Here is a 55,855-nt window from a genome sequence, read left to right on the forward strand (position 1 = left end):
AGGAACCGCAGGCCAGCCGACGTACCTTGCTGTACGTGGAAGACAATCCCGCCAACCTGGCGCTGGTGGAGCAATTGATCGCCCGCCGCAGCGATTTGAAACTGCTCACGGCCATCGATGCGCACCTGGGCATCGACCTGGCGCGCACGTATCAGCCGGACGTGATCTTGATGGATATCAACCTGCCCGGCATCAGCGGCTTTGGCGCGCTGCACATCCTGCACGATGACCCGCTCACGAAACATATTCCCGTGATGGCCCTGTCGGCCAACGCCGTGCCGCGCGACATCGAGAAGGGCCTGGAAGCGGGCTTCTTCCGCTACCTGACCAAGCCGATCAAGGTCGTCGAATTCATGGATGCGCTCGACGTGGCCCTGCACCATGCGGCCGCGCACGGCCTGGCCGACGACATTCACGCAGTACGCTAATTCAGCACTTAATTTTAGGAATACCGCCATGCTTCAAGCCACCGAGATTCTGAACGCCAGCATCCTCATCGTCGATGACCAGGAGGCGAACGTCATGCTGCTGGAACAGGTGCTGCGCAATGCCGGCTATACGCGCATCACTTCCACCATGGACCCGCAAGCCGTGCGCGCGCTGCACCAGCAGCACCGCTACGACCTGATCCTGCTCGACTTGCAAATGCCGGAAATGGATGGTTTTGAAGTCATGGAAGGCTTGCGCGACATCGAGGCGGGCAGCTATCTGCCCGTGCTGGTGATCACGGCCCAGCCCGGCCACAAGCTGCGCGCGCTGCAAGCGGGCGCCAAGGATTTCGTCAGCAAACCGTTCGACCTGGTGGAAGTGAAAACGCGCATCCACAACATGCTGGAAGTGCGCCTGCTGTACCAGAAGCTGGCCGAATACAACAAGTCGCTCGAGCAGATGGTGGAAGAGCGCACGGCGGAACTGCGCGAAAGCGAAGCGCGCTTCCAGCGCTTCACGGAACTGTCGTCCGACTGGTACTGGGAACAGGATGCGCAGGGCAATCTGACGCGCTTTTCCGGCCCCGTGGCTGAAATGCTGGGCATCGGCAGCGAGGAAGAGCCGCAGCGCTGGAACGCCACCGAGCGCGCCTTGCTCGACGCAAAAATCGCCGCGCGCGAACCGTTCCTCGACTTCATCTACAGCCGCACGAATGCGGATGGCAGCATGCAGTATCTGCAGGTCAGCGGCGAACCGATGTTCGACAATGGCAGCCGCTTCATCGGCTACCGCGGCATTGGCCTCGACGTCACGGAACGCCATCGCATCGGCTGATTTATACTCGGTGCTATCGATACTGATCAGGAAAAATCATGACTGACAAATCAAGGCCACAATACTGGTTCCCCGCCAAGACCTATGGCTGGGGCTGGGGCTTGCCCATCACCTGGCAGGGCTGGCTGGTGTTCCTGGCGGCGCTGGCGCTGTTCGCGTGCGGCGCCTTCCTGTTCCCGCCGCAAACCATGCTGGTCGGCTACATCGTCTATGAAGTGGCCATCGTTGCCGTGCTCATTTTCATCTGCCAGCTGAAGGGCCAACCGACCAGCTGGCGCTGGGGCAAGAAGAAGTAGAGCGATGTACAAAGACGACACCTGCAAGAAATCATCTGGCCACGCGACGTGAACCGCGTATAATTGGCTCGCTGCCGCAAGGCGGCAAACGCTAGGGGTCCTGCCTTTTGCTGTGGAAACACGGTGCAAGCGCGGGTGAGAAATACCCTCCGAACCTGATCTGGATAATGCCAGCGAAGGGAAGCTTTAGGATGAACGCACCCCGCCTTTCCGCGTGCGCAATTCCGAACCTCCTTAGCTGGCTCCAGGCTTAAAAATAGTCTAGCCAAGGAGCCAAAATGAACGCCAACCCGAAATTCCTCTCCGCCACCGCCACGGTCGACGAAGCCGCCATCGCGCCGCTGCCCAATTCGCGCAAGATCTATGTTGAAGGCAGCCGCCCCGACATCCGCGTGCCCATGCGCGAGATCAGCCAGTCCGACACGGAAGCGTCGTTCGGCGGCGAAAAGAATCCGCCGATCTACGTCTATGACACGTCCGGCCCGTACACGGATCCGGACGTGCAGATCGATATCCGCTCGGGCCTCGATACGCCGCGCCTGCCGTGGATCGTGGAACGTGCGGACACGGAAGAATTGCCCGGCCCCACCTCCGACTATGGCATCGCCCGCCTGGCCGACCCGAAGCTGGCCGAGCTGCGTTTCAATTTGCACCGCAAGCCGCGCCGCGCCATCGCCGGCAAGAACGTGACGCAAATGCACTACGCGCGCCAGGGCATCATCACGCCGGAAATGGAATACGTGGCCATCCGCGAAAACATGCGCCGCGGAGAGTACTTGAAAGAGTTAAAAGCCTCCGGCCCCATGGGCGAGCGCCTGGCCGATCTGATGGGCCGCCAGCATCCTGGCCAGTCGTTCGGCGCCAGCATTCCTGCGGAAATCACGCCGGAATTCGTGCGCGAGGAAATCGCCCGCGGCCGCGCCATCATCCCCGCCAACATCAACCACCCGGAAGTGGAACCGATGATTATCGGCCGCAATTTCCTCGTGAAAATCAACGCGAATATCGGTAACTCCGCCGTCACCTCGTCGATCGGCGAGGAAGTGGAAAAGATGACCTGGGCCATCCGCTGGGGTGGCGACAACGTGATGGATCTGTCCACAGGTAAACATATCCACGAGACGCGTGAATGGATCGTGCGCAACAGCCCCGTGCCGATCGGCACCGTGCCCATTTACCAGGCGCTGGAAAAGGTTAACGGCAAGGCCGAAGATTTAACTTGGGAAATCTTCCGCGACACCCTGATTGAGCAGGCCGAGCAGGGCGTCGACTACTTCACCATCCACGCGGGCGTGTTGCTGCGTTATGTGCCGATGACAGCCAAGCGCTTGACGGGCATCGTGTCGCGCGGCGGCTCCATCATGGCGAAATGGTGTCTGGCGCATCACCAGGAATCGTTCCTGTACACGCATTTCGAAGAGATTTGCGAAATCATGAAGGCGTACGACGTGTCGTTCTCGCTGGGCGACGGCTTGCGCCCCGGTTCCATCTACGACGCCAACGACGAGGCGCAGCTGGGTGAACTGAAAACCCTGGGCGAACTGACGCAAGTCGCCTGGAAGCACGATGTGCAAGTGATGATCGAAGGTCCGGGCCACGTGCCGATGCAGCTGATCAAGGAAAACATGGACTTGCAGCTGGAGCAGTGCGGCGAAGCGCCGTTCTACACCTTGGGGCCGCTGACGACCGATATCGCACCCGGCTACGACCACATCACGTCCGGCATCGGCGCGGCCATGATCGGCTGGTACGGCACGGCCATGCTGTGCTACGTGACGCCGAAGGAACACCTGGGCCTGCCCAACAAGGCCGATGTGAAAGACGGCATCATCACCTACAAGATTGCGGCGCACGCGGCCGACCTGGCGAAGGGCCATCCGGGCGCGCAAATCCGCGACAACGCCCTGTCGAAAGCCCGCTTCGAATTCCGCTGGGACGACCAGTTCAATATCGGCCTGGATCCGGACAAGGCGCGCGAATTCCACGATGAAACCCTGCCCAAGGATTCGGCCAAGGTGGCGCATTTCTGCTCCATGTGCGGCCCCCATTTCTGCTCGATGAAGATCACGCAGGAAGTGCGCGAATACGCGGCCGGCATGGGCATCGCGGAAGACAAGGCGCTCAAGCAGGGCATGGAAATCAAGGCCATCGAATTCATCAAGAACGGTGCCGAGCTGTACCGCAAGGTCTGAAGGAGAGCGTGATGCCTGCGTTCATCAACATCACGCTCAACGGCGCACCGCACCAGGTGCCGCCGGGGCAAACCCTGGATCAATTGATCGCCGCCCTGTCGCTGGAAAACCAGGCGCTGGCGCTGGCCGTCAACCGCAATGTCGTGCCGCGCAAGGCGTGGCCGGGACAGGTCTTGCAAACCCAGGATCAAGTGGAAATAGTCCGCGCCATCGGCGGCGGCTGAAAACGTCCAAGCAAACCTACTGCGCGTCGCGCTTTGCGGCCTGCGATGCTCACCGGCTCGGCGCCCCCGTGCTCAAGCACGGGGGCGCGTCTCGGCCACAAAGCATCGCCGCTCGCTACGGTTTTCTTCGAACGTTTAAAAACTTAAGGAAAAGCACATGAATACCGCAACAAACGACGACCTGCTGACCATCGCAGGCAAACAGTATCAATCGCGCTTGCTGGTCGGCAGCGGCAAGTACAAGGATTTGCCGCAGACGCGTGTAGCGACGGATGCGGCCGAGGCGCAGATCATCACGGTGGCGATCCGCAGGGTAAATATCGGCCAGGATCTGAACGCGCCCAGCCTGCTCGACTTCGTGCCGCCCGACCAGTACACGATTTTGCCGAATACGGCCGGCTGCTACAACGCCAAGGACGCCGTCTATACCCTGCAACTGGCGCGCGAGCTGCTGGGCGGGCGCAATCTCGTGAAACTGGAAGTGCTCGGTGACGAAAAGACCTTGTTTCCGCACATGCCGGAAACGTTGATTGCGGCAGAAGCGCTGGTCAAGGATGGCTTTGATGTGATGGTGTACTGCAGCGACGACCCGATCCAGGCGAAGATTCTGGAAGACATCGGCTGCGTGGCCGTCATGCCGCTCGCGTCCCTGATCGGCTCGGGCATGGGCATCTTGAACCCGTGGAACTTGTCGCTGATCATCGACCAGGCGAAAGTGCCCGTGCTCGTCGATGCTGGCGTGGGCACGGCGTCGGATGCTGCCATTGCCATGGAGCTCGGTTGCGATGGCGTGCTGATGAATACGGCCATTGCAGGCGCGCGCGACCCCGTACGCATGGCGCATGCGATGAAGCTGGCCGTGCGGGCCGGACGCGAAGCGTTTCTGGCGGGACGCATGCCGCGCAAGTTTGCCGCATCGCCGTCGTCGCCGATGGCGGGCCGCCTGGCGTGAGGGCGCCGATGCGCCGCACTGTGCTCGTGTTTGCCGGCGCGGACCCATCGGGCGGCGCCGGTATCGCCGCCGATATCGTGGCGATTGCCGCGCAGGGCGGGCATGCCTTGCCCGTCATCACGGCGCTGACGGTGCAGGACAACGACCGCGTCTTTGGCGTCGAGCCGGTGGCGCCGGAATTGCTGCGCCGGCAGGCGCAGGCGTTGATCGACAAGGTTGTCATCGATGCCGTGAAGATCGGCATTCCCGGCAGCGCCGCGAATGCGGCCGTCATTGCGCAACTGGTCCGTCAATTGCGGCTGGCCCACCCAGGCTTGCCTGTGGTGCTCGATCCCGTGCTGGCCAGCGGCCATGGCGACGTGCTCAGCCGGGACGATGCCGTACTGGCGCTGGCGCCCTTGTTGCCGGTGACTACCGTGATCGTACCGAACGGGCCGGAAGCGCTGGCTCTCGGCGGCGTAGAAAACTTGCGCGCGCAAGGCTGTCGGAACGTGCTGGTGACGGGCGGCCACGGCGAAGGCGAGATGATCGTCAACCGCTGGTTTGACGCCGACGGCAGGGAGCAAGCGTGGCGCTGGCCGCGCTTGCCTGGCGCTTTCCACGGCAGCGGCTGCACTTTGGCGTCCGCTATCGCGGCTTACCTGGCACAAGGCGTGCCGATGCAAGAGGCGCTCGATGGCGCTCAAAGTTATTGTCATGCGGCCCTGTCCGACGCGTATGCGATAGCGCCAGGTCAGCTGATACCGCAACGATTCATTCAAATTCAATAAGGAAAACATCATGCGTGGACTGTATCTGGTCACCCCGAACTGGGACGACACCGACCGCCTGCTCGACGTGAGCGAGCAAGCCTTGCAGGAAGGCGTGGCCCTGCTGCAATACCGCCACAAGAGCGCCGACGCGGAGCAGCGGCGCGAACAGGCTGGCGCCTTGCTGGACCTGGCCCGCAAGTATGGCGTGCCTTTCATCATCAACGATTTTATCGAGCTGTGCGAAGAGCTCGATGCGGACGGCGTGCATGTGGGCGGCACGGATGCGTCCGTGGCGCAGGTGCGCGCGCGGCTGGGCAAGGACAAGATCGTCGGTGCCTCGTGCTATGGCGACATGGCATTGGCAAGGGCGGCTGAGGCGGGCGGCGCCAGCTATGTGGCCTTCGGCGGCTTTTATCCGTCGCTGGTGAAAAAGTACCCGGTCACGACGCCGCTGGACATCGTGCTGCAGGCGAAACGCGAGATTGCCTTGCCCTGCGTGGTGATCGGCGGCATGACGCCGGAGAACGCCGCGCCGCTGGCCGTGCGCGGGGCCGACATGGTGGCGGCCATCAGCAGCGTCTATCAGGCGGACGATGTGAATATTGCGGTGCAGCAATTCAATCACTTGTTTGCGGCGTGAGCATGGACGTGCAGGGCTGGTTTGGGGGAATAATCGGCATATAATAAGAACATCATTCATTACCGAGGTCCCCCACCCATGAGCCAGCCAGCCGCCGCGAAACGCCTTATCCTGATCGTTGACGATGACCAGCTCCTGTTGGAGTTCCTCGGCGAAGTCCTGCGCCATGCCGGCTACGAAACAGCCCTGGCCCATTCGGCCGAAGTGGCGCTGCAGCTGATCGCCCAGCGCGAGCCGGACCTGGCCTTGCTCGACATCCACATGCCGGGCATGTCCGGGCTGGAACTGGCCAAGCGCCTGCATGGCGAAACGGCCGTGCCGTTCATGTTCCTGTCCGGCAGCGGCGACAGCGAATCGGGCAAGCAGGCGGCCGCCTACGGCGCCGTCGGTTACGTGGTGAAACCCGTCGATGAAGGCCGCTTGATGCCCGCGTTCGAAGCGGGCCTGGCCCGTGCCGATGAAATCCGCCAGCTGCGCCGCACGGAACTGAACCTGAACGCGGCGCTGGCCGCCGGTCGCGAAACGAGCCTGGCAGTCGGTTTGCTGATGGGAAAATTCCAGACGGACCGCAACACGGCCTTCGAAGTGTTGCGCGACCATGCCCGTTCCAGCCGCCGCAAGATCAATGAAATCGCCAGCCAGTTGCTGCTGGCCGAGGAAACCCTGAACGGCTTGCACGGTGCGTTCTTGAACCGCGCGAAAACCAAGTAAGCGTTTTCCTGGCGCCTGCTTTGTTATGATGTGGCGATACGGCGCGCTGGCGCGCCCGGTTCAACCATACACAGCACAGGACACACATGAAAACCAAAGCAGCGATTGCATGGAAGGCCGGCGCGCCTTTGACCATCGAAGAAGTCGACCTGGCCGGCCCGCGCGAGGGTGAGGTACTGGTCGAGATCAAGGCCACGGGCATTTGCCACACGGATTATTACACCCTGTCGGGCGCCGATCCGGAAGGCATCTTCCCGTCCATCCTGGGCCATGAAGGCGCCGGCATCGTCGTCGACGTGGGTCCGGGCGTGAAAAGCCTGAAAAAGGATGACCACGTCATTCCCCTGTACACACCGGAATGCCGCCAGTGCAAATTCTGCCTGTCGCAAAAAACCAACTTGTGCCAGTCGATCCGCTCGACCCAGGGCCGCGGCCTGATGCCGGACGCCACCTCGCGCTTTTCCATCGACGGCAAGCCCATCTTCCATTACATGGGCACGTCCACCTTCTCCAACTACATCGTCGTGCCGGAAATCGCCCTGGCGAAGATCCGCGAAGATGCGCCATTCGACAAGGTTTGCTACATCGGCTGCGGCGTCACCACCGGCGTGGGCGCCGTGCTGTTTACGGCCAAGGTGGAAGCGGGCGCCAACGTGGTCGTGTTCGGCCTGGGCGGCATCGGCTTGAACGTGATCCAGGCGGCCAAGATGGTCGGCGCCGACAAGATCATCGGCGTCGACATCAATCCGGCCCGCCAGGAAATCGCGCGCAAGTTCGGCATGACGCATTTCGTCAACGCCAACGAGGTGGAAAACGTGGTCGACACCATCGTGCAGCTGACGGACGGCGGCGCCGACTATTCGTTCGAATGCATCGGCAACACCACCACCATGCGCCAGTCGCTCGAGTGCTGCCACAAGGGCTGGGGCCAGTCCATCATCATCGGCGTGGCGGCGGCTGGCCAGGAAATTTCCACCCGTCCATTCCAGCTGGTGACGGGGCGCGTGTGGAAAGGCTCCGCTTTCGGTGGCGCGCGCGGCCGCACGGACGTGCCGAAGATCGTCGACTGGTATATGGAAGGCAAGCTCAATATCGACGATTTGATCACGCACCGCTTGAAGCTCGACGACATCAATCAGGGCTTCGACCTGATGAAAAGCGGTGAATCGATCCGCTCCGTCGTGCTGTACTAATACATTACGCCGTACCACGGCGTTTTTGCGGAGGCTGCGGCCTCCGTTTTTTTTGCCCGGCGTTCCATCCATCGTCCGTGTCTGCCATCCAGGCCGGTCTTTTTGCAGCCTGTCGCATCGCGCTGGAGCCATGCTCCATGCGCCGTTAAAGTCAAGGCTCCACTACTTTTGCGACGAGGCAGCCATGTCCACTTCCCACCGTTTGATCCTCAGCCTGGCCGGTATTCTGATCGGCGGCAGCGCGCTGGCTGTGCAGCCGCCCGAGCCGCCCGCGCCACCGGCCCCGCCGGCCGCACCCAGCAAGCAGATCAATATTTCCATGGGCAGCGGCGACGGTTATGCGCTCGTCGACAGCCGCAAGGATAGCGTCACCATGGCCGGCACCGATGTCGATGGCCAGCAGATCAAGCAGTTGAAACAGTCCGTCAAGGGCCAGTTCCTGTGGTTCCGCGACCAGGGCAAGAGTTATGTGACGCAGGATGCCGCATTGCTGGCCCGGGTCAGCGAAGCCTGGAAACCATCGCAGCAGCTGGGTGAACAGATGGGCAACCTGGGCAAGCAGATGGGCGAGCATGGCAAGGCGATGGGCGAACTGGGCAGCAAGATGGGCGCCCATGGCGCGGCGCAGGCGAACGGCGGCACGCGCGATGCGGAGCAGTCGCAGGCGCTGGGCCGCCAGCAGCAGGAACTGGGCCGCAAGATGGGCGAGGCGGCGCGCCGCCAGGCGCAGGCGACTACGGAGACGGCGCGCCGCGCGGCCGGACGCGAGGTGGAACGCTTGCAGCAGCAGATGGAAGATGCGCAGGACGCCATGGAAGAGGCCAACGACCGCATCGCCGCCGCGCACGAGCGCGAAGCGAGCAAGGTGGACGCGCTGTCGCGCCAGATGGACCAGCGCGGCAAGCCGATGGAAACCTTGGGCAAGCAAATGGAAGCGCTGGGACGCCAGCAGGAAAAGGCATCGAAGGCAGCCGACAAGACCACGCGCCAGGTGATCGCCCAGGCGCTCAGCGAAGGCAAGGCAAAACTGGTGCGTTAAGCGCCGTGCTGAATCAGCGCGCCAGCGGCTTGCGCATCAGGCAGCGCAGCGCCGGATCGTGTCCGTCCTGTGCTTCGCGCGCCAGCTTGCGCGCGTGGCCCGGACCCAGCGTCGCGGCATCGATTTCGCTGAAACCGTGGCGCGCATAGTAGGGCCCGTTCCATGGCAGGTGGCGATACGTGCTCAGTGTCAGGCAGGCGCAGCCCAGCGCCCGGGCATGGTCCGCCGCCGCGTCGAGCAGGCGCGCGCCCAGTCCCTGCCGTTGCTGCGGCAGCGCGACCGATAATTCCACGATGAACAGCTGGCCATCGAGCGCTTCGGCCGCCAGAAAGCCGACGGGCGTATTGTGTCCATCGGCGGCCACCCACAGGCCGCCTTCGTGCCATAGCTCCTGTAATGTGCATAAGGGCAAGGTTTCCCCTTGCGCCAGCCACGCCAGTTGTTCTCCGGCCTGGGCAAACAGGGCCGCGGCGCTGCGTTCGACCCGGGCCAGCAAGGGCAGGTCGGCGCCGGTGGCCGCACGGATGGTGTAGCTCATGGCGTATTCCACACGGCGGCCACGGCGCGATATTGCGCTGGCAACTGCTGCATGGCTTCGTCCTCGCTGGCATACACGTCATCCTGCACGGTTTCCCACTGCGCGTCGCAGCTGAAACGGTACACGCGCGCTTCGTCTGCGTAGCGGCACAGGGCCAGGCCGTGGATGGCGACGGGGGCGGCGCCGCCTTCACTGGCGACGTGGCCGAAGGGCAGGTCGGACCAGGCCCAGGCCAGTACGCGGGCGCCGTCGAGATGGGTAGGTGGTGTCATGGGATGCAGGCCGCTGTGTCGGGATACCGATTGTAGCGCGCGTGGGTAAAATGCCGCGACCGCTGGACAAATGCACAGTATTTTTAGCCATGCCGGTATAATCACGGGATGCAAAATCTTCTTCACAACCTCAATCCCGAACAATTGGCTGCCGTCACCTTGCCGGCGCAACATGCGCTGATCCTGGCAGGCGCCGGTTCGGGCAAGACCCGCGTGCTGACCACCCGCATCGCGTGGCTGATCCAGACCCAGCAGGTATCGCCGCCCGGCATCCTGGCCGTGACGTTTACCAATAAAGCCGCCAAGGAAATGCTCACGCGCCTGTCGGCCATGCTGCCGATCAATACGCGCGGCATGTGGATCGGTACTTTCCACGGCCTGTGCAACCGCTTGCTGCGCACGCATTACCGCGACGCGGCCTTGCCGCAAACGTTCCAGATCCTCGACTCGCAGGATCAATTGTCGGTGATCAAGCGCTTGTTGAAGGCGAACAATATCGATGATGAAAAATTCCCGCCGAAGACGGTGATGTATTTCATCAACAACGCCAAGGATCAGGGCTTGCGCGCCACGGACGTGGAAGCGTACGACGCGCACGAGCGCAAGATGGTCGAGCTGTACCAGCTGTACGACGACCAGTGCCAGCGCGAAGGCGTCGTCGATTTTGCGGAATTGCTGTTGCGCACGTACGAATTGCTGAGCCGCAACCAGCCGCTGCGCGAACACTATCAGGCCCGTTTCCGCCACATTCTGGTGGACGAGTTCCAGGATACGAATAACCTGCAATACAACTGGTTGAAATTGCTGGCCGGCCATGGCAGCCGCGATGGCGGCGCCCTGTTTGCCGTCGGCGACGATGACCAGAGCATCTACGCGTTCCGCGGCGCCAACGTGGGCAATATGAGCGCCTTTGAGCATGAGTTCCAGGTGAAGAACTTGATCAAGCTGGAGCAGAACTACCGCTCGCACGGCCACATCCTCGACAGCGCCAACGTGCTGATCGCGAACAACAGCAAGCGCCTGGGCAAGAATCTGCGCACGGACGCGGGCCATGGCGAGCAGGTGCGCGTGTATGAAGCCAGTTCCGATCTGCAGGAAGCGCAGTGGATCATCGAAGAGGCGAAAAGCCTGATCGCCGACGGCGCCTCGCGCAGCGAAATCGCGATTTTGTACCGCTCGAATGCGCAGTCGCGCGTGATCGAACATGCGCTGTTTTCGGCCGCGATTCCGTATCACGTGTATGGCGGCCAGCGCTACTTCCAGCGCGCCGAGGTCAAGCATGCGATTGCCTATTTGCAATTAATGGACAATCCGCACAACGATTCGGCCTTCCTGCGCGTGGTGAACTTCCCCACGCGCGGCATCGGCATGCGCTCGATCGAGCAATTGCAGGCCGCATCGGAACAGTACGGCATTTCGCTGTACGCATCCGTGCCGTATGTGGCGGGCAAGGCCGGCAGCGTGCTGGCCGGCTTCGTCAAGCTGATCGAAGGCGTGCGTTTCGAAACGCAGCAATTGTCCCTGCCGGAAATGGTGCGCGTGGTACTGGAAGCGAGTACCTTGCTGCAGCATTACCAGAATGAAAAGGAAGGCGCCGACCGCATCGAAAATCTGGAGCAGATGGTCAGCGCGGCCAGCCAGTTCATTTCCGAAGAAGGTTTTGGCCAGGGCGCACCGGCCCACCTGGGGCCTGCCGCCCAGGCGCAGTCGGGCGCGCCTGTTGTCAACCAGGATGGCATCGAAATCCTGGACGCAGACGCGCCGCTGCCGGCCGTGATGTCGCCGCTCTCCGCCTTCCTGTCGCACGCGTCGCTGGAAGCGGGTGACAACCAGGCGCAGGCGGGCCAGGATGCGCTGCAGATGATGACGGTGCACTCGGCCAAGGGCCTGGAATTCGACAACGTGTTCATCACGGGCCTGGAAGAGGGTCTGTTCCCGCACGAAAGCAGCTCGAAGGAAGACAACGGCGTGGAAGAGGAACGCCGGCTGATGTACGTGGCGATCACGCGCGCGCGCAAGCGGCTGTACATGAGCTTTTCACAGACGCGCATGCTGCACGGCCAGACGCGCTACAACATGAAGTCGCGCTTCTTCGACGAATTGCCGGAAGAATCCTTGAAATGGCTGTCGCCGAAGGTGCAGGCGAACTGGTTCGGCAACCGCAAGTCGGCCTGGGACGAGGCGCCTAGAGTGGCCAGCCTGGGGTCGGACAATGCGATTGCGCAAAAAATTGCGCAGAAAGCCACGGGCGGCGGCTGGCGCATCGGCGAATCCGTGGCGCACGCCAAGTTCGGCGAAGGCGTGATCGTCAACATCGAAGGCGGCGGCGGCAATGCGCGCGCGCAAATCAATTTTGGCCAGCACGGCATGAAGGTGCTGGACCTGGGGATTGCGAAGCTGGAACGTCTGGGACGGTAATGTGGAACGCGGGATGGCTGACGATGGCGTCGGATTACGCCTTCGGCTAATCCGACCTACGCCTGGAACGGTGATCTGGTCTGGCGCGTAGGTCGGATTAGCGCAGCGTAATCCGACAACATTGTTGGCCTCGCAGCGTCGGATTACGCGGCGTACGTCTGGCCGGTGATCACTCTTCGGTCTTGTCCAGCGACACCGTCTTGCTCTCATCGAGGGGCAGGCCGAAGATCTGCCGATAGGCGGCGTAGAACGAGCAATGCATGATGATGGTGAGGATCATCGACAGCGGCATCATCAGCTGCATCATCAGCTGCGTGCGGCCAAAGATAACGGCCAGCAACTGGCTGGTGACGACGCTGATGGCGAACCACGTGCTGGCAAAGACGATGAAGGCTGACAGCGAGCGCCAGACGGCGAAAAAGCTGAAGAACAGCGCCTTGCCCAGGCTGATGCGTTGCCAGTAGATCAGCGGCGCCGCAAAGCAGAAGGCCATGGCGGCCGGCACGTACATCGCGATGGCCAGCAGGATGCCCAGGCCCAGGCGCGATTCGGGGATGGCGGCGCGCGCCGCTTCTTCCGTCAGTTGCCCGGTGACCAGTTGCCACAGCAAGCCGCCGTCCACCAGGGTCGAGGCGCCGATGGCGACGATGGCCATGAGGATGTACAGCACGCCCAGGCCCAGCAGGGATGGAAAGGCGGGCTTGCGAAAGCCCGAGATCAAGAGGCTGGGCAGGACGCGCTTGCCCTGGTCGATATTCAGGCAGCCTTGCACGAAGGCGACGGAAAACACGGGCACGAGGATGACGGGCAGTAACTGGCCGAGCACGGGCACGATGCTGACGGCCAGCATGCAGAACATATAGCCGAGAAACAGCATCGACATGCCGCCAGGTTGCTTGCGAAACAGGGCGAAGCCTTGTTTCACCCATTGCCAGCCTGTACTTGCAGGTAATTTTTCCATGTTTAAAACAATTCCGGAGCAGGTGTGGCAATACGTTCGCGCAGAATGCGTTCGAAATGCGTGGGATCGTGCGGGGTCAGCATTTCCGCTTCGCGCGGCTGGTAATAATCGTACAGGCGCGACAGCCAGAAGCGCAGCGCGGCGGCGCGCAGCATCGGTTGCCATGCCGTCTGTTCTTCATGCGTGAATGGTCGCGCGGCCTGGTAGGCGTCGAGCAGGGCGCGCACGCGCACCGTGTCGAGCACGCCCGTGGCCAGGTCCACGCACCAGTCGTTGACGGTGACGGCCACGTCGAACAGCCAGGTGTCGCAGCCGGCAAAGTAAAAGTCGAAAAAGCCCGTCAGGCGCTCGCCGTCGAACATGACGTTGTTGCGGAACAAGTCGGCATGCACGGGGCCGCGCGGGATGGCTTTATAGGTATCGCAGGCAGCGAAGGCGTCCTGGAAATGAATTTCCGCGCGCAGCAAATGCGCTTTGGCGTCGTCGAGGTGGGGCAAGACCAGCGGCGTGGTGGCGTTCCACCAGTCCAGTCCACGCAAATTCGGCTGCTGCAGGGGGAAGTCCTGCGCCGCCAGGTGCATCTTCGCCAGCATGGCGCCGACGGCCGCGCAATGCACGGCTTGCGGCGCCATCTGCGAGCTGCCGTCGAGTTTGCTGACGATGGCGGCCGGCTTGCCTTGCAAGGCCGTCACCAGTTCGCCGTCCGCATTGGCGATCGGCGCCGGCACCAGCACGCCCCGGTCCGCCAAATGGCGCATCAGTTGCAGATAGAACGGCAATTGCTCGAAGCTGAGGTTTTCAAAGATCGTCAGCACGTACTCGCCGCGCTCCGTGCTCAAGAAAAAGTTGCTGTTTTCGATGCCGGATGCGATGCCCTTGAGCGCCAGAGGTTTGCCAAGTGGAAACTGCGTGATCCACTGGCCGATATCGTCCAGGTGTAGCGCGGTAAAAACTGCCATGGGAAAGAGGGGATTGGTCTAAATGGTCAAAAAAAAGCCGGCTGCCCCGCAAGTGGCCGGGGCAGGGCAGAAGAGAGTGGCTGCTTACTTCGCTGGTGTGGGCGGTGCTGGCGCGTCCGCTGCCTCTTCGTCGCGTTGTTTCTGTTTCTTCTTGCCCAGATCGAATTCCAGCACTTTCCATTGCGGGCCGCGCAGGGCGCCGTTGTGGGCTTGGTCGCCGCCAGCGGCCGGCTTCATGTAATAGGTGCTGCCGCCGCTCGTGACTTTGACTTCGGACGTTACGCCCGCTTCGCGTTTTTCGGTAATCTGCTGCTTGGCTGCCGCTGGCGCCACGGTGATGGGCGCTTCGCCCATTTCCTCGATACGTTCGAGTTGCGGCGGCGCGTCGCTCGGTTTGGCCGGCGTCTGGGCGCTGGCGATGGCCGAACATGCCAGCAGGGGCAGGGCGAGGAATGTCCAGAGTGTCGATGTACGCATCATGATGGGTTCGCTTCCATGTGTGGGACTGCAGCGCGTGCAGTGGTGTAATGCCGTCAATTTATCTATAAGGCATTGTAACAAACTGGTAGGCAATGCTGTTTAAATGAGCGGAAATGGCTGGCAACGGCAGCCTGCGCGCCCGCACGGGGTCGCCAAGTTGCTAAAAACGCCAGGAACGGCACGCATTGCAGCCGGTGGCGCGGCCCTAAACTCTGCGATAATTGTGCGATATTCCGCCCGTTCGCCGCTGTGTCTTCCCGGCTGGCGCGGCTCACCTTATTTTATTGGCATTATGCAAAACACCCTGCTGTTAGTCGACGGTTCCAGTTACCTTTATCGTGCCTTCCATGCGCTGCCCGACCTGCGCAGCCCGGATGGCTATCCCACGGGCGCCATGCACGGCATGGTCAACATGCTGCGCCGTTTGCGCGCCGATTTCCCGGCCGCTTACATCGCCTGCGTGTTCGATGCCAAAGGTAAAACTTTCCGCGACGACATGTATCCCGAATACAAGGCCACGCGCGCCTCGATGCCGGACGACCTGCGCTTGCAGATCGAACCGATCCACGAAGCCGTGCGCGCCATGGGCTGGCCGATCCTGATGGTCGACGGCGTGGAAGCGGACGACGTGATTGGGACTTTGGCCGTGCAGGCCGCTGCCGCCGGCATGAACGTGGTGGTGTCCACGGGCGACAAGGACCTGGCGCAGCTGGTCAACAGCCAGGTGACCCTGATCAATACCATGAGCAATGAAAAGCTCGACGAAGCGGCCGTGCTGGTCAAATTCGGCGTGCCGCCGAACCGCATCATCGATTACCTGTCGCTGATCGGCGATACGGTGGACAACGTGCCGGGCGTATCGAAATGCGGCCCGAAGACGGCCGTCAAATGGCTGACCTTGTACGACAGCCTGGAAGGCGTGATGGAAAACGCGGCCAGTGTGGGCGGCGCCGTGGGGGAAAACCTGCGCACGGCCCTGCCATGGCTGCCGCAGGCGCGCGCCTTGATCACCGTCAAGACCGATTGCGATTTATCCGGGCACATGACAACGATCGCCGACTCGCTGGTGGCGAAGCAGGAAGACAAGGAAGCGCTGCTGGCTTTCTTCAACCGCTACGGCTTCAAGGCCCTGCTGCGCGAACTGGGCGCCGCGCCGCCGCCGATGTCGCCGGTCGGCGCGCCTGTTGCTGGTGGCGCTGCCAGCAACACGACGGGCGACATGTTCGCCGATGCCGTGCCAGCGGCGGAAGCCGTGTACGAAACCGTGCTGACGGATGAACAGCTGGACAAATGGATCGCCCTGATCGATGCGGCGCCCTTGACCGCCGTCGACACGGAAACCACGTCGCTGGAACCGATGACGGCGCAAATGGTCGGCATTTCCCTCTCGGTGGCAGAGCACGCCGCCTGTTACATTCCGCTGGCCCACGACTACGCGGGCGCGCCGGAACAGTTGACGCGCGAACACGTGCTGGCGAAACTGCGCCCGTGGCTGGAAGATGCAAACAAGCCCAAGCTGGGCCAGAACCTCAAGTATGACAGCCACATCTTCGCCAACCACGGCGTGACCTTGCGCGGCATCGCCCACGATACCCTGCTGGAATCGTATGTGTTCGAGTCGCACAAGAAACACGACATGGACAGCCTGGCCCTGCGCCACCTGAACTACACGACGATCCCGTTCGAGGACGTGTGCGGCAAGGGCGCCAAGCAGATTACCTTCAACCAGGTGGAAGTGGAGCAGGCGGCGAAATATGCGGCCGAGGACGCCGACGTTACCTTGCGCCTGCACAATGCCATGTGGGGCAATGTGGCGAACGATGACAAGCTGACCTTCATCTATGAAAAGATCGAGATGCCGACGGCCGTGGTCTTGCAAAAGATCGAACGCAACGGTGTGCTGATCGATGACGAATTGCTCAACATCCAGTCGGCCGAGCTGGCCGTGAAGATTTTAGAGTTGGAAAAGAAGGCGTATGAACTGGCCGAGCAGCCGTTCAACCTGGGTTCGCCCAAGCAGATCGGCGAGATTTTCTTTGAGAAGCTGAAGCTGCCGGTGGTCAAGAAAACCCCGACGGGCGCGCCGTCGACGGATGAGGAAGTCTTGCAAAAGCTGGCCGAGGATTATCCATTGCCCAAAGTGCTGCTGGAATACCGCGGCATGGCCAAACTGAAGTCGACCTATACCGATAAATTGCCGAAGATGATCAACGTCACGACGGGCAGGGTGCATACGAACTATGCGCAAGCCGTGGCCGTGACGGGACGATTGGCGTCGAACGACCCGAACTTGCAGAATATTCCCATCCGCAGCGCGGAAGGGCGCCGCATCCGTGAAGCCTTTATTGCGCCGCCCGGCAGCCACATCGTCTCGGCCGACTATTCGCAAATTGAATTGCGCATCATGGCGCATATCTCGGGCGACGAAGCCATGTTGCGCGCATTTGCCGACGGCATCGACATTCACCGCGCCACGGCGGCCGAAATCTTTGGCGTGCCGGCCGCGGAAGTACAAAGCGAGCAGCGCCGCTACGCCAAGGTCATCAACTTCGGTTTGATTTACGGCATGAGCGCGTTCGGCCTGGCCGGTAACTTGGGCGTGGACCGCACGGCCGCGCAAAGCTATATCGACCGTTACTTCGCGCGTTTTTCTGGCGTGAAACAGTACATGGAAGACACGCGCCAGCAAGCGAAGGCGCGCGGCTACGTGGAAACCGTGTTTGGCCGCCGTCTGTGGCTGCCGGAAATCAATTCGCCGAACGGCCCGCGCCGCCAGGGCGCGGAACGGGCGGCGATCAACGCGCCGATGCAGGGCACGGCCGCCGACCTGATCAAGCTGGCCATGATCGCCGTGCAAGGCTGGCTGGAAACGGACAACTTGCAGACGAAGATGATCATGCAGGTGCACGATGAACTGGTGCTGGAAGTGCCGGACGCCGAGCTGGAATTGGTCAAGCGCAAGCTGCCGGAACTGATGGCGGGCGTGGCCGACCTGAAAGTGCCTTTGATCGCCGAGGTGGGCGTCGGCAAAAATTGGGACGAAGCGCATTAACAATGTGACATAGCAGCAATGACCGTAGGTCGGCTTAGCGCGCAGCGCGTAAGCCGACATTTTTTGTCAACACACCTTTCAGGAGAAACGCATGAGCGACATGATCACCGATTGTGAAAGTTTGCTGGGCCAGAGCAGCTTGTCCGGGCCGGATGGCCGGCGTGGCTTCCTGAAGGTGGCGCTGGGCACGGGCTTTGCGGTGGCCGTGCTGCCCGTGGCGGCGCAAAACGTCATCAAGACGGATTCCGCCGGGCTCGTCACGGGCAGCATGTCGGTGATGGTCGATGGCCAGGCCGTGCCCGTGTATGCGGCCCAGCCGGAAGGCAAGACGGGTTTGCCCGTGGTATTGGTCATTTCGGAAATCTTTGGCGTGCATGAACATATCGCCGACATGGCGCGCCGCTTCGCCAAGCAGGGCTACCTGGCCTTGGCGCCTGATCTGTTCGTGCGCCAGGGCGACCCGACCAAAGTGGGCAGCATCCCGGAGTTGATGAAAGGCATCATCGCCAAGACGCCGGACGCGCAGGTGATGGCGGATCTCGACGCTGTCGTTGCGTGGGCGAAACAGAATGGCGGCGATACGAGCCGCCTGGGCATCACGGGTTTTTGCTGGGGCGGGCGCATCACGTGGCTGTACGCGGCGCACAATCCGGCCGTCAAGGCGGGCGTGGCCTGGTATGGCCGTCTGGTGGGCGAGCCGACTGCCTTGCAACCGAGCAACCCCATCGATATCGCCGCTACCTTGAAAGTGCCCGTGTTGGGCTTGTATGGCGGCAAGGATACGGGCATCACGCAGGAGTCGATCGGCAAAATGAAAGACGCGCTGGCCAAAGGCGGCAACAAGTCCGAATTCGTCGTGTACCCCGATGCGGGCCACGCCTTTAATGCCGATTACCGCCCCAGCTATGTGGCGGCCGATGCAAAAGACGGCTATGCGCGCTGTCTGGACTGGTTCAAAAAGCATGGTGTTGCCTGAGGTTGCAACAAAAAACAGCTGATTTCTTCAATCATGACGCGAAAGGCGCAGCGGGCTGTAAAATGCCCGGTGCGCGCCAATGCAGTACAATTGCATCTTCATCGCGCGACGCTGCCGCCAAACGCGCAAAAAATTAAATAACAAATAACATCGCATGCATCAGGCCAGACGCCGGCATCGCGGGCGCCAGTCAACCGGCGCCATTTTGAGGTAAGAAAATCATCGATCCCGTCCTTATATCCATTTTGCTCGCGACCACGATTGCGGGCGTCTTCAGCATTACTGCGGCGGCGATCTTTTCGTTTGCATTCCTGTCCAAGGTGGTCGAGCGCATGGTCAGCTTGTCCGTCGGCATCATGTTGTCGACGTCCCTGCTGCACGCCCTGCCCGAAGCGTTCGAGTCGCAGGCCGACCCGCGCAGCCTGTTCGCCACCCTGCTGGCGGGCTTGCTGGCCTTCTTCATGCTGGAAAAATTCGCCATCCTGCGCCATTCGCACCACCACGAAGGCGACGGCCACCACCATGCGCACGGCCACGACAAGCACGAGGCAGGCAAGGCCGGCTGGATGATCCTGGTCGGCGACGGCATGCACAATTTTACGGACGGCATTTTGATCGCCGCCGCCTTCCTGGCCGACCCGAAGCTGGGCCTGGTTACGGGCCTGGCCATCATCGCGCATGAAATCCCGCAGGAAATCGGCGACTTCATCGTGCTGCTCAACGCCGGCTTCTCGCGCCTGCGCGCCTATATCTTTAACCTGCTGTGCAGCCTGATGGCCGTGGCCGGCGGCCTGCTCGGCTATTTCACCCTGGACCGCGCCAGCAATCTGATCCCGTATGTGCTCGTGTTCGCCTCGTCCGGCTTCATCTATATTGCCCTGTCCGACCTGATGCCGCAGATGCAGCGCCGCGCCACCTTGCGCGAAACCATCCCGCAAGTGCTCTTGATCGCGCTGGGCGTGTGCATCGTGCTGTTCCTGACGCACAAGCGCCACGGCGGTTGATGTCGGGCACTGCCGGGTGTAGTATTGCCTTTCTGACTAACTTGCACAGAAAGGAGGAAAATATGGAAATTTTTATGCTCGCCCTATGGGATGCGCGTTCTTTAAGCGCATTTGCCAGCTCTTGCCCACGTTCTATCGCGCTGCGATAACCGGGTCAGAGCAAAGTCACCCCTCTCATATAGAGTCTTTCTCGGCTCATGGTTGTCGTTAGCGCTCCTGTTAACGCGGATGCTTGCATCCCGAACAAAGACAAGAGCCATGACTACCCTTATCTCGACACAAGCTTTACAACTCGATACCCACGACGGTTTCCTGTTCAATGAACTCGCCTTTACCTTGCGCCAGGGCGACCGCATCGGCCTGATCGGCCACAATGGCTGCGGCAAATCCACCTTGCTGGGTCTGCTCAGCGGCACGCGGGAAGCCACGTCCGGCACCATCCATTACGCCCGTGCCTGCCGCTTGCAGCACGTGGAACAGCATTTACCGGCTGAACTTGCCAGCCTGAGCTTGTACGACGCCTTGCTGGCGCCCGTGCTGGACCAGCCGGAACTGCATTGGCGGGTCGACAGCCTGCTGGCCGAGCTGGGCTTCGAGCAGGGGACGGCGCACGTGCCCGTGCATGCGCTGTCCGGCGGCCAGCACACGCGGCTGCTGCTGGGGCGCGCGCTGCTGCAGGAGCCCAACGTGCTGCTGCTCGACGAACCGAGCAATCATCTGGATTTGCCCTCGCTGCTGTGGCTGGAGCAATTTTTGCTGCGCTGGCGCGGCGCCTTCATCCTCGTCTCGCACGACCAGCGCCTGCTCGACAACGTGGCCACGCGCAGCTGGATACTGCGCGATGCGCGCCTCTACGATTTCGAGCTGCCGTGCGGCCCCGCGCTGGCGGCGCTGGCCGAAATGGACGTGGCCGCGGCCGCCAGGCATGCGGCCGAACAGAAGGAAATCGACCGACTGGCCGTCAGCAGCACCCGTTTGGCGCTGTGGGGCCGCACTTACGACAATGAAGACCTGGCGCGCAAGGCCAAGACCATGCAGCGGCGCATCGATAAATTAAAGGAGGCGCAATCGTTCGTCAGCGACGGCGCGCCGTGGTGCTTGCGCTTGCGCGGCAAGGCGCTGGCGGCCGACCAGCTGCTGGCGCTCGATGGCTTGGACGTGCGCGCCGTGCCGGCCTCGCCGCTGCTGTTCCAGGTCGGCCAGCTGTGGCTGAAACCGGGCGAGCGGGTCGCCTTGCTGGGCGCGAATGGCAGCGGCAAGTCGTCGCTGCTGCGCCTGTGCTGGCAAGCGATACAGGCGCAGCAGGAGCGCGGCGACCTGCGCTACCACCGCGCCGCCCATATCGGCTATTACGACCAGTCGCTCAAGCAACTGGCCGACGAGGCCGATTTGTGCGACGCGCTGTATCCGTTTGCCGTGCAGAACGAGGCCGCGCGCAGCCAGGTGGCGCGCAAGCAGGCGCTGATTGCCGCCGGTTTCCCGTATGCGCGCCATGGCCAGACGGTGGCGACCCTGAGCGGCGGCGAGCGGGCGCGGCTGCTGTTCCTGGGCCTGTCCCTGGCCAGCTATCATTTATTGTTGCTCGATGAACCCAGCAACCACCTGGACATGCAGGGCAAGGCGGAACTGGGGCAAGCCTTGCGCGGCTTTGAAGGGGGCTGTCTGCTGGTGTCGCACGACCGCGACCTGATCGAGATGGCCTGCAACCGTTTTTGGGTGGTGGCCGATGGCGGGCTGGAAGAGTGGCCGGACGCCGCCAGCGCGTATGCGCGGTTGAGCGCGGAAGATGGACAGGCGCCGGTAGCCGCGACGCACGTGGAGCTCGTGTCGCCTGTTTCAGCGCAAGCGGATGTCGATGTGCAATTGGAGCGCCTGTGCGAACTGGAGCAGTTGCTGGCGGAAGACCTGGCCAGGAAACCGCGCCACCAGAAGCCGGCCAGCCAGCAGGCGTGGCAGGCGGAACTGGAACGCTTGAATCAGGCGCTGGGGATAACGTCGTAGTTATCCCCAAGTGAAAAAATGGCGGACCATCTGGTCCGCCATTTTTTTAATTCCCCGTCGCCACGGGCCGCGCCGGATCGGCGCACCATTCGCTCCACGAACCCGGATATAGGGCCGCACCAGGCAAGCCGGCTACTTCCATGGCCAGCAGGTTGTGGCACGCCGTCACGCCGGAGCCGCACTGCAGGATGGCCGCTTGCGACGTAGCGATCAGGGCGCTGAAGTCCTGTTTCAATGCCTCGGCGCTCTTGAAGCGCCCGTCCGCCTGCAGGTTATCCTTGAAGAAACGGTTCTTCGCGCCGGGGATATGGCCGCCGACAGGGTCGATGGTTTCATTTTCGCCCCGATAACGGTCGGGGGCGCGCGCGTCGATGACGGTCAGCGCCTGCGTGTCGAGGTTGGCGACGACGTCCTGCACGCTGACCGTGCGTGTCAGGCTGGCTTTTTCCGTGATGTTGCCGACAGGGCGCGGTGCTACCGGCGTGACCAGCGGCAAACCTTGCGCCTGCCAGGCGGCCAGGCCGCCGTCGAGCACGGCCACGTTCGGGTGGCCCACCCAGCGCAGCAGCCACCACAGACGGGCGGCGAACATGCCGCCCTGGCCGTCGTAGGCGACCACTTGCGTGTCGTCATCGATGCCCCAGCCGCGCAGGGTGGCCAGCAGCGCATTGCGCTCGGGCAGCGGATGGCGTCCTGTAAAGTCCGCGCCGCGCGCCGTCTTGGGGCCGGACAGGGCCGTGTCGATATCGGCGAACTGCGCGTTCTGGAGGTGGCCGGCGGCAAACGCATCGCTGCCCGCTGCCGGATTGAGCAAGTCGTGGCGGCAATCGAGGATCACCCAGTTGCTGTCGTTCAGATGGCTGGCCAGTTCGCTGGCCTGGATCAAGGTCGTGTACATCGAAAACGCTCCTTTACACTTCGCTGGCGATGGGATCCGTGCGCGCGATGGCGGCGCCACGGGCCGTGTTGCGGGTATTGTAATAGGTTGCCGCGATGCCCGAGGCGAGAATGATGCCGATGCCGGTCCAGCCGTGCCAGTCGAACAGGTCGCCAAAGATCACCACGCCCCAGAAGCTGGAAAAGACGATGCCTGTGTATTGCAGGTTGGCCACTACCAGGGTCTTGCCCAAGCGATAGGCGCGCGTCATGGCCATCTGCGCCATGGTGGCGCACAGGCCGATGGCGGCCAGCAAGCCGATGCCGTAGCCGCTCGTATGCGCATGCCAGACGACGGGACCGCCGCCGGCGCTGGCCACGTGGCCGATCACGCCGGCGAGGAAATTGACGACCGAGAAATAAAATACGACCCGGTATTCAGGTTCGCCCAGCAAGCCCAGCTTGCGCACCTGCAAGTAGGCGAGGGCCGACAGCATGCCGGAAATCAAGGCCGTGATGGCGCCGGCCGCCTGGTCCGTTTCGAACACGGGCTGCAGCAGCAGGGTCACGCCGACAAAGCTCATGGCAATGGCCGCCACCAGCGGCCACTCGACCTGTTTCATGCCTTTCCACCAGCCGCCGGCCAGCAGGATCACGGCGATCCAGATGGGCGCCATGTAGTTGAGCGTCATGGCCGTGGCCAGCGGCAGGATGGCGATGGCGTAAAACCACAGCCACAGGGCGATCACGCCCACCACGCCGCGCCACAGATGTTGGCCCGGCATCGTGGTTTTAAAACTGCCGCCTTGGTACAGAATCGTGCAGCTCATGACGATCATGCCGATGATGCCGCGGTACATGACGATTTCGGACGTCGAATACATATCCGACGCCAATTTGACGCACACGCCCATGATGGCGAACATAAAGCTGGCAAACAGCATCCAAAGTGACTGCATGAGTAAATCCTGACGATGAAAATGAAAAAGGGCCGCGCAGTGCGGCCCTTGAGGGAATTACAGTTCGATATTGCTGCGGTACCACTCGTGGAAGTGCTGCATGCCGTCTTCCATCGGCGACTGGTAAGGGCCCACTTCGCTCACGCCGCGCGCCATCAGGGCCTTGCGGCCGGCATCCATGCGCTGGGCGATTTCATCGTCCTCGACGCAGGTTTCCATGTAGGCAGCCCGTTCCGCTTCGACGAAGTCGCGCTCGAACAGCACGATTTCTTCCGGATAATAGAACTCCACCACGTTGCGCGTCTTTTGCGGGCCATCGGGCCACAGGGTCGAGACGACGAGCACATGCGGATACCATTCCACCATGATGTTCGGATACAGGGTCAGCCAGATGGCGCCATACGGCGGCGCTTCGCCGCCACGGAATTGCAGCACCTGCTCTTGCCATTTCTTGTAGGCGGGCGAACCGGCTTGTTGCAAGCCGCGGTGCACGCCCACCGTCTGCACGCTGTAATCCTTGCCGAATTCCCAGCGCAGGTCGTCGCAGCTGACGAAGCTGCCCAGGCCCGGGTGGAACGGTTCGACGTGATAATCCTCGAGGTAGACTTCGATGAAAGTCTTCCAGTTGTAGTCGCACTCGTGGATTTCCACGTGGTCGAACATGTAGCCGGAAAAATCGAGGTCTTTCGAGACGGACAAATCTTTCAATTTTTCCATCACGTTGTAGCCATTCTGTTCGAACAGCAAGCCATTCCAGCTTTGCAGCGGCGTTTTCGACAGGTTCAGGCACGGCGTCTCGGGGAAATGCGGCGCGCCGATCAATTCACCCTTGAGGTCATAAGTCCAGCGGTGCAGCGGGCACACGATATGGTTCGCGTTGCCACGGCCGTTGTACATCAGCGCCTGCCGGTGGCGGCACACGTTGGACAGCACTTCGATGCCGTTGGCATTGCGCACGAGCATGCGCCCTTCGTTCTCAGACGCCAGGGTCGCAAAATCGCCGGTTTCCGGCACCATCAGCGCATGCCCGACGTAGCGCGGGCCGGCTTGGAACAATTGCTGCATTTCACGCTGCAACAGCGTTTCGTCAAAATAGACGTGGACCGGAAGTTGCGCGTTTGAGCGCGCCAGCTTGGCGTGAGTAGCCAGATCGGACATCCCAACCCCCCATAAATGTACAACGGTCAGCAGTGCCCCAAGCCCTTGCCTGGACAACCGCTACAGAGAGAAAGAATCCGCAAAGACCTGAATTCAAATTTGTTGAAACGGTATTTCGGACAGAACCGGCGATTATAGCGCGGATCCGGCCTCGACATTGCCAAAACCCCCAGCAATTGGCGCACTTTAATGAGAAACGTTGTCATTTACCGCGCTATTTCCGCCAGATGGGGGCGATTGGACTAAAATTCACTGACAAACGGACAATGTCATTGACTTTGAGCGCACCGATTGCGCTTTAGTTTTCACTTAATAGTGTGGTTTGTTCTAAAATAACGCTTCTATGCTGGCCGGGAGTCCCCGGCGTCTCCCTACAAGCCCCTCGTGCCACGAAGAGATCTGAGTCTATGTCGAAGAAATTAACTGCCGCTGCCGCAGCGCCGGCCTCGTTTGAAGAGGCGATGGCGGAACTGGCGCAGCTGGTAACGCAAATGGAAGCGGGCCAGTTGCCGCTGGAAGCATCGGTCGCGGCGTACCAGCGCGGCTCGGAACTGGTCAAGTATTGCGCTACCCAGCTCGACAGTGTCGAAGCGCAGGTGAAAGTATTGGAAGGCGACATGTTGAAACCGTTCGTGGATGCCGGCGAGGCCGCACTATGATGGCCAGCATACCGCAAGACGGCGTCACCTTCGGCGACTGGATGCAAAGCACCCAGTCGGGCGTGGAAAGCCGGCTCGACCAGTTCCTGCCGGCGGCGGACGTGGTGCCGCACAAGCTGCACGCGGCCATGCGCTATGCGCTGTTGGGCGGCGGCAAGCGCGTGCGTCCGCTGCTCGTGATGGCGGCGGGCGAATTGTTTGATGCCGATCAAGATACCCTCGCGCGCGCCGCTTGTGCTCTGGAAATGATTCACGTGTATTCGCTCGTGCACGACGACATGCCATGCATGGATGACGATGCCTTACGCCGTGGCAAGCCCACCGTGCACATCGCCTACGATGAAGCGACGGCCCTGCTGGTCGGCGACGCGCTGCAATCGCAAGCGTTCATGCTGCTGGCCGACGGCGCGGCCATTCCTCCGACGCGGCAAATGGCCATGCTCAGGCTGCTGGCGCACGCGTCCGGATCAAGCGGCATGTGCGGCGGCCAGGCGATCGACCTCGACAGCGTCGGCCTGGCCTTGACCTTGCCGCAGCTCGAACAGATGCATCAACTGAAAACGGGCGCCTTGCTGCGCGCGGCCGTGCTCCTCGGCGCGCTGGCGGGCAAGGACCTGGCGCCGGACGAAATGACGGCGCTGAACGCCTACGCGCGCGCCGTCGGGCTGGCGTTTCAGGTGGTCGACGACGTGCTCGACGCCACGGCCGATTCGGCCACCCTGGGCAAGACGGCGGGCAAGGATGCGGCCGCCAACAAGCCCACTTACGTATCGATACTGGGGCTGGAACCATCGAAAGCCCTGGCAGAACAATTGCGGTGCGACGCCCATGCGGCGCTGGCGCCATTCGGGGACAAGGCACGCCGTCTGCGCGAGCTGGCGGACCTGGTCGTGCAGCGGAAGGCATAAATGAAACTGTTAGAAACCATCAATGAACCAGCGCAAGTGCGCAAGCTGGCCCGCTCGCAACTGGTGCCGCTGGCGCAGGAATTGCGCAGCTTCCTGCTCGATTCCGTGTCCAAGACGGGCGGCCATCTGTCGTCCAACCTGGGCACGGTCGAGCTGACCGTCGCGCTGCACTATGTGTTCAACACGCCGCACGACCGCATCGTGTGGGACGTGGGCCACCAGACCTATTCGCACAAGATCCTCACGGGCCGCCGCGATCGCATGCACACGCTGCGCCAGAAGGACGGCATTTCCGGCTTCCCGAAACGCGACGAGAGCGAGTACGACACCTTCGGCACGGCGCACTCGTCGACGTCGATTTCGGCCGCCTTGGGCATGGCGCAGGCCGCCAAGATCAAGGGCGACCCGCTGCACGCGATCGCCGTGATCGGCGACGGTTCGATGACGGCCGGCATGGCTTTCGAGGCCATGAACAATGCGGGCGTGCAGGAAGACGTCAACCTGCTGGTGATCCTGAACGATAACGACATGTCGATCTCGCCACCGGTGGGCGCGCTGAACCGTCACCTGGCGCGGCTGATGTCGGGCCAGTTCTATGCGGCGGCGAAAAATGTCGGCAAGTCCGTCTTGCCCGGCCCCGTGCTGGAACTGGCGAAGCGCTTTGAAGAGCACGCCAAAGGCATGGTCGTGCCCGCCACCATGTTCGAGGAATTCGGTTTCAACTACATCGGCCCCATCGACGGTCACGACCTCGATTCGCTGATACCGACCTTGCAAAACATCAAGCAGCTGAAGGGCCCGCAATTCCTGCACGTGGTCACCAAAAAGGGCCAGGGTTACAAGCTGGCCGAGGCGGAACCGATTTTGTACCACGGCACGCCGAAGTTCAATCCGGCCGAAGGTATCAAGCCGGCCACGGCGCCGGGCAAGATGACGTACACGGAAGTGTTCGGCAACTGGCTGTGCGACATGGCCGCGCACGACAAGCGCCTGGTGGGCATCACGCCGGCCATGCGCGAAGGCTCGGGCATGGTCAAGTTCGAACAGCAATTCCCCAACCGTTATTTCGACGTGGGCATTGCCGAGCAGCACTCCGTGACCTTCGGCGCGGGCCTGGCCTGCGAAGGCTTGAAACCTGTCGTGGCCATCTATTCGACCTTCCTGCAGCGCGCCTACGACCAGCTGATCCACGACGTGGCCTTGCAAAACCTGGACGTGACGTTTGCGCTGGACCGCGCCGGCCTCGTGGGCGCCGATGGCGCCACGCACGCGGGCAACTACGACATGGCATTCCTGCGCTGCATCCCGAACATGGTCGTCATGGCCGCGTCCGATGAAAACGAATGCCGGCAAATGCTCACCACTGGTTACCATTATCCTGGCCCGGCCGCCATCCGCTATCCGCGTGGTGCCGGCGCAGGTGCGGCCATCGTGCCGGAACTGACCAGCATCGAGATCGGCAAGGGCGAGATCAAGCGCCACGGCAAGCGCATCGCCATCCTGGCCTTCGGTTCGATGGTGGCGCCGAGTGTCGCGGCAGGCGACAAGCTCGATGCGACGGTGGCCAACATGCGTTTCGTCAAGCCGCTCGATGTGGCGCTGGTGAAACAGCTTGCTGCGGAGCACGATTACCTGGTGACGGTGGAAGAGGGCTGCATCATGGGCGGTGCCGGATCGGCCGTGGCCGAAGCGCTGGCGGCAGAGGGAATCGTCAAGCCGATTCTGATGCTGGGCTTGCCCGACACCTTCATCGACCATGGCGACCCCGTGCAGTTGCTGAAAAGCGTGGGTCTCGATGCCGCCGGCATCGCCGCGTCGATCGAGCAGCGTTTTGGCGGCACCCAGCCGCGTCTGGCTGTCGTCAGCTAAGTTTGTCTGTAGACAGGAAAGCGGCGCTGCGGTGCCGCTTTTTTTTCGTCTGCAGGGATTTTACGCTGCACCGCAACATTTTTCGTCGGGGAATGCTACGATGACGCTTTGATACTCGTTTCAAAGTCCAACTTGCATTTCAGGAAACTTCACCGCCGTACGCGCGCAATGGCCGGCCGCTGGCTGACGGGCATGCACGCCTATACCGATACCCTGGCGCAGCGCCGTCCCTTGTGGATGGTCAGCCTGGCCATCGACGAAACGAATCTGTCCGAGGGACTGCGGGCCGCCTGCGCCTCGAGCGCCATGCTGCTGCTGGGCCTGCTGTTCGACCACCCCGATTTTTCCTGGGCCGCCATCGGCGCTTTCTGGACCTGCCTGGCCGACGCGGCCGGCACGCGGCGCATGCGTTTCGTCTCGATGCTGGGCTTCGGCTTGCTGTCCACCGTGGCAGGCGGCTTGACGGCGCTGGCGGCCGGCCATGGCGTGGCCGCTGCCGCCGTCGCCGTGCTGGTGTTTTCCTGGGCTGGCGCGCTGGCGCGCATCTGGGGCGCGGCCACCGCGCAAGTGGCCATTTTGGCGGCCACGGCCTGCGTGGTGATGGTCACGCATCCCTTGGAATCGATGACGCAGACGGCGCCTTTCCTGGGCCTGTACATGTTCGGCTGCCTGTTTGCCACCGTGCTCAGTTTTACGGTCTGGCGCATCCACCCGTTCAGCCCTGCCAGGCGCGCCATCCGCGCCGCGTATTCGCGCCTGGCCGGCATTGCGCGCGACAATGCGCGTTTTTTGCAACACGATGGGATGCCGGCCGATGTTGCCGCGCATGGCGCCAGCTACCGTTCGCAGGCGCGCGCCGCGCTGGAAGCGGCGCGCGTGGCGCTGGCGGCCGTGCCGCCCGCCCGCGCGGGGCGCAGCGCCCTGTATGACAACCTGCTGCTGGCGCTCAGCGACGCCGAGCGCATCTTCGCTTACCTGATCGCCGTCACGCATACGTGCGAGCGCGAGCAACAGCGCCTGCGCCAGGACCCGCGCGCGCGGCGCAGCCTGGAAGTGATGGCCGTGCTGCTGCGCCGCCTGGGGCAAGCCGTGCAGCGCCAGCCGGAAACGCCGCCGCTGGCATTGCAGCGCCGCCTGGCCGCCTGCGGACGGCGCCTGGAAGCGGCGCTGGGCGCCTTGCTGCCCTTGCGATTGAACGTGGACTTCATGGAACTGGGCTTGCCGCGCGCGACGCAGCTGCCGTGGCGCGAGGCGGCTTTCCTGGCGCTGGGGCAGGCGTGGCAAACGGCGAAGGTCAATGCCACGCCGCAGTCGCTGAGCTGGCGCCACGCGGCGCGCGTGTCGCTGGCGACGACGGCCGGCTTCCTGCTGGTCGAGGCCTTGCATATTCCCTTCGGCTACTGGGCCACCATGGCGACATTATTGATACTGCAGCCATCCGTGTCGACCACCTGGCCGCGCGGCATCGAGCGCGTCGCGGGCAGCGTGCTGGGCGCCGTGCTGGCCGTGCTGATCGGCTTGGCCGTCCATACCCCGCTGGCGATCTCGCTGGTGGTGTTTCCCCTGATCGTCGCCACCATGGCCTTGCGCCGTGTCAGCTACAGCCTGCACGTGCTGTTCATGACGCCCGCCTTCGTACTGGTGGCCGACTATGCTGCGCCGGCCAGCGAGATGGTGTATGCGGTAAGCCGTCTGGGCAACAATGTGCTGGGCTGCGTGCTGGCTCTGCTGGCCACGTTTTTCCTGTGGCCCGACCGCGAGGCGGACGACCTCGATCAGCGCCTGGCGAAAGCCGTGTCGGCCAACCTGAAATACCTGCTGGCCGTGCTGGCGGCGGGTGGACGGTGGGATAGCGCCATTGCGCGCCTGCGCCGCGAGGCGGGGCTGGCCAGCAATAATGCGGAACAAGTGCTGCAACGCCTGCGCATCGAGCGCCGCCTGGACCGCAGCAGCGGCGTGGGCCTGGCGGCCCTGCGCACCTTGCCGCTGCTGCGCCGCGTGGCAGGCAGCACGGCGCGCATCAGTTTGAGCCCGCAGGCCGAGCCGGCGCCGCCCGCATTGCAGCGGTGGATTGCCGCCGTCAGCGGGGAAATCGATGCGTTGCTGCGCGGTGAAGCCGATACCGCTGCGCCCGGTCCTTGCGCGGCAGAAGGCTTGACGGCCCTGCAAGCCGATGCGGTGGCCCAGGTGCAGCTGCTGCGCGGCTTGCTGCGCGAACATGTGCAGGCGATGGATAACGCGGTGACGTCCTCGCGTTGAAGCGTAGCCGCTCGGCCGGCTGCGCCCGCAACCGGCCTTTTCCTGCTTGCGGCGCCAATATTGTATAGACGTTTGGCGCCTGCCAATCTCTCCAAATTCCACATTTCATGGGCTTCCCCGATATATTTTCCAAACTGGAAATTTATCGAAAGGAAATGTTGACTCTAAAATAATCGCGCTCTATATTCGTTTTTGTAGGATGTAAATTCTACAAGGTAATAAGCATGCAAGCGCAAGTGGCATTCTTTTTCCACGTCAATCGAAGGGTGGGAAATGTTTTAAAAGATCGTACTTTTCCTGTAACGACGTCAAGGTGGCTTCATGATGCAAAAGAAAATTAAAACCATCGCCATGTATGGCTTGATCCTGGCCGCCGGCCTGGGCAGCGGTTATGGCCTGTCCTTGTTGCCCGGCTTGCTCAAGTCGAATTACACCGAGGGTAATTACGCCGCGTATTTCCCGAATGCCCAGGCGAAAGTGGTGCTGTACGGCACGGACTGGTGCGGCTATTGCGCCAAGACGCGTGCCTACTTCAAGGAAAACAAGATCGAATTCGTCGATCTCGATATCGAAAAATCCCCGGAAGCGAAAAAAGCCCATGAGGCACTGGGCGGCGGCGGCGTGCCCGTGGTGTTGATCGGCAACCGCAAGATCCAGGGTTTCAATGCGGACGCGCTGGAAGCGGCGCTGAAGAAAATCTGACGTTCCCACTTGTTAACTTGAAAGGCTGACCATGTTCAAAAAAATTGCTGTTTTTCTGTTTGCCGCAGGCGCTGCGCTGTCCTTCAGCGTCCATGCAGGTGGGCCTGACTGCACCTTTGTGTGCGAACGCAATCTGCTCGATTGCGTGGAATTCGGCCAGCCGGCCTGCATGGAAAATTATCAGGCTTGTCAGAAAGAGTGCCTGCGGCCGCCCCGTAATTGACGCGCGGAGGCAATGCCAGCTTATGGATGGTGCGTAAGGGACGGCGCGCCGTGGATGTCAGTGATCGTCTGTCAATTCAACAGGAGTGCTTATGTTCAAAAAACTGGGTTTCTTTTTGTTTGCCATGGGCGTCAGCGCCTCGTATGCCATGGCCAGCAATACCGCCGACATTTCGGAATGCCAATCCGAGTGCTATATGGCGCTCGATGCCTGCGTCATGGAGTTCAGTGTCCCCTCATGCGTGCGCGCGAATAAAGCCTGTCTTCAGGCCTGCGGCTAAGTAACAGCCTGCCAGCTGGATAAAGCACGGCGATGCTGTTTGACAGGCATCGCCGTTTTTATGTCATCCGCGCGTGCGGTCATGCCGCCACAGCACGTCGCTGCCGCCGGCAAAGCGGTTGAGCACGCGCGACAGCACGAACAGCAGGTCCGACAGGCGGTTCACGTACTGGCGTGGATGTTCGTGGATGGTTTCCGCATTGGCCAGCGCGACGATGCTGCGCTCGGCGCGGCGGCAGACGGTGCGGCACACGTGGGCCAGCGAGGCGCCGCGCGAACCGGCCGGCAGGATGAATTCACTCAGCGCCGGCAAGTCCGCATTGTATTTCGCCAGCAGCTCATCGAGGCGCAGCACGTGCTCTTCCTTGATCAGCTGGTAGCCGGGGATGCAGATTTCTCCGCCCAGGTCGAACAGGTCGTGCTGGATGGCCACCAGCTCGTCGCGCAAGGCGTCGGGCATGGCTTCGCACAGCAGCAAGCCGATATTGGAATTGAGTTCGTCCACGTCGCCCATGGCGTGGATGCGGGCGCTGTCCTTGCTGGTGCGGCTGCCGTCGCCCAGGCCGGTGCTGCCATTGTCGCCCGTGCGCGTGGCGATTTTCGAAAGTCGGTTGCCCATGATGCTGATCCTGTAAAGAAGAATGGGGGCAGCATACGACACTGCGCGCCGCCTGGCCCCGGATTTGCGGGCAAATCGGACAAAAAATGCGGTGCGCGCCACTTTTGTGCTTACAATCGTTGCACGCCCATGCCAATTTCCCCCCCCATCTTATGCTCAATACCGCTCCTGAACCCGGATTGACCGCCGCGCGCCAGCAAGCCGTCGTCGCGGCCCTGCTGGCCGTGCTGCCAGCACGTTGCGTGCTGTCCGACGCGGAAGACACGCGCCCGTACGAATGCGATGGCCTGGCCGCCTACCGCCAGCTGCCGATGGTGGTCACCTTGCCGGACACGGAAGAACAGGTCATCGCCATCCTCGGCGTCTGCCGCGAACTTGGCGTGCCGATCGTGCCGCGCGGCGCCGGCACGGGCTTGTCGGGCGGCGCCTTGCCGATCGCCGACGGCGTGGTGTTGTCGACGGCGCGTTTGAACCGCATCGTGCGCCTCGATGCGTACGCGCGCACGGCCGTGGTGCAGCCGGGCGTGCGCAATCTGGCCATTTCCGAAGCGGCCGCGCAATATGCCTTGTATTACGCGCCCGACCCGTCTTCGCAGATCGCCTGCAGCATCGGCGGCAACGTGGCGGAAAACTCGGGCGGCGTGCATTGCCTCAAATACGGGCTGACCGTGCACAATGTGCTGCGCGTGCGCGTCGTCACCATCGATGGCGACGTGCTGGAGCTGGGCGGCGAATGCCTCGATTCTCCGGGCCTGGACCTGCTGGCCGTCTTCATCGGTTCCGAAGGCATGCTGGGCATTGTCACGGAAGTGACCGTAAAACTGATACCGAAACCGGCCACGGCGCGTGTCATCATGGCCTCGTTCGGCGACGTCGTCACGGGCGGCAATGCCGTGGCCAACGTGATCGCCGCCGGCATCATCCCGGCTGGCCTGGAAATGATGGACCAGACGTCGTCGCGCATGGTCGAACCGTTCGTCAAGGCCGGCTACGACATCGACGCGGCCGCCATTTTGCTGTGCGAGGCCGATGGCACGCACGAGGAAGTGGAAGAGGAAATCGCCCGCATGACGGCCGTGCTGGAAGGGGCGGGCGCCAGTGCGATTGCCGTCTCGCAGTCGGAAGCGGAGCGCATGAAATTCTGGTCCGGCCGCAAGAACGCCTTTCCCGCCGCCGGGCGCATCTCGCCCGATTACTACTGCATGGACGGCACCATCCCGCGAAAAAAACTGGCGGAAGTGCTGACGGGTATCGCCGCCATGGAAACGACGCATGGCTTGCGCTGCGCGAACGTGTTCCACGCGGGCGACGGCAATCTGCATCCCTTGATCCTGTTCGACGCCAACATGCCCGGCGAATTCGAGCGCGCCGAAGCGTTTGGCGCCGACATCCTGGCCCTGTGCGTGGCCGTGGGCGGCACCATCACGGGCGAACATGGCGTGGGCATGGAAAAGATCAATTCCATGTGCGTGCAATTTACGCGCGCCGAACTCGATGCCTTCTTTGCCGTCAAGCGCGCCTTCGATCCCCACACCTTGCTGAACCCGGACAAGGCGATTCCCACCTTGAACCGCTGCGCCGAATTCGGCAAGATGCATGTGACGGCGGGGCGTTTGCCGTTCGCCAACCTGCCCCGTTTTTAATTTTCCGGAGACCCCTTTGCAAGCGATAGCGGAACAATTCAGGCAGCAGATCCTGGCGGCCAGCGCGGCGGGCAGCCCCTTGCGCCTGCGCGGCGGCGGCACGAAGGACTGGTATGGCCAGCAACTGACAGGCGAGGTGCTCGACACGCGCGCCTATGCGGGCATCATCGACTATGAACCGACGGAGCTGGTGATCACGGCCCGCTGCGGCACGCCGCTGGCGGAAATCGAGGCGGCGCTGGCCGCGCGCAACCAGATGCTGGCGTTTGAGCCGCCCCATTTCGGCGCTGGCGCCACGGTAGGCGGCGTCGTCGCCAGTGCGCTGTCCGGCCCGCGCCGCGCCAGCGCGGGGGCCTTGCGTGATTTCGTGCTGGGCGCCGTGCTGATGGAGGGCCATGGCGAACGCCTGGCCTTCGGCGGGCAAGTGATGAAGAACGTGGCCGGCTACGATGTCTCGCGCCTGCTGGCGGGCTCCTTGGGCACCCTGGGCCTGATCCTGGAAGTGTCGCTGAAGGTGCTGCCCTTGCCGCTGCGCGAATCGACGTTTCGCGTGGCCTGCGCGGAAATCGCCGCCTTGCGCATGCTCAATGAATGGGCGGGCAAGCCGCTGCCGATATCGGCCAGCTGCTGGCACGATGGCGTGTTGACGGTGCGCCTGTCCGGCGCCGAGGCGGCTGTCTCGGCGGCCCTGCAATCATTGAAAGGCGAAGTGCTGGCTGCAGAAGAAGCATCCGCCTTCTGGCTGTCCGTGCGCGAGCAAACGCACGCATTCTTTGCGGGCGCAGGCAGCCTGTGGCGCTTGTCGCTGCCGCCGCACGCCAGCGCCATGATTTTAAAAGGGCGCCAGCTGATCGAATGGGGCGGGGCGCAGCGCTGGCTCAAACTCGACGGTGACGCCGATGCGGCCGGCGCGCACCACATCCGCCAGGCCGTGGCGGCCGCCGGCGGCCATGCCACCCTGTTCCGCGGCGGCGACAAGGCCGTGGGCGTGTTCCACCCGCTGGCGCCGGCCGTGGCTACCATCCATCAGCGCCTGCGGCAGGCTTTCGATCCGGCCGGCGTCTTCAACCCGCACAGAATGTATTGAGCGCGCATGCAAACCAATCTCGCCGATTTCATCAAGAATACGCCGGCAGGCGACGAAGCCGAAGCCATCCTGCGCGCCTGCGTGCATTGCGGCTTTTGCACAGCCACCTGTCCCACCTACCAGTTGCTGGGCGACGAACTCGATGGCCCGCGCGGACGCATCTACCTGATCAAGCAAGTGCTCGAAGGCGCGCCCGTCACGGCCAAGACGCAGACGCACCTGGACCGCTGCCTGACCTGCCGCAACTGCGAATCGACCTGTCCGTCCGGCGTGCAGTACGGGCGCCTGGTCGACATCGGCCGCAATGTCGTCGAACAGCGCGTGCAGCGCCCCTTGCGAGAACGCGCGCTGCGCTTCGCCTTGAAGGAAGCCTTGCCGCGCCGCTGGCTGTTTACGCCCGTGTACAAGGCGGGACAGGCGCTGCGCCCGCTGCTCTCAAAAAGCTTGCAGGACAAATTGCGCCCGGGCGCCGCCGCCGGTGCATGGCCCGCGCGCCAGCATGCGCGCAGCATGTTGCTGCTCGACGGCTGCGTGCAGCCGGCCATGTCGCCGAACATCAACGCGGCCACGGCGCGCGTGTTTGACGCGCTGGGCGTGCAATTGATCGTCGCCCCGAAGGCCGGCTGCTGCGGCGCGCTGCGCCATCACCTGAATGACCAGGACGCGGCGCTGGACGACATGCGCCGCAATATCGACGCCTGGTGGCCGTATATCGATAGTGCGGAAGCCATCGTCATGACGGCGTCCGGCTGCGGCGCCACGGTGAAGGAATATGGCCATTTGCTGGCGCACGATGCGCAGTATGCGGAGAAGGCGCGGCGCATCGCGGCGCTGACGCGCGATCTGTCCGAGATCATGCCGGCGTTTGAAGCGGAATTGGCGGCGCTGCTGAAAGGGCGCATCGGAAAACGGGTGGCGTATCACCCGCCGTGCACCCTGCAGCATGGCCAGCAGGTGCGCGGCAAGGTGGAGCAGGTGCTGCGCGCCGTCGGCGTCGACGTGCGCCTGTGCGCGGACAGCCATTTGTGCTGCGGTTCGGCGGGCACGTATTCGATCCTGCAGCCGGCACTGTCGCAGCAGCTGCGCGACAACAAGGTGGCGAACCTGGAAGCGTGCGAGCCGGAGATGATCGTGTCGGCCAATATCGGCTGCCTGAGCCACCTGCAGTCGGGCACGGAGACGCCCGTGCGGCACTGGATAGAGCTGATCGACTCCGCCTTGGCGCCTAAATAGGCACTTCGCTGTACTGCGCGACGCGCCATTGGGGGGCCGGCACGAAGTTGGCGGCCCACTCCAGGACGGCATCGGCCGGCATGGGGCGGGCGATGCCGTAGCCTTGCGCCAGATCGCAGCCCAGCTGGATCAATCGCGCGCCATGTTCGACGCTTTCCACGCCTTCGGCGATCACCGTCAGGCTGAAGGAGCGGGCCAGGCCGATGACGGCGCGCACCAGGTGCAGGTCGTCGCGGTCGTTGAGCATATTGCGCACGAAGCTCTGGTCGATCTTGACGATGTTGGCCGGCAGGCGTTTCAGGTATGACATCGACGAGTAGCCTGTGCCGAAATCGTCGAGGGCGAAAGTGATGCCCAGTGCCTGGCAGGCGCGGATGATGCGGCGCACGTCTTCGATGTCGTGCAGGGCCGACGATTCGAGGATTTCCAGTTCCAGCATGCTGGCGCGCACGCCGGGAAATTCGCCGAGGATGGTTTCCAGGCGCGAGACGAAATCCGGCTGCTGGAAGTGGCGTGCCGCGATATTCACGCTGACCACCCAGTGCTTGCCGCCAGCCACCCAGCGCTGCATTTGCCACAGGGCCTGGCGCAGCACCCATTCGCCGATATCGATGATCAAGTCCGTCTGCTCCACCAGCGGCAGGAATTGTGCGGGCGCCAGCACGCCGCGGCGCGGATGCTGCCAGCGCAGCAGCGCTTCCATGCCCACCACCGTGCCGGCGCGCATGTTGACCTTGGGCTGGTAGTACAGCCGCAGTTCGCCGTTGATCAGGGCGTGGCGCACTTCCGTGCGCTGGTTGTGGTGGGTGCGCACTTCTTCGTCGAGATTGGTGTCGAAGAAGTGATACTGGTTGCGCCCCGTCAGCTTGGCCTGGTAGACGGCGTGGTCGGCGTGGCGCAGCAGGCTTTCCGTATTCAGGTCCTTGCCCGCGTAGACGGCGATGCCGGCGCTGGCCGTCATGTGCAGCGCCTGCTGGTCGCACTGGTAGGGACGTCCCAGCTCGGCCATCAGCTGCATGACGTTCTGTTCGATGCTGGCGATGCTGGCCTGGCCGCACAGCAGCAGGACGAATTCGTCGCCGCCCAGGCGCGCCGCGTAATGGACCTGGCCCGTAAAGCCGTGCAGGCGGCCGGCCACCTGCTTGAGGATTTCATCGCCCGCCTCGGCGCCGTAGCGGTCGTTGATGGCCTGGAAGTGGTCGAGGTCGAACAGACAGACGGCCAGCAGGCGCTGGCGTTCGCGCGCGAGGAACAGTTCCTGTTCGAAGCGGGCGGCCAGCGCGGCACGGTTGGGCAGGCCCGTCAGCACATCATTGTAGTTTTGCCACGACAGCTTTTGCAGCGCCTGCTGCATGTGCACGGTTTCGTTCAGCTGTTCGCCCAGCTGGCGCTGGCTGGTTTTCAGCGAGGTCAGCAGTGCTTCGATATCGCCGGCCATGCCATTGAACGACTGCGACACGGCTTGCGCTTCGGGCGTGGCGCCGGCCACCAGGCGCACGGCGAAGTTGCCGTCGCGGAAGCGGTCGGTCGCCTGTACGAAGCGCGCCAGCAGCTTGCGGTGCGTGGCCAGGATCAAGCCCAGCAGAACGAAGACGAGTACGATATTGACGGTGCTGAGGACGGCTTGTTCGCGCACCCTGAGCCACACCTGCGCCAGGGGCCGGCCGGGCGTATAGTGCAGGTCGAGGATGCCGTCGCCGCCGTCCGGCAGCGCTACCGTCAGGCGGCTGCGGATGGCCGTGATGCCGGCCAGGCGCGCAAACCACGCCGGTACCGTGGCCAGCGTGTCGGCCAGCTTGCTGTCGGCCAGTACTTCGACATGCCCGCCAGCCGTGTCCCAGCGTGCGGAAACGAGGCTGCGGTTCAGCGGCAGGGCGCTGCGCAGCACTTGCCGCACGCTGTCGTGCATCGCGTGACTGTCCGCGTGCACGGCCAGCGGCAGCACGCTATTGGCGAGGAACAGGTCGAGTTGCCGTGCATCGCTCTGGTAGCGCGCATTGGCCAGCGCCGTTTCCGTACCGAGCAGGGCGTGATAGCGAACGGCGGAAACGGCGAGTATCAGGAAGAAAATAGGAAGAAAGAGGCGGGAATAAATTCCCATCCGCATCCATGAAGATAATATTTTCCCAAAGACTGGCATCGTTTTTTGATCGATATCTGCGAATAATTATGCAAACATTATCACCGAAATTTGCTATTGGAAACACAATATTGATATCAAGCATGAAATAAGTGCGGATTGATTGATTTCAGCAATTATTGTTTTTAATCAAACCGTCGAATCGCTATTCCTGTAGCAATTGCCGAATGTCGTCCGCCAGGCTGGCCGGTTTGCTGGCCGTGGCGTAGCGGCGAAATACGCGGCCATCCTTGCGCACCAAAAACTTGGTGAAATTCCATTTGATCGACTGCGTGCCCAATATGCCGGGCGCCGCCTGTTTTAATTGCGCAAACAGGGGATGGGTCTGCGGGCCATTCACGTCGACCTTGGCAAACAGGGGAAAGGTGACGCCGAAGTTTTTCTCGCAAAAAGCGCCGATTTCCGCATTCGATCCCGGTTCCTGCTGGCGGAATTGATTGCAGGGAAAGCCCAGCACGACCAGGCCCTGCTCATGGAATTCGCGGTACAGCGCTTCGAGCCCCTGGTATTGCGGCGTGAAGCCGCAGGCGCTGGCCGTGTTGACGATCAGCAGTACCTTGCCTTTGTATTGCGCCAGGTCGACCGGCGTGCCGTCCAGTGCCTGGGCCTGGAAATCGTGGATGCTGGTCATGTCAGAGGAGTCCCAGTTTGGTGGCGCCCGTTTGCGGGGCGGGTACCGGCGCCGTTGCGCCCTTGAGCTTGATCGTCAGGCGCAGGTCGTTGACGGAGTCCGCATTGCGCAGCGCGTCTTCATAGCTGATGGCGCCCGCTTCGTGCAGGTCGAACAGGGCCTGGTCGAAAGTCTGCATGCCGTGTTCGCGCGATTTTTTCATCAATTCCTTGATCTCGTGCACCTGGCCCTTGAAGATCAGGTCGCTCATCAGCGGCGAATTGAGCAGGATTTCCAGCGCCGCCTTGCGTCCGCCGCCTTCCTTGTTGGGAATCAAGCGCTGCGAAATCATGCCCTTCAAATTCAGTGACAGGTCCATCAGCAGCTGTTGGCGCCGTTCTTCGGGGAAGAAATTGATGATGCGGTCCAGCGCCTGGTTGGCGTTGTTCGCGTGCAAGGTCGCCAGGCACAGATGGCCCGTCTCGGCGAATGCGATGGCGTGGTCCATCGTGTCGCGGTCGCGGATCTCTCCGATCTGGATCACGTCGGGCGCCTGGCGCAGGGTGTTTTTCAGGGCGGTGGCCCAGTCGTCCGTATCGACGCCCACTTCGCGCTGGGTGACGATGCAGTTGCCGTGCGGATGGATGAATTCCACGGGATCTTCGATGGTGATGATGTGGCCATGGCTGTGCGCGTTGCGGTGGCCCACCATGGCGGCCAGGGTGGTCGACTTGCCGCAGCCCGTGGCGCCCACCATGATGACGAGGCCCCGCTTGCTCATCACGATGTCTTGCAGGATGGCCGGTAAACCGAGCCCATCGAGGGTGGGGATGGCGGTATTGATCAAGCGCAAGACCATGCCTGCCTGGCCCATCTGTACGAAGGCGGACACGCGGAAGCGCCCGAGTCCGTCCGGACTGATGGCGAAATTGGCTTCGCGGCTGGACGCGAACTCGGCCGCCTGGCGTTCGTTCATGACGGCGCGCACGTAGCCGGCCGCCTGCTGCGCGGCTAGCGCGCCGCCCGCCAGCGGCGTCAGTTTGCCGTCGAGCTTGATGGCGGCAGGAAAGCCGGCCGTGATGAACAGGTCCGAGCCGCCCCGTGCGCGCATCTGCGCCAGCAGCGCATGCATGGCGCCATAGTGTTCGTGCGTAGTGTCCATGGGCTTAGCCGGGGAAGTTTTCAGGGGCCTTGGCGGCCGAGCGGGCCGTTTCCGCCGAGATCGTGCCGCGCCGCACCAGGTCGGACAGGCACTGGTCCAGGGTTTGCATGCCCACGTTGCTGCCCGTCTGGATGGCCGAATACATTTGCGCCACTTTCGCTTCGCGGATCAGGTTGCGCACGGCCGGCGTGGCCAGCATGATTTCATGCGCGGCCACGCGGCCCGCGCCATCCCTGGTTTTCAGCAGGTTTTGCGAAATGACGGCTTGCAAGGATTCGGACAGCATGGCGCGCACCATTTCCTTTTCCTCGGCGGGGAAGACGTCGATGATGCGGTCGATCGATTTCGCCGCCGACGAGGTATGCAGGGTGCCGAACACGAGGTGGCCCGTTTCGGCCGCCGTCAGCGCCAGGCGGATGGTTTCCAGGTCGCGCAATTCGCCCACTAAAATCACGTCCGGGTCTTCGCGCAGGGCCGAGCGCAGCGCGTTGCTGAACGAATGCGTGTGCGAACCGACTTCACGCTGGTTGATCAGGCATTTTTTCGGTTCATGCACGAATTCGATCGGGTCCTCGATGGTGAGAATATGGTGGTTCAGGCGTTCGTTGACGTGGTTCACCATGGCCGCCAGGGTGGTCGACTTGCCGGAACCGGTCGGCCCCGTCACCAGCACGAGGCCCCGTGGACGCATGGCCAGTTCGCCGAAGATGCGCGGGGCATTCAGGTCTTCCAGTGTCAGCACTTTCGAGGGAATCGTGCGCAGCACGGCCGAGGCGCCCCTTTCCTGGTTGTAGGCGTTGACGCGGAAGCGGGCCAGTCCGGGAATCTCGAACGAGAAATCGCATTCCAGCGCTTCTTCATAGGCCTTGCGCTGGCTGTCGTTCATGATGTCGTAGATCATGCTGTGCACTTCCTTGTGCTCGAGCGGGGGCACGTTCAGGCGGCGCACGTCGCCGTTGACCCGTATCATCGGCGGCAGGCCGGAAGACAGGTGCAAGTCGGAAGCCTTGTTGCTGACGGAGAAAGCGAGTAGTTCGGAGATGTCCATTTATAATCCCTGTGCCTGCATTGATGGGCTGCCTGACGCGGCCGTGCCCCGTATCCACTAGAAAATGATTATGTCCACAATCGAACTGAACTTGCAAGCCGTGCGCGACGCAATCGCGCAAGCGGCGCTGGAGGCGCAACGCCCGCCCGAAGACGTGACCTTGTTGGCCGTCTCGAAGACCTTCGGCGCGGACGCCGTGCTGGACGCCATGCGCGCGGGCCAGGCGGCGTTTGGCGAAAATTATCTGCAGGAAGCGCTCGACAAGATCGCCTTGGTGAAGGCGGCCGCGCCGCAGCACGCTCCGGCATGGCATTTCATCGGCCCCATCCAGAGCAACAAGACGCGCTCCATCGCCGAACACTTCGACTGGGTGCACACGGTGGAGCGGGAAAAGATCGCCGCGCGCCTGTCCGAGCAGCGCCCGGCCGGCTTGCCGGACTTGAATATCTGCCTGCAAGTCAATATCAGCGGGGAAGCCAGCAAGAGCGGCGTGACGCCGGCCGAATTGCCGGCCCTGGCGCATGCCGTGGCGCAATTGCCCCGTTTGCGCTTGCGCGGCCTGATGGCCATCCCCGAGCCGGAAACGGAGCTCACGCTTCAGCGCGCTGCCTTTGCGCAACTGCGCGCGCTGTACGAACAATTGAAGGCCGAAGGGCTGGCGCTCGACACCTTGTCGATGGGCATGTCGGCCGACTTGCGCGCCGCCGTGCTCGAAGGCGCCACCATCGTGCGCGTGGGCAGCGCCATTTTCGGTTCCCGCAACTATTCCTGATGAAGAGAGAACAAGCATGACGACAGAATTGAATATCGCCTTTGTAGGCGGCGGCAACATGGCCGCGGCCCTGATCGCCGGCCTGGCGGGTAAATTGACCCTGGGCGGCAACATCCACGTGATCGATCCCCATGCGCCCGCGCTGGAAAAACTGCAGGCGCAATTCGGCGTCACGACGGCGACTGCCGCCGGTGACGCATTGCGCGGCGTGGACGTGATCGTGCTGGCCGTGAAACCGCAAAGCATGCGCGAAGTGGCGGCGCAATTGCTGCCCTTCCTCGACGGGGAGCGGACGCCATTGATCCTGTCGATCGCGGCCGGCATCCGTGCCGCTGACCTGTCGCGCTGGCTCGGCGACTATCCCGCCATCGTGCGCTGCATGCCGAACACGCCAGCTTTGATCGGCATGGGCATCACTGGCATGGTGGCCAGCAGCGGCGTCAGCGAAGAACAAAAGAAGACGGCGGACGCGATCCTGCGCGCCGTCGGCCAGACGGTCTGGCTCGACGACGAAGTCAAGATCGATCCCGTGACGGCCGTGTCCGGCAGCGGCCCCGCTTACGTGTTTTACTTTATCGAAGCGATGCAGCAGGCGGCCGCCGAACTGGGTCTCACGCCCGAGCAGGGCACGCAGCTGGCGATTGCCACCTTTACGGGCGCGGCGCAACTGGCGGCCAATTCCAGCGAACCGGTGTCCTTGCTGCGCGAGCGCGTCACGTCGAAAGGCGGCACGACGTACGCGGCCCTGAGCAGCATGGAAGAGAGCGGCGTCAAGGCGGCCATCGTCAGGGGCATCAAGGCTGCCGCCGAGCGGGGGCGCGAGATGGGGGAAGAGCTGTCTAAGTAATCAGATGACCTTGACGGCGCGGCCTATGTATAAAATCGGCCCCGTCGGCCGGCCCGTGGGCGAGCCTGTCTGCGGTTCCAGCGTGATTTCAAACAGTTGATCGGGCTGCAGCGGCGGCAGCTTATCCAGGGTCAACTTGAGGCTTTGCCCCGGCTTGACGAGGCCCAGCGAGACAGGGGCGCCCCAGTCCTTGCCCTTGGTCCAGAATTGCAGGGCTTTTTGCTGCGGCACGCTAGTCGGCCCCAGCGGGATCAGGCTCAGGTCGCGGTTCTTGCCGCCGCGTCCGCCGGCCTGCACGATCCAGCCCGGCGATTTATCCTGCGGCGCCACCAAGACGACCAGATAGCCGGGCCCTGCTGGCGCTTGTAGCTGCACCGTCACCAGCACGGCCAGCGCGGCCGTGGCCGCCAGGCCGCTACCGGCCAGCACTCTCCAGAAAGCCAGGCTGTTCCACCACGCTTGCCAGCCGCCCGCTTGCCGCACGGCTTTCGGCGTAAACAGGCTGGCGCTGATGCGCGACCACAGCTGGGCCGAGGGCGTTTCGGGCGGCGCCAGCGTGGTCAAGGGCAGCAGACGCCGTTCCCAGGCATCGACGGCGTCGCGCAACGCTGGCTCGCGCGGCAAACGCTGTTCCACTGCCGCGCGTTCGGCCAGTTCCAAGGTGCCCAGCACGTATTCGCCGGCCAGCCTTTGCAAGTCTTCGTCGCTGTCGATCATCCCATGCACTCCCGCAGGGCGGCCAGGCCCCGCTTGACCCAGGCTTTGACGGTTCCCAGCGGCGCTTGCAGGCGCTGCGCGATTTCGCTGTGGGAACAGCCATCGACATAGGCGTACAGGATGCTATTGCGTTTGCCTTCATCCAGGTGACCGAGGCAATCATGCAGCTTGCCCATGTCCGCCTGGTCGGCATAGGCCTCGCCCGTATCATGGCCTTGGCGTTCGTGCAGCAGGGTTTCCACGGTATCCTCGTCGGCTGACAGTTCATGGGCGCGGGCACGCGCCACGTCCAGCGCCTGGTGCCGCACCACTACATAGATCCAGCCCTTGCCGCTGCCGCGCGTGGCGTCGAAACTGCCGGCGCGGCGCCAGATGTTCAGGAAGGCGTCGTGCAGCACGTCTTCGGCCAGGGCCCGCTGGCGCACGATGCGCAGGGCCACGCCCAGCAGGTAGCGGCTTTCCTGCTGGTACAGGCCGTGCAATGCCTGCTGCTCGCCCCTGGCGCAGGCGCGCAGGGCGGCATCGTAATCGTAAGGGGCGGCGTGGGCTGGCAAGGTCGGCGCAATCGTCAGGAGTAAACGGTTAGCAAGTTTTCAATGCCGAGTATAGGCCAGAAACCAGCTTGCCAACCGTCAACGCCAGTTATTTATATGGCTTTCCAGAAGATGTAATCGGCCTGGTAGGGCACCCATTGTTTGGCGCCGATGGAATCCATGCCGCAGGGGCTGCTTGGCGCTACGCCACCGCTGGTGGCCACGCGCTGGATGTAGCTGACACCCTGCATGGCGCCGCTGCCCGTGGCCGGGTTGGCTTTCACCAGTTGATACGGGATGTTGCCCGTGCCGGCCGGCGCCACTGCTACTTGCGTCGCCGTTACTTTCGAGCCATCCAGGTTGGCCCAGGTGGCAGGAGGACCGACGTAGGTGCCCACTTGCATGCCGCTGCGGTCGTTCAGGGCCGCATCCGGTCCCACGAAGACCCATTCATGGCCCGTCATGTCTTTTTTCGCCTTGCACTCGTAGGCGATCTTGCCCACGCCCACCGTTTGCATGGCCACCTGGTGGCCATCTGGCACTTTCACGGCGTTCGGCAATTGTTCCTGCGAATAGCGCGCGCTCATGGGGGCGCAGGCGGCCAACAGCAGGGCGGCGCACAGCACGGTGAGGGAAGGGGCGGTATGGCGTGGGGCGATGATGGCATGCATGGCAAGCTCCTGGTAGTTGGCTCAACCGGCTGGTTGATACCATTACTACGCAGGGATTTGCCATTTGGATGCAGCCAGGAAAAAAATAATTTATTCCGGCGTTTCTTTCTTGCTGAAGCGCTGCGCCAGCGCCAGCACGACGGGCATGGCGGTGGTGGCGTGCTTGAGCAGCGCGCCGCTGGCCCGCAGCAGCGGCAGGAAACGGCGCGGCCGCACGAGCAGCAGGCCCAGCACGGCGCCGCCCACCATCAGGGGAATTTTAAAGCGCGTGGCCAGGGTGTGGCGCAGGTTGCCACCCGTCAAAGGTTCCAGCAATTGCCGCGTCTGCGCGCCCAGGGCCAGGCGCTGCAGCGCGCATTCGGCCAGCAGCGCGTCGCGCCGCTGCGCCAGGCTGGTGGCCGTGTGCACATGCGACAGTTTGGTAGGGTGCGTGGTCATGGCCGCTCCGATCCCCGGCGGGCCAGCAGTTGCAGCTCGTCCAGGTCTTTGTTCAGTTCGGAAAGTGTGAAGGACAGCAGTTTCGGCTTGCTGCGAAAACTGGCGCGCACGCCCAGCAGGGTGGCGATGGCGGCGACGATGAAGACGGCGGCCGTGATGGCGATGGCGGCGATGCGGTGCGTGTCCCAGAACAGCACGATGACGAGGAACACGATCAATACCAGGCCGACAAACAGGCACAGCAGTGCCAGCATGGCCAGGGCCAGGTACGACAGGAAGCGCAGCGACTCTTCTTCCATTTCCACGGCCGCCAGGGCCAGACGGGTCTGGACGATGGCGGCGAGAGTCGCTGCGACTTGGGCGACATGGTGCACGATAGCCATATGCTGCCTTTCGCGTCAGGAGACGGCTTATGCCGTCGGTACTAACTAGCGGCGTGACGAGGAAAGCAACAGGCCGAACAGTACGCCCACGACGGCGCCCGCGCCCACGGCTTTCCACGGATTGTCCTGCACGTACTCGTCGGTGGCCTTGGCCGCCTTCTTGGTCCGTTCGAGCAAGTCTTCTTCCAGCTTGATCAAGTCTTTCTTGGCCGTTTCCAGCGTGGCGATGAACTTGTCCTTGACGGCTTTGACATTCTCGCCCGTCTGATCCTTGGCGCCGTCGAGCCAGCCTTCCGCTTCATTGATGACGGTTTTCAGGTCGCCCACCAGTTTGTCGCGCGCCTTGTCGGCGTCGGCGAGGATGCTGTCGCTGCTGGATTTTCCGGTATGTATCGAGCTCATGTATTACCTCTTGGAAGTGAAACTGCACAGTGAAATACCAGTGTAGGCAACTGCGGCCAGGCTTGTCTTGCGCCGCCTCAAGGGCTACCGCGGCGCAAGGATGATTGCTTAACGGAAAGCAAAGTCCAGAACCACGCCCGCAAACACCGCTGCTCCTAGCCAGTTATTATGCCGGAATGCCGCAAAACACGGCATACGCTCGCGTGCGCGGATCAGGGTGTAGTGGTAAACGGCGCAGCCGGCCGCAACTACCAGGCCCGCGACGAACCAATAACGCAAGCCCAGGTACCAGCCGCAGGCCAGCCACAGCAGCAGGAAAACGGCGTAGCAGAACATGACGATGGCCACGTCGTAGCGGCCAAAGGTGATGGCCGACGTCTTGATGCCGATTTTTAAATCGTCGTCGCGGTCGACCATCGCGTATTCCGTATCGTAGGCCACGGCCCAGAAGACATTGCCCAGCAACAGCAGCCAGGCGACGACGGGCACGGAATCCGTGATGGCGGCAAAGCCCATGGGGATGCCGAAGCCGAAGGCGATACCGAGATACGCTTGCGGGATGGCAAAGAAGCGCTTGAAGTAGGGATAGGTGCCGGCGATGATGACGGCGGCCACGGACAGTTGCTTGGTCAGCGCATTCAAGGGCAGGATCAGGCAAAAGGCCAGCACGGTCAGCACGCCGGCCACGGCCAGCGCTTCCTTGCCGCTGATGCGTCCGCTGGTGATGGGGCGCTCGGCCGTGCGCTTGACGAATTTGTCGATATCCTGGTCGGCGTAGTCGTTGATGGCGCAGCCGGCCGAGCGCATCAGGAAAGTTCCGAGAGTAAAGATGAGCAGCAGTCGCCAGTCCGGCACGCCCTGCTGCGCCAGCCACAGCGCGCACAGGGTAGGCCACAGCAGCAATACGGTACCGATAGGCTTGTCCAGCCGTATCAGGCGGAAATACAGCGCCAGCTTGTTCATGGAAGACTCGATCTTGTTGAAGAGAAAGGTCGATTATCGCAAATAGTATGTAAATGTACTATTCGTCGTCTTCGCACAAGGGGGTGATGCCAGGCAAGTTACAGCTGGCGATGGCCGCGCACAAGGCGTCGATGGCCGCCTTGCGCGTAAAACTCTTGCGCCACAGCATGACCACCCGGCGCGATGGCACGGGTTCCGCGAAAGGCCGGTATTCAAGCATGCCGTCGGTGGCGTGCATATTGGCGACGGAGGCGCGCGGCAAGACGGTCAGGCCGATGCCGCTGGCCACCATGTGGCGGATGGTTTCCAGTGAAGAACCTTCGAACGTGCGCTGCATGCCGTTGCCGGGCGAGGAAAAACGCGCCATTTCGGGGCATACTTCCAGCACTTGGTCGCGGAAACAGTGGCCATTGCCCAGCAGCAGCATGGTTTCCGATTTCAAATCCTGCGCGGCGATTTTGTCGCGCGCCGTCCACGGATGCTGGCGCGGCATGGCGACGACGAACGGTTCGTCGTACAGTTCCTGCATGGCCATGCCATGGTCGGGCAGGGGCAGGGCCATGATGGCCACGTCCAGTTCGCCCTGGCGCAGCAATTCGAGCAGGCGAACCGTGAAGTTTTCCTGCAAGATCAAGGGCATCTGCGGCACCTGGTCTATCATGGCCTTGACCAGGGGCGGCAGCAGGTAGGGGCCGATCGTATAGATCACGCCCAGGCGCAGGGGGCCGGCCAGCGGGTCCTTGTTTTGCTTGGCGAGTTCCTTGATGGCGGCAGTCTGTTCCAGCACGCGCTCGGCTTGCGCAATGATCTGCGCGCCCAGGGGCGTGACGGAGATTTCCGCGCCGCCCCGTTCGAACAGGACCACGCCCAATTCGTCTTCGAGTTTCTTGATGGCCACTGACAGGGTGGGCTGGGCAACGAAACAAGCTTCGGCGGCATGGCCGAAGTGCTTCGCTCGCGCGACTGCAACGATATATTTCAGTTCAGTCAGTGTCATAGGTTGATTGAAACACAGGAAGTACTTACTTGCAATGAATGAAAGGTGGCGCAAACGTGAAACTGTGGCGCCGATGGCGTATTGTAGCGGATCGCCCCCTATAATGCGGGACCGGGCGGCCGAGGGAGAGGGCGATGGAACTGCGGATGCAGGCGCTGGAAGCGGCGATCAATTACTGGCGAGCCAGGCAACCGGCGCGCGGCAATGAATATGCGCTGTCGCCGCCCGTCAGCCGCCTGGCTCGCGTGTATGCACTGATGATTTATTACCGGCAAGATCGCATCGCCGAAGAGGGCCTGGAACCGGCCGTCCTGGCCTTGATCGATGCCTGGCGCCGGGATGCGGGCGGCATCCAAGGCGATAGCCACGCCTGAGCGTGACCATAATTAACCCAACAAGAGATATCCATGCCTGACTTTGAAAACAAACTGTGCGGCCGTGACGAACTGCGCGCCCGCGCGCAAGCGCTGCCGAAACCGGTGGTGGTGACGAACGGCGTGTTCGACATTTTGCACCGCGGCCACGTGACGTATCTGGCGCAGGCGCGCGCGCTGGGCGCTTCGCTGATCGTTGCCGTGAATACTGATGCTTCAGTGAAACGCCTGGGCAAGGGCGACGACCGTCCCCTGAACAACTGCGAAGACCGCATGGCCGTGCTGGCCGCGCTGGAAGCGGTCAGCCTGGTGGTGCCGTTCTCGGAAGACAGCGCGCTGGAAGTGGTGCAGGACATTCAACCGGAAATCTATGCCAAGGGCGGCGACTACGACATGGCGGCCATTCCGGAAGGCAAGGCCGTGCTCGCGTATGGCGGCCAGGCCGTGGCCATCGATTTCGAGCATGACCGCTCGACCACCAAGCTGTTGACGAAAGTGCGGACGCAGCAGGGCTGAGGAATCTCGTCAATGTTTCCATACAGATAAAAAGACGTTACTATGAGAACTGCCAGGGCTGCGACTTCGTTTCGACAGCCCCAGCACGTTACACCGTCTGATATGCATTGCTTGTCATAGAAAATAAATGGATCATAAAACTTCTGGGGATTGGCCACTGCCCTCCGGCGCCTGGTACGTCGATGACGAGGGCGCATGGAGCATGCAGCGCAGCGCGGACGGCCAGAACGTCTCGCCCTTGGTGAGCCACGCCGATATTGGCAAGCTGATGCTGGCGCGGCGCCTGCCCGCGGCCGCCGACGCGCCCGTGCGGCAGTTTCCGCCCGAATTTGCGTTCGACCCCGCCTCGGGCGCGGCCTTGCAAGTGCCGCCCGATACTTCTATTACCCCGCCGTGGGTGCCGCCCTACGGCGCACACCCCGTCAGCGACGTGCCGCCGGCCGGCCCGTCCGGCTTGCGCCAGGCCAGCGTACCCTTGAAACTGGCCGATCAGCGCGCCCGCGAAGAGCATGCGCAAGCCGATGCCTCGCTGCCCATGCCGCCGCCCGGCGAATACGAATTCTTTTCCGCCCAGTTCGGCACCAGCGCGCCCGCGCTGCTGGCGCTCGACCCGCGCAAGGCCGTCTTGCACGCCTGGCTGCCCGCCTCGAAACGGTGGCTGGCGCTGGACCCCGACTATGGCAGCCTGCTGGCCGAATCGGACCTGGCCCACGGTGCCTGGCGCGCCGAGCTGGTGCCGGAGTTCAATAGCGTGCTGGTCTTGCCGACCAGCCATGGCCTGGCCTGTATCCGTCCCGACGTGCCATCGCTGACCTACGTGGTCGAGCACGTGGGCGGCGCGCCGTGCGTGGCCAGCCCCGTCTGGTTCCAGAACCGGCTGTGGGCGCCGCTGCGCGACGAGGATGGCCGCATCCGCTTCGTCAACCTTGACGCCGCGCAAAAGCCGGGCAGCGACGTGCTGCTCGACGGCGTGGTTGAGCTGGGCACCGTCAGCGCGCCCGTTGCCTACAACCGCATGGCCGTGTGGCCCTGCGCCAACGGCCAGCTGCGCTTGCAGCTGCAGCCGGACGGCAACGTGGCCGCGTCGTTTACGCCCTGGTCCGAAGGGCTGGTGCCGCATTTCGAATTCGGCAGCCCCTACGTGTCGCGCGACGGCGGCCTGTGGCAGTTGTGCTTCGAGCGTAGCCGCGGCACCTATGTCTATGTGAAACTGGGCGCGCAGTCCGAACGGGCCGACGCGCTGGCGCCGCGCCTGTGTTCGGGCAGCTTCAATTACCGCTTTGCCACCAAGCTGAAAACGGCGCCGTGGGAAGAGCCGGAACACGGCGACGACGGCGGCAAGAACCAGGCCGTCATGCCGCTGCTGGAGTCAAGCGTGGGCAACAGTGTCTTCGGCGTGAAGTTCGCCACCCGCGCCGGCCTGTCGAGCGTGCTGCGTTCGAACGAGCGCCTGGCGGCCCAGCTGGTGCAAGACGACGAGTTGCGCGAAACCGTGTTTCACACGTTCGCCGTCAGCGAGCCGTGGCGTGTGCGCCTGTTTGTCCATGAAGGCGTGCTGTGGGCGTATCACCCGCTGCTGTCGCGCATCGATGGCTGGGCCTTGCAGGCATGAAAGCGCGCGTCCTGATCGCGGCCTGCGCCGTTTTTTTCGCCACCGCCAGCGTGCAGGCGGCCGGCATCCAGCAAGCGTTTCTCGTGCAAAACTCGGGCTGGATGGAGCCGTTTTACACGGATGAACAGTCGCAACTGAAAGCCCTCGTGGGCGCCGTGGCGCAGGCTGCCACCAGCCCGTCCGATAAAGTCTACACCCTGGCTTTCAGCCAGAGCAGCGGCAGCAATGTGTCGCCCGCACTGATCGGGCAAGGGCAGGGCGGCGCCGGCGTGGCGGGCCAATTGGCGAACTTGGGTCTGGCGCGCAAGAGCGCCGGCGGCGCGCTGGCCGATACGGATTTCCAGGAAGCCGTCACGAAGACCATCACGGGCCCGTTCCAGTCCGCTTCCGGCATCGTATGGATTTTTACGAATAACAAGAACAGCCCGAACAACGACAGCCAGACGGCCGAGCGCAACCGCGACTTTTACCGCTTGCTGCATCTGGAACCGTCGATCACCAAGACGGTGGTGTTTCCGCTGCGTATGCCCGTGCAGGGCAAGCTCTACAGCGCCAAGGGATTGATGGTGTATGCGCTTGCGTATGGACAGCCCGCGTCCGAGGCGTTGACCCGCATCCTGGCCGAAGGGCGGCTGTCGCAAGTGCTGACGCGCCCGCCCGCGCGCTTGAAACCGGTGGACCAGGATGCCGTGCGCATCGTGCCCCAGTCCGTCAAGAACAGTGCCAATGTGCACGCCAGCCTGGGCCGTGATGGGCGCACCATCGTGCTCGACGTCGATGCGGCGAACCTGGTGCCGCAAGTGGTGCTGCAGGCGTCCCTGCAAAACATGTTTTTCCCGTACGTGATCGACACGGCCAGGGTGCACGCCAGCCTGGCCGGCCAGAACGCGCCCCTGCACGTTGCGCCGGATCAAATCCGCCAGCTGCAGCCGGGCGCCAGCCAGTCCGTGCAAGTGCAGTTCGCGTTGCCGATGGCGCAGATTCCGTCGCCGTGGTCGGCGCAGGCGATTGCCGCCATGGGCAAGCAGGTGATGTTGCCCATGCAGGCGCAAGTGGGCCTGTCGGAACAGCGGCTGGCGCTGGCGTCCAGCTTCGGCAATGATTTGCAGGAACTGTTCCCCGGCGACCCGATCTCAAGCATGTTTACGCCGCCCGACAGCGTGCGCGCGTCGCAGGCGACGATACCGTTGCTGGTGCGCATACAGTATCCGCTGCTGCCTGTGCTGGTGATACTTGGCGGCGTGCTGGCGCTCGTGCTGGGTTTGCTGGCGCTGGGCTTGGTCGGCACGCGCGCCACGCGCTACAAGGTGATGGCCGACGGCGTGCAGCGGCAAGTGCTGTTGAAACCATTCAAGAGCGTGCAGATCCGCGACGATGACGGCCGCGACATTGGCGAACTCAAGCGGGGCCTGGGCAAGCCGGCCGTCGTGCGCGTGGCCGAGGGCCATACCCTGAGCCTGGCCTGAACACAGATTCCTTTTTAATTAGTCAAATCCACCAGAGGCATACCATGGCGCAAGACACTCAAAAAGACAACGCAGGTTTTACCTTGCCAGCCCCGGCGTCCGCGCCGCCCGCCGCCGATACACCGGCTGCCGGCGCTGCGGCCACCACGGCCACGACCGAACCTGCGCCCGCGCTCGATCCCGCCAGCACGACCGACACCTCGTCGCGCGACACCCTGATCGGCGGCGTCGTGCTGTTGCTGCTGTTCATCGCCTTTTTCTTTGCCAAGAATGCCTATGCGAATGGCCTGGTCGCCAAGCGCGTGCCGCCGAACAAGGCCAATGCCTCGGGCTGGTGGCTGTTCATCTTCCTGGCCAGCCTGGCGACTGGCGTCGTGCTGGCCGCCGTGAACGCGCATAAATTCCTCGCGCCACTGTTCATGGGGCCGCTGGTGCTGGTGGGCCTGGTTGCCCTGTTGCTGACATTTACTTCCAGCCGCCGCTAAGCACGCCGTAACACGTTTTATCCAAGGAATCACCATGGCAGAGAACCTGAACCAAACCATCACCGGCGGCGCCAGCGAGCGCAAGCAGGACAAGATCATCGAACTGCGCCCGACCCTGTTCATCGGTATCGGAGGCACGGGCATGCAGGTGCTGATGCGCGTGCGCCGGCGCGTCCTCAACACCCTGTGGGGCGGCGCGGGCAACCGCACGCGCATCGAGGGGCTGGCCGACTTTCCCATCGCGCAATTCATCCATTTCGACCTCGACAATGGCGCCGTGATCGAAAGCGGCGAGTCGCAGGCGAAGGACTTGCAGTTCGACCAGGTGAAGTTCACGGACGATGACAAGGTGGTTGAATCGTTCGACATGGACAAGTACAGCCGCGATGAAGACTCGCTGGAAAAATATCCGCACATCAAGGAATGGCTGCCCCTGACGCCGCAGCGCATCCGCGAATTGCGTTTCGACATGAGCAGCGGCGCCGGCCAGATCCGCGCCGTGTCGCGCCTGTATTTTTTCGATAAATACGCGAAGATCCGCGACAAGATCCGCTTGAAGCTGAAAGCCTTGAAGGCGGGCCTGTCGCACGAGCGCCAGCTGGCTGAACTGGGCTTGCGCATGGAAACGAACCGTTTCCGCATCGTCATCGTCGGTTCCGTGGCCGGTGGCACGGGTTCCGGTTCCTTCCTCGACATGGGCTTGCTGGCGCGCTGGCTGGCGCGCAGCGAAGTGGGCGCGGCCGACGTCGAGCTGATGCTGTTCTTGCCGACCGGCTACACCAAGGCCAACAAGGACCGGGTCGAGGCCAACGGCTATGCGGCGCTGATGGAGCTGGAATCGGCGATGATGGGCAACAAGGGCTACGTGGGCCGCTGGGATGCGTATGACCGCCCGGAACTGACGCGCGAGCCGTACAGCGAGGTCTACCTGATCGACTCGGGCAATCTGGCCCAGCAGCACACCAAGGATGTCAGCGATGTCTACCACATGGTGGCCGATTCGCTGTTCGAGGATTTCGCCTCGGCCGACTTCGCGCGCGCCAAGCGCTCGATCGCCGTCAACCAGGCGCAGCACAAGAACTCGCTGTATAACGCGCCCGTGCCGCAAGACCGTTTCGGCGACATGCGCCTGTATTTCTCGAAGCGCTTTTCCTCGTTCGGCATGGCCGTGCTCGACACGCGCCAGGAAGCGGCGCGCGACGAGCGGGCCCACCGCTGGGCCGGCGCCATGCTGCAAGCGTTCTTTGGCGTGGGCGGTACGGATGCGGGCGCCAACCGGGCCACGGATACGCAGCGCGACAATTTCCTCGCCGCCAATATGTTCCTGAAGGGCACGCCGTTCAGCGATTTCCCCGAGTTTTCCGACAAGAGCATCGAACTGAAGCGCTCCAGCGGCGACTTCATCGATTTCCGCGTCGTCGATGAATTGCTGGAAGACCGCCATGGCCATTTGCTGGCCGGCGTGGAAAACAGGGTCAATACGCGCATCAACGATATCCGCACGGGCTTTGACCGCAGCGAATGGCCGGCGCAGGTGCGCGACGCCATGAAGCACCTGGAACGCGACGCCGTGCGCGACCAGGATTCCACGGCCGACACGACGGAAGACCGCATCAGCAAGCGCCGCCGCGAAGTGCTGGAAGACGTCAAGAAAGTCGTGCGCGACCAGCTGTATGGCTACCTGGACAACAAGGAATTCGGCGGCCTGGAATACGTGCTGTCCTTGGTGGAGCAGATCAAGGACCGCATCGAGGCGCCTGGCAGCGGCTTGACGGCGCAGATCGGCAACAATGCCGAGCGCTACCGCGAAATTAAGGAAGCCGTGCGTTCGCGCGAATACGAGCGCCTGTTGAACAACCTGGAACAGACGCGCAGCACCTTCGGTTTCCTCAGCAACGGAGAAAAACAGGCGGGCGTGGTGATGGACCATTTGCGTACGGAAATGGCGAATGCCTTGAAATTCCATCTGCGCGCCAAGGCGGCGGACGAGTCCGTCCTCCTGCTGGGCGAACTGTCGCGCTGGCTGGGCAACCGGATCGGCGTCGATGCCCAAGGCCGCGCGCAGTGGAATGGCCTGGTGGGCGAGCTGCAAACGGGCCGCGAAGGCGTGCTGGCCATGCTGGCGGAACTCAAAACGGCCAATACGATTTTGCAGAAGGACCTGGACAAGGAACACGCGACCCTGATCGTCATTCCCGTCACGGAAAAAGACATTGCGTTGCCATCGGCGGCCACCTTGCGCCAGTGGGCCGATGAAGCGTTCAAGGACATGGGCGGCTCGAAAGCGCTGTTTCCCATGCTGGGCGAACCGGCGCAACGGGGCTTGATTCTGGCCAAAGTCACGCGCATGGCCGAGAACATGATCGCCACGACCAGCCTGGTGGAAGGCGCGACGAGCACGCCCGACCCGTTGTTCGAGGCGCTGGAACAGATGGACGTGTCCGAACGCCTGGACCGTTTCCGCAAGCTGCTGGCCTGCTCCATGCCGTGGATCGACGCCAACATGGCGGGCGACTTCACGGTCGTGTCGGACCAGTTCAAGTGCGTGATCGGCGTGGCCAACGCGGCCGCCTTCAAGGCGAAGTTCGGCGCCGAGCTCGAGTCGTGCGTGCCGACCCAGGTGGGCATCACGGTGAGCCAGCTGGAAATCGTCGAAACGGGCATCCGCGGCCGCGCCGTCTGCTATTGCGAGCTGGCCGGCGTGCCGATGACGGTGCTGCGGGGCCTGGAAGGCTGGCGCACCAGTTACCGCAAGGAAGGCGACAACGACAAGGCGCCGACCCACACGCATATCGATCCGACGCAATTCACGCACCCGATCGCACCGAACACGGACGAGATGAAGCGCCTGGCGGAAGACTTCGGCGAATTCCTGCAAGCGATCATGCTGGGCGTGCTGACGCGGCACACGGGCCGGGTCGTGCCGCCGGGCCAGTACCAGTTTGCCGTCGAACCGGGCGACTTGCGCCGCATCGGCAACGAGCGGGCCATCCGCCAGAACGGCATGCCTGCCTCGTACGAGAAAAATATCGCCCTGCGCATCGAAGAAAAATTGACGGCGCTTGACGCCGTGCAGACGGCCGCCATGGCGGCGCTGGCAAAATACTATGAACGCACCGTGTATGCGCCCAAGCTGGTGGCGCAGGCCGATGGTTCGCAACTGCCGTACGTCGGTTTTGGCAGCGCGATTTCCGCCGAAGTGGGCGCGCGCCTGCGCGAATCGGCGCGCCGCAAGGGCATGGCCAGCGATGAGCTCGACCGCACGGTGCAAGCCTTGCTGGGCCGCCTGAAGGAGTGGGCGAACGTCATCGGCGACTCCGAC

Annotated in this window: 56 protein-coding genes and 1 riboswitch (2 of these 57 running past the window's edge); of the genes, 34 read left to right on the plus strand and 22 right to left on the minus strand. The window is 62.9% G+C overall.

Annotated elements, in window-relative coordinates; all coding sequences use genetic code 11:
- From GYK42_RS15350 to GYK42_RS15400, 11 genes are all read left to right on the plus strand, one after another.
- On the plus strand, positions 1–428 hold the end of the coding sequence (locus GYK42_RS15350) for a PAS domain-containing hybrid sensor histidine kinase/response regulator (RefSeq protein ID WP_240943607.1). The gene continues 1,477 nt to the left of window position 1, outside the view; 428 of the gene's 1,905 nt are visible here — the last part of the coding sequence; the start codon falls outside the window, past its left edge; its stop codon occupies positions 426–428.
- A 28-nt stretch (positions 429–456) separates the two neighbouring features.
- Entirely contained in the window at positions 457–1,263 is an 807-nt protein-coding gene (locus GYK42_RS15355) for a response regulator (protein WP_166448188.1), read from the plus strand.
- Positions 1,264–1,301: 38 nt separating this feature from the next.
- On the plus strand, positions 1,302–1,559 hold the full coding sequence (locus GYK42_RS15360) for a hypothetical protein (protein WP_166448189.1): 258 nt from the start codon (positions 1,302–1,304) through the stop codon (positions 1,557–1,559).
- 83 nt (positions 1,560–1,642) lie between these two features.
- A riboswitch (TPP riboswitch) is annotated at positions 1,643–1,758 on the plus strand.
- Between the two features lie 79 nt (positions 1,759–1,837).
- On the plus strand, positions 1,838–3,751 hold the full coding sequence (thiC, locus tag GYK42_RS15365) for a phosphomethylpyrimidine synthase ThiC (protein WP_166448190.1): 1,914 nt from the start codon (positions 1,838–1,840) through the stop codon (positions 3,749–3,751).
- Between the two features lie 11 nt (positions 3,752–3,762).
- Positions 3,763–3,975, plus strand: a complete 213-nt coding sequence (thiS, locus tag GYK42_RS15370; RefSeq protein ID WP_128141284.1) for a sulfur carrier protein ThiS — start codon at positions 3,763–3,765, stop codon at positions 3,973–3,975.
- Positions 3,976–4,132: 157 nt separating this feature from the next.
- On the plus strand, positions 4,133–4,927 hold the full coding sequence (locus tag GYK42_RS15375) for a thiazole synthase (RefSeq protein WP_166448191.1): 795 nt from the start codon (positions 4,133–4,135) through the stop codon (positions 4,925–4,927).
- Positions 4,928–4,935: 8 nt separating this feature from the next.
- Entirely contained in the window at positions 4,936–5,697 is a 762-nt protein-coding gene (thiD, locus tag GYK42_RS15380) for a bifunctional hydroxymethylpyrimidine kinase/phosphomethylpyrimidine kinase (protein WP_166448192.1), read from the plus strand.
- 10 nt (positions 5,698–5,707) lie between these two features.
- Positions 5,708–6,319 carry a thiamine phosphate synthase gene (thiE, locus tag GYK42_RS15385; RefSeq protein WP_166448193.1) on the plus strand — a complete coding sequence of 204 codons (612 nt, stop codon included), beginning with the start codon at positions 5,708–5,710 and terminating at the stop codon, positions 6,317–6,319.
- 78 nt (positions 6,320–6,397) lie between these two features.
- Positions 6,398–7,030, plus strand: a complete 633-nt coding sequence (locus GYK42_RS15390; RefSeq protein ID WP_034749164.1) for an ANTAR domain-containing response regulator — start codon at positions 6,398–6,400, stop codon at positions 7,028–7,030.
- Positions 7,031–7,116: 86 nt separating this feature from the next.
- Entirely contained in the window at positions 7,117–8,223 is a 1,107-nt protein-coding gene (locus GYK42_RS15395; RefSeq protein ID WP_152284325.1) for an S-(hydroxymethyl)glutathione dehydrogenase/class III alcohol dehydrogenase, read from the plus strand.
- A gap of 184 nt (positions 8,224–8,407) precedes the next feature.
- Entirely contained in the window at positions 8,408–9,262 is an 855-nt protein-coding gene (locus tag GYK42_RS15400) for a DUF4175 domain-containing protein (RefSeq protein WP_166448194.1), read from the plus strand.
- Between the two features lie 13 nt (positions 9,263–9,275).
- On the opposite strand, the gene GYK42_RS15405 is transcribed toward GYK42_RS15400, so the two are convergent.
- A complete protein-coding gene (locus GYK42_RS15405; protein WP_166448195.1) occupies positions 9,276–9,800 on the minus strand; it encodes a GNAT family N-acetyltransferase in 525 nt (174 codons plus the stop codon).
- Entirely contained in the window at positions 9,797–10,072 is a 276-nt protein-coding gene (locus tag GYK42_RS15410) for a hypothetical protein (protein ID WP_166448196.1), read from the minus strand. The genes GYK42_RS15405 and GYK42_RS15410 overlap by 4 nt, the downstream gene beginning before the upstream one ends.
- Positions 10,073–10,180: 108 nt before the next feature.
- Here GYK42_RS15410 and GYK42_RS15415 point away from each other — a divergent pair, with 108 nt between their 5' ends.
- Positions 10,181–12,490, plus strand: a complete 2,310-nt coding sequence (locus GYK42_RS15415) for a UvrD-helicase domain-containing protein (protein ID WP_166448197.1) — start codon at positions 10,181–10,183, stop codon at positions 12,488–12,490.
- Positions 12,491–12,659: 169 nt separating this feature from the next.
- Here the strand turns inward: GYK42_RS15415 and GYK42_RS15420 are convergent, their stop codons facing one another.
- The 3 genes from GYK42_RS15420 to GYK42_RS15430 all read right to left on the minus strand — a co-directional run bounded on the left by GYK42_RS15420 (position 12,660) and on the right by GYK42_RS15430 (position 14,890).
- Positions 12,660–13,451, minus strand: a complete 792-nt coding sequence (locus GYK42_RS15420; RefSeq protein ID WP_166448198.1) for a BPSS1780 family membrane protein — start codon at positions 13,449–13,451, stop codon at positions 12,660–12,662.
- Positions 13,452–13,453: 2 nt separating this feature from the next.
- Positions 13,454–14,410, minus strand: coding sequence for a homoserine kinase (locus tag GYK42_RS15425; RefSeq protein WP_166448199.1), 957 nt, complete (start codon positions 14,408–14,410; stop codon positions 13,454–13,456).
- 84 nt (positions 14,411–14,494) lie between these two features.
- A complete protein-coding gene (locus tag GYK42_RS15430; protein WP_166448200.1) occupies positions 14,495–14,890 on the minus strand; it encodes a hypothetical protein in 396 nt (131 codons plus the stop codon).
- A 292-nt stretch (positions 14,891–15,182) separates the two neighbouring features.
- Between GYK42_RS15430 and polA the strand changes: the two genes are divergently transcribed.
- Both polA and GYK42_RS15440 read left to right on the plus strand, forming a co-directional pair.
- Positions 15,183–17,942, plus strand: coding sequence for a DNA polymerase I (polA, locus tag GYK42_RS15435; RefSeq protein ID WP_166448201.1), 2,760 nt, complete (start codon positions 15,183–15,185; stop codon positions 17,940–17,942).
- Between the two features lie 91 nt (positions 17,943–18,033).
- The gene (locus GYK42_RS15440; RefSeq protein ID WP_166448202.1) at positions 18,034–18,918 is read left to right on the plus strand and encodes a dienelactone hydrolase family protein; all 885 of its coding nucleotides are present in this window, start codon (positions 18,034–18,036) and stop codon (positions 18,916–18,918) included.
- 190 nt (positions 18,919–19,108) lie between these two features.
- On the opposite strand, the gene GYK42_RS29675 is transcribed toward GYK42_RS15440, so the two are convergent.
- A complete protein-coding gene (locus tag GYK42_RS29675) occupies positions 19,109–19,252 on the minus strand; it encodes a hypothetical protein (RefSeq protein ID WP_346768098.1) in 144 nt (47 codons plus the stop codon).
- Here GYK42_RS29675 and GYK42_RS15445 point away from each other — a divergent pair.
- Positions 19,197–19,922, plus strand: a complete 726-nt coding sequence (locus tag GYK42_RS15445) for a ZIP family metal transporter (protein ID WP_431190176.1) — start codon at positions 19,197–19,199, stop codon at positions 19,920–19,922. The genes GYK42_RS29675 and GYK42_RS15445 overlap by 56 nt on opposite strands.
- 258 nt (positions 19,923–20,180) lie before the next feature.
- Positions 20,181–21,923, plus strand: a complete 1,743-nt coding sequence (locus GYK42_RS15450; RefSeq protein WP_166448203.1) for an ABC-F family ATP-binding cassette domain-containing protein — start codon at positions 20,181–20,183, stop codon at positions 21,921–21,923.
- A gap of 46 nt (positions 21,924–21,969) precedes the next feature.
- Here GYK42_RS15450 and GYK42_RS15455 read toward each other — a convergent pair whose 3' ends face one another.
- The 3 genes from GYK42_RS15455 to GYK42_RS15465 are packed head-to-tail and all read right to left on the minus strand — an operon-like array spanning position 21,970 to position 24,916.
- Positions 21,970–22,821, minus strand: coding sequence for a sulfurtransferase (locus GYK42_RS15455; protein ID WP_166448204.1), 852 nt, complete (start codon positions 22,819–22,821; stop codon positions 21,970–21,972).
- Between the two features lie 13 nt (positions 22,822–22,834).
- Complete coding sequence (locus GYK42_RS15460) at positions 22,835–23,758, minus strand: DMT family transporter (RefSeq protein WP_166448205.1); 924 nt, start codon at positions 23,756–23,758, stop codon at positions 22,835–22,837.
- Between the two features lie 57 nt (positions 23,759–23,815).
- Positions 23,816–24,916, minus strand: a complete 1,101-nt coding sequence (locus GYK42_RS15465) for an aromatic ring-hydroxylating oxygenase subunit alpha (protein ID WP_166448206.1) — start codon at positions 24,914–24,916, stop codon at positions 23,816–23,818.
- A 407-nt stretch (positions 24,917–25,323) separates the two neighbouring features.
- Here GYK42_RS15465 and GYK42_RS15470 point away from each other — a divergent pair, with 407 nt between their 5' ends.
- The 7 genes from GYK42_RS15470 to GYK42_RS15500 all read left to right on the plus strand — a co-directional run bounded on the left by GYK42_RS15470 (position 25,324) and on the right by GYK42_RS15500 (position 31,816).
- Entirely contained in the window at positions 25,324–25,575 is a 252-nt protein-coding gene (locus GYK42_RS15470) for an exodeoxyribonuclease VII small subunit (RefSeq protein WP_010394784.1), read from the plus strand.
- Positions 25,572–26,483 carry a polyprenyl synthetase family protein gene (locus GYK42_RS15475; RefSeq protein WP_240943608.1) on the plus strand — a complete coding sequence of 304 codons (912 nt, stop codon included), beginning with the start codon at positions 25,572–25,574 and terminating at the stop codon, positions 26,481–26,483. The genes GYK42_RS15470 and GYK42_RS15475 overlap by 4 nt, the downstream gene beginning before the upstream one ends.
- Positions 26,484–28,352, plus strand: a complete 1,869-nt coding sequence (gene dxs / locus GYK42_RS15480; protein WP_166448207.1) for a 1-deoxy-D-xylulose-5-phosphate synthase — start codon at positions 26,484–26,486, stop codon at positions 28,350–28,352. It abuts the gene before it with no gap.
- A gap of 168 nt (positions 28,353–28,520) precedes the next feature.
- A complete protein-coding gene (locus GYK42_RS15485; protein WP_166448208.1) occupies positions 28,521–30,611 on the plus strand; it encodes an FUSC family protein in 2,091 nt (696 codons plus the stop codon).
- A gap of 321 nt (positions 30,612–30,932) precedes the next feature.
- On the plus strand, positions 30,933–31,313 hold the full coding sequence (locus tag GYK42_RS15490) for a glutaredoxin family protein (protein WP_240943609.1): 381 nt from the start codon (positions 30,933–30,935) through the stop codon (positions 31,311–31,313).
- 31 nt (positions 31,314–31,344) lie between these two features.
- On the plus strand, positions 31,345–31,536 hold the full coding sequence (locus GYK42_RS15495; protein WP_166448209.1) for a hypothetical protein: 192 nt from the start codon (positions 31,345–31,347) through the stop codon (positions 31,534–31,536).
- A gap of 91 nt (positions 31,537–31,627) precedes the next feature.
- Positions 31,628–31,816 carry a hypothetical protein gene (locus GYK42_RS15500; protein WP_166448210.1) on the plus strand — a complete coding sequence of 63 codons (189 nt, stop codon included), beginning with the start codon at positions 31,628–31,630 and terminating at the stop codon, positions 31,814–31,816.
- A 63-nt stretch (positions 31,817–31,879) separates the two neighbouring features.
- Here the strand turns inward: GYK42_RS15500 and GYK42_RS15505 are convergent, their stop codons facing one another.
- Positions 31,880–32,434, minus strand: a complete 555-nt coding sequence (locus GYK42_RS15505) for a cob(I)yrinic acid a,c-diamide adenosyltransferase (RefSeq protein WP_166448211.1) — start codon at positions 32,432–32,434, stop codon at positions 31,880–31,882.
- A 152-nt stretch (positions 32,435–32,586) separates the two neighbouring features.
- Between GYK42_RS15505 and GYK42_RS15510 the strand changes: the two genes are divergently transcribed.
- The 3 genes from GYK42_RS15510 to glcF are packed head-to-tail and all read left to right on the plus strand — an operon-like array spanning position 32,587 to position 36,397.
- Positions 32,587–34,077 (plus strand): FAD-linked oxidase C-terminal domain-containing protein, encoded by a 1,491-nt coding sequence (locus GYK42_RS15510; protein WP_166448212.1) that lies wholly within the window; start codon positions 32,587–32,589, stop codon positions 34,075–34,077.
- A 16-nt stretch (positions 34,078–34,093) separates the two neighbouring features.
- A complete protein-coding gene (glcE, locus tag GYK42_RS15515) occupies positions 34,094–35,164 on the plus strand; it encodes a glycolate oxidase subunit GlcE (protein WP_166448213.1) in 1,071 nt (356 codons plus the stop codon).
- Positions 35,165–35,170: 6 nt separating this feature from the next.
- The gene (gene glcF, locus GYK42_RS15520) at positions 35,171–36,397 is read left to right on the plus strand and encodes a glycolate oxidase subunit GlcF (protein WP_166448214.1); all 1,227 of its coding nucleotides are present in this window, start codon (positions 35,171–35,173) and stop codon (positions 36,395–36,397) included.
- Here glcF and GYK42_RS15525 read toward each other — a convergent pair.
- The 4 genes from GYK42_RS15525 to GYK42_RS15540 form a co-directional block, all read right to left on the minus strand.
- Positions 36,390–38,498: a putative bifunctional diguanylate cyclase/phosphodiesterase gene (locus tag GYK42_RS15525; protein WP_166448215.1), complete on the minus strand. Its 2,109-nt coding sequence runs from the start codon at positions 38,496–38,498 to the stop codon at positions 36,390–36,392. The two genes, glcF and GYK42_RS15525, sit on opposite strands and share 8 nt — an antisense overlap.
- A 184-nt stretch (positions 38,499–38,682) precedes the next feature.
- Entirely contained in the window at positions 38,683–39,168 is a 486-nt protein-coding gene (locus GYK42_RS15530) for a glutathione peroxidase (RefSeq protein ID WP_166448216.1), read from the minus strand.
- A gap of 1 nt (position 39,169) precedes the next feature.
- Positions 39,170–40,309 (minus strand): PilT/PilU family type 4a pilus ATPase, encoded by a 1,140-nt coding sequence (locus GYK42_RS15535; RefSeq protein ID WP_205711414.1) that lies wholly within the window; start codon positions 40,307–40,309, stop codon positions 39,170–39,172.
- A gap of 4 nt (positions 40,310–40,313) precedes the next feature.
- On the minus strand, positions 40,314–41,357 hold the full coding sequence (locus tag GYK42_RS15540; RefSeq protein ID WP_034749074.1) for a type IV pilus twitching motility protein PilT: 1,044 nt from the start codon (positions 41,355–41,357) through the stop codon (positions 40,314–40,316).
- Between the two features lie 70 nt (positions 41,358–41,427).
- Here GYK42_RS15540 and GYK42_RS15545 point away from each other — a divergent pair, with 70 nt between their 5' ends.
- Both GYK42_RS15545 and proC read left to right on the plus strand, forming a co-directional pair.
- A complete protein-coding gene (locus tag GYK42_RS15545) occupies positions 41,428–42,129 on the plus strand; it encodes a YggS family pyridoxal phosphate-dependent enzyme (RefSeq protein ID WP_166448217.1) in 702 nt (233 codons plus the stop codon).
- Positions 42,130–42,145: 16 nt separating this feature from the next.
- A complete protein-coding gene (proC, locus tag GYK42_RS15550) occupies positions 42,146–42,976 on the plus strand; it encodes a pyrroline-5-carboxylate reductase (protein ID WP_166448218.1) in 831 nt (276 codons plus the stop codon).
- Here the strand turns inward: proC and GYK42_RS15555 are convergent, their stop codons facing one another.
- From GYK42_RS15555 to GYK42_RS15590, 8 genes are all read right to left on the minus strand, one after another.
- Entirely contained in the window at positions 42,977–43,693 is a 717-nt protein-coding gene (locus GYK42_RS15555) for an anti-sigma factor (protein WP_166448219.1), read from the minus strand.
- On the minus strand, positions 43,690–44,247 hold the full coding sequence (locus GYK42_RS15560) for a sigma-70 family RNA polymerase sigma factor (protein ID WP_166448220.1): 558 nt from the start codon (positions 44,245–44,247) through the stop codon (positions 43,690–43,692). Before GYK42_RS15560 ends, GYK42_RS15555 begins: the two co-directional genes overlap by 4 nt.
- Before the next feature lie 92 nt (positions 44,248–44,339).
- A complete protein-coding gene (locus GYK42_RS15565) occupies positions 44,340–44,897 on the minus strand; it encodes a DUF3455 domain-containing protein (protein ID WP_166448221.1) in 558 nt (185 codons plus the stop codon).
- A 90-nt stretch (positions 44,898–44,987) separates the two neighbouring features.
- Positions 44,988–45,335 carry a hypothetical protein gene (locus GYK42_RS15570; protein ID WP_166448222.1) on the minus strand — a complete coding sequence of 116 codons (348 nt, stop codon included), beginning with the start codon at positions 45,333–45,335 and terminating at the stop codon, positions 44,988–44,990.
- Complete coding sequence (locus tag GYK42_RS15575; protein ID WP_046683403.1) at positions 45,332–45,718, minus strand: phage holin family protein; 387 nt, start codon at positions 45,716–45,718, stop codon at positions 45,332–45,334. Before GYK42_RS15575 ends, GYK42_RS15570 begins: the two co-directional genes overlap by 4 nt.
- 45 nt (positions 45,719–45,763) lie before the next feature.
- Entirely contained in the window at positions 45,764–46,120 is a 357-nt protein-coding gene (locus GYK42_RS15580; RefSeq protein WP_046683402.1) for a glycine zipper domain-containing protein, read from the minus strand.
- A 108-nt stretch (positions 46,121–46,228) separates the two neighbouring features.
- Positions 46,229–47,083, minus strand: coding sequence for a 4-hydroxybenzoate octaprenyltransferase (gene ubiA / locus GYK42_RS15585; protein WP_166448223.1), 855 nt, complete (start codon positions 47,081–47,083; stop codon positions 46,229–46,231).
- 58 nt (positions 47,084–47,141) lie between these two features.
- On the minus strand, positions 47,142–48,080 hold the full coding sequence (locus GYK42_RS15590; RefSeq protein WP_046683400.1) for a hydrogen peroxide-inducible genes activator: 939 nt from the start codon (positions 48,078–48,080) through the stop codon (positions 47,142–47,144).
- 134 nt (positions 48,081–48,214) lie between these two features.
- On the opposite strand from GYK42_RS15590, the gene GYK42_RS15595 reads away from it, so the two are divergent.
- The 6 genes from GYK42_RS15595 to GYK42_RS15620 all read left to right on the plus strand — a co-directional run.
- Positions 48,215–48,454, plus strand: a complete 240-nt coding sequence (locus GYK42_RS15595) for a DUF3717 domain-containing protein (protein ID WP_166448224.1) — start codon at positions 48,215–48,217, stop codon at positions 48,452–48,454.
- A 33-nt stretch (positions 48,455–48,487) separates the two neighbouring features.
- The gene (gene rfaE2 / locus GYK42_RS15600; RefSeq protein WP_166448225.1) at positions 48,488–48,970 is read left to right on the plus strand and encodes a D-glycero-beta-D-manno-heptose 1-phosphate adenylyltransferase; all 483 of its coding nucleotides are present in this window, start codon (positions 48,488–48,490) and stop codon (positions 48,968–48,970) included.
- Positions 48,971–49,097: 127 nt separating this feature from the next.
- A complete protein-coding gene (locus GYK42_RS15605; RefSeq protein ID WP_166448226.1) occupies positions 49,098–50,582 on the plus strand; it encodes a hypothetical protein in 1,485 nt (494 codons plus the stop codon).
- A complete protein-coding gene (locus tag GYK42_RS15610) occupies positions 50,579–52,048 on the plus strand; it encodes a hypothetical protein (protein ID WP_166448227.1) in 1,470 nt (489 codons plus the stop codon). Before GYK42_RS15605 ends, GYK42_RS15610 begins: the two co-directional genes overlap by 4 nt.
- Before the next feature lie 44 nt (positions 52,049–52,092).
- Positions 52,093–52,533, plus strand: coding sequence for a hypothetical protein (locus tag GYK42_RS15615; protein WP_166448228.1), 441 nt, complete (start codon positions 52,093–52,095; stop codon positions 52,531–52,533).
- Positions 52,534–52,567: 34 nt separating this feature from the next.
- On the plus strand, positions 52,568–55,855 hold the 5' portion of the coding sequence (locus GYK42_RS15620; RefSeq protein WP_166448229.1) for a tubulin-like doman-containing protein. The gene runs 411 nt beyond the window's last position; only the first 3,288 of its 3,699 coding nucleotides appear in the window; it begins with the start codon at positions 52,568–52,570; the stop codon falls past the right edge of the window.

Source organism: Janthinobacterium lividum (assembly GCF_011601275.1).
Classification (GTDB): Bacteria; Pseudomonadota; Gammaproteobacteria; order Burkholderiales; family Burkholderiaceae_D; genus Janthinobacterium; species Janthinobacterium lividum_E.

Coding starts and splice junctions, on each gene's coding strand:
- GYK42_RS15355 (WP_166448188.1), top strand. CDS start 457: ATGCTTCAAGCCACCGAGATTCTGAACGCCAGCATCCTCATCGTCGAT.
- GYK42_RS15360 (WP_166448189.1), top strand. CDS start 1,302: ATGACTGACAAATCAAGGCCACAATACTGGTTCCCCGCCAAGACCTAT.
- thiC (WP_166448190.1), top strand. CDS start 1,838: ATGAACGCCAACCCGAAATTCCTCTCCGCCACCGCCACGGTCGACGAA.
- thiS (WP_128141284.1), top strand. CDS start 3,763: ATGCCTGCGTTCATCAACATCACGCTCAACGGCGCACCGCACCAGGTG.
- GYK42_RS15375 (WP_166448191.1), top strand. CDS start 4,133: ATGAATACCGCAACAAACGACGACCTGCTGACCATCGCAGGCAAACAG.
- thiD (WP_166448192.1), top strand. CDS start 4,936: ATGCGCCGCACTGTGCTCGTGTTTGCCGGCGCGGACCCATCGGGCGGC.
- thiE (WP_166448193.1), top strand. CDS start 5,708: ATGCGTGGACTGTATCTGGTCACCCCGAACTGGGACGACACCGACCGC.
- GYK42_RS15390 (WP_034749164.1), top strand. CDS start 6,398: ATGAGCCAGCCAGCCGCCGCGAAACGCCTTATCCTGATCGTTGACGAT.
- GYK42_RS15395 (WP_152284325.1), top strand. CDS start 7,117: ATGAAAACCAAAGCAGCGATTGCATGGAAGGCCGGCGCGCCTTTGACC.
- GYK42_RS15400 (WP_166448194.1), top strand. CDS start 8,408: ATGTCCACTTCCCACCGTTTGATCCTCAGCCTGGCCGGTATTCTGATC.
- GYK42_RS15405 (WP_166448195.1), bottom strand. CDS start 9,800: ATGAGCTACACCATCCGTGCGGCCACCGGCGCCGACCTGCCCTTGCTG.
- GYK42_RS15410 (WP_166448196.1), bottom strand. CDS start 10,072: ATGACACCACCTACCCATCTCGACGGCGCCCGCGTACTGGCCTGGGCC.
- GYK42_RS15415 (WP_166448197.1), top strand. CDS start 10,181: ATGCAAAATCTTCTTCACAACCTCAATCCCGAACAATTGGCTGCCGTC.
- GYK42_RS15420 (WP_166448198.1), bottom strand. CDS start 13,451: ATGGAAAAATTACCTGCAAGTACAGGCTGGCAATGGGTGAAACAAGGC.
- GYK42_RS15425 (WP_166448199.1), bottom strand. CDS start 14,410: ATGGCAGTTTTTACCGCGCTACACCTGGACGATATCGGCCAGTGGATC.
- GYK42_RS15430 (WP_166448200.1), bottom strand. CDS start 14,890: ATGATGCGTACATCGACACTCTGGACATTCCTCGCCCTGCCCCTGCTG.
- polA (WP_166448201.1), top strand. CDS start 15,183: ATGCAAAACACCCTGCTGTTAGTCGACGGTTCCAGTTACCTTTATCGT.
- GYK42_RS15440 (WP_166448202.1), top strand. CDS start 18,034: ATGAGCGACATGATCACCGATTGTGAAAGTTTGCTGGGCCAGAGCAGC.
- GYK42_RS29675 (WP_346768098.1), bottom strand. CDS start 19,252: ATGCGCTCGACCACCTTGGACAGGAATGCAAACGAAAAGATCGCCGCC.
- GYK42_RS15450 (WP_166448203.1), top strand. CDS start 20,181: ATGACTACCCTTATCTCGACACAAGCTTTACAACTCGATACCCACGAC.
- GYK42_RS15455 (WP_166448204.1), bottom strand. CDS start 22,821: ATGTACACGACCTTGATCCAGGCCAGCGAACTGGCCAGCCATCTGAAC.
- GYK42_RS15460 (WP_166448205.1), bottom strand. CDS start 23,758: ATGCAGTCACTTTGGATGCTGTTTGCCAGCTTTATGTTCGCCATCATG.
- GYK42_RS15465 (WP_166448206.1), bottom strand. CDS start 24,916: ATGTCCGATCTGGCTACTCACGCCAAGCTGGCGCGCTCAAACGCGCAA.
- GYK42_RS15470 (WP_010394784.1), top strand. CDS start 25,324: ATGTCGAAGAAATTAACTGCCGCTGCCGCAGCGCCGGCCTCGTTTGAA.
- GYK42_RS15475 (WP_240943608.1), top strand. CDS start 25,572: ATGATGGCCAGCATACCGCAAGACGGCGTCACCTTCGGCGACTGGATG.
- dxs (WP_166448207.1), top strand. CDS start 26,484: ATGAAACTGTTAGAAACCATCAATGAACCAGCGCAAGTGCGCAAGCTG.
- GYK42_RS15485 (WP_166448208.1), top strand. CDS start 28,521: ATGGCCGGCCGCTGGCTGACGGGCATGCACGCCTATACCGATACCCTG.
- GYK42_RS15490 (WP_240943609.1), top strand. CDS start 30,933: ATGATGCAAAAGAAAATTAAAACCATCGCCATGTATGGCTTGATCCTG.
- GYK42_RS15495 (WP_166448209.1), top strand. CDS start 31,345: ATGTTCAAAAAAATTGCTGTTTTTCTGTTTGCCGCAGGCGCTGCGCTG.
- GYK42_RS15500 (WP_166448210.1), top strand. CDS start 31,628: ATGTTCAAAAAACTGGGTTTCTTTTTGTTTGCCATGGGCGTCAGCGCC.
- GYK42_RS15505 (WP_166448211.1), bottom strand. CDS start 32,434: ATGGGCAACCGACTTTCGAAAATCGCCACGCGCACGGGCGACAATGGC.
- GYK42_RS15510 (WP_166448212.1), top strand. CDS start 32,587: ATGCTCAATACCGCTCCTGAACCCGGATTGACCGCCGCGCGCCAGCAA.
- glcF (WP_166448214.1), top strand. CDS start 35,171: ATGCAAACCAATCTCGCCGATTTCATCAAGAATACGCCGGCAGGCGAC.
- GYK42_RS15525 (WP_166448215.1), bottom strand. CDS start 38,498: ATGGGAATTTATTCCCGCCTCTTTCTTCCTATTTTCTTCCTGATACTC.
- GYK42_RS15530 (WP_166448216.1), bottom strand. CDS start 39,168: ATGACCAGCATCCACGATTTCCAGGCCCAGGCACTGGACGGCACGCCG.
- GYK42_RS15535 (WP_205711414.1), bottom strand. CDS start 40,309: ATGGACACTACGCACGAACACTATGGCGCCATGCATGCGCTGCTGGCG.
- GYK42_RS15540 (WP_034749074.1), bottom strand. CDS start 41,357: ATGGACATCTCCGAACTACTCGCTTTCTCCGTCAGCAACAAGGCTTCC.
- GYK42_RS15545 (WP_166448217.1), top strand. CDS start 41,428: ATGTCCACAATCGAACTGAACTTGCAAGCCGTGCGCGACGCAATCGCG.
- proC (WP_166448218.1), top strand. CDS start 42,146: ATGACGACAGAATTGAATATCGCCTTTGTAGGCGGCGGCAACATGGCC.
- GYK42_RS15555 (WP_166448219.1), bottom strand. CDS start 43,693: ATGATCGACAGCGACGAAGACTTGCAAAGGCTGGCCGGCGAATACGTG.
- GYK42_RS15565 (WP_166448221.1), bottom strand. CDS start 44,897: ATGCATGCCATCATCGCCCCACGCCATACCGCCCCTTCCCTCACCGTG.
- GYK42_RS15570 (WP_166448222.1), bottom strand. CDS start 45,335: ATGACCACGCACCCTACCAAACTGTCGCATGTGCACACGGCCACCAGC.
- GYK42_RS15575 (WP_046683403.1), bottom strand. CDS start 45,718: ATGGCTATCGTGCACCATGTCGCCCAAGTCGCAGCGACTCTCGCCGCC.
- GYK42_RS15580 (WP_046683402.1), bottom strand. CDS start 46,120: ATGAGCTCGATACATACCGGAAAATCCAGCAGCGACAGCATCCTCGCC.
- ubiA (WP_166448223.1), bottom strand. CDS start 47,083: ATGAACAAGCTGGCGCTGTATTTCCGCCTGATACGGCTGGACAAGCCT.
- GYK42_RS15590 (WP_046683400.1), bottom strand. CDS start 48,080: ATGACACTGACTGAACTGAAATATATCGTTGCAGTCGCGCGAGCGAAG.
- GYK42_RS15595 (WP_166448224.1), top strand. CDS start 48,215: ATGGAACTGCGGATGCAGGCGCTGGAAGCGGCGATCAATTACTGGCGA.
- rfaE2 (WP_166448225.1), top strand. CDS start 48,488: ATGCCTGACTTTGAAAACAAACTGTGCGGCCGTGACGAACTGCGCGCC.
- GYK42_RS15605 (WP_166448226.1), top strand. CDS start 49,098: ATGGATCATAAAACTTCTGGGGATTGGCCACTGCCCTCCGGCGCCTGG.
- GYK42_RS15610 (WP_166448227.1), top strand. CDS start 50,579: ATGAAAGCGCGCGTCCTGATCGCGGCCTGCGCCGTTTTTTTCGCCACC.
- GYK42_RS15615 (WP_166448228.1), top strand. CDS start 52,093: ATGGCGCAAGACACTCAAAAAGACAACGCAGGTTTTACCTTGCCAGCC.